Annotated in this window: 45 protein-coding genes and 8 pseudogenes (2 of these 53 running past the window's edge); 31 read left to right on the top strand and 22 right to left on the bottom strand. The window is 70.0% G+C overall.

Annotation, left to right across the window (positions count from 1 at the left end):
* Nucleotides 1-1,105, bottom strand: partial view of a lectin gene (locus OG194_RS47345; RefSeq protein WP_327406928.1) — the start only. The gene continues 1,616 nt to the left of window position 1, outside the view; only the first 1,105 of its 2,721 coding nucleotides appear in the window; the start codon lies at nt 1,103-1,105; the stop codon falls past the left edge of the window.
* Between the two features lie 393 nt (nt 1,106-1,498).
* On the opposite strand from OG194_RS47345, the gene OG194_RS47340 reads away from it, so the two are divergent.
* Together OG194_RS47340 and OG194_RS47335 are read left to right on the top strand one after the other, a co-directional pair.
* Complete coding sequence (locus OG194_RS47340) at nt 1,499-1,651, top strand: hypothetical protein (protein WP_327406927.1); 153 nt, start codon at nt 1,499-1,501, stop codon at nt 1,649-1,651.
* Nucleotides 1,648-1,824, top strand: coding sequence for a hypothetical protein (locus OG194_RS47335; RefSeq protein ID WP_327406926.1), 177 nt, complete (start codon nt 1,648-1,650; stop codon nt 1,822-1,824). Before OG194_RS47340 ends, OG194_RS47335 begins: the two co-directional genes overlap by 4 nt.
* Here the strand turns inward: OG194_RS47335 and OG194_RS47330 are convergent.
* On the bottom strand, nt 1,808-4,357 hold the full coding sequence (locus OG194_RS47330) for a discoidin domain-containing protein (protein ID WP_327406925.1): 2,550 nt from the start codon (nt 4,355-4,357) through the stop codon (nt 1,808-1,810). The two genes, OG194_RS47335 and OG194_RS47330, sit on opposite strands and share 17 nt — an antisense overlap.
* 647 nt (nt 4,358-5,004) lie before the next feature.
* On the opposite strand from OG194_RS47330, the gene OG194_RS47325 reads away from it, so the two are divergent.
* From OG194_RS47325 to OG194_RS47315, 3 genes are all read left to right on the top strand, one after another.
* Nucleotides 5,005-6,099: a DUF1996 domain-containing protein gene (locus tag OG194_RS47325; RefSeq protein WP_327406924.1), complete on the top strand. Its 1,095-nt coding sequence runs from the start codon at nt 5,005-5,007 to the stop codon at nt 6,097-6,099.
* 11 nt (nt 6,100-6,110) lie between these two features.
* Nucleotides 6,111-7,877, top strand: a complete 1,767-nt coding sequence (locus OG194_RS47320; protein WP_327406923.1) for a discoidin domain-containing protein — start codon at nt 6,111-6,113, stop codon at nt 7,875-7,877.
* 83 nt (nt 7,878-7,960) lie between these two features.
* A complete protein-coding gene (locus tag OG194_RS47315) occupies nt 7,961-9,001 on the top strand; it encodes a LacI family DNA-binding transcriptional regulator (protein WP_327406922.1) in 1,041 nt (346 codons plus the stop codon).
* 159 nt (nt 9,002-9,160) lie between these two features.
* On the opposite strand, the gene OG194_RS47310 is transcribed toward OG194_RS47315, so the two are convergent.
* Nucleotides 9,161-9,544: an ABC transporter permease gene (locus OG194_RS47310; protein WP_327406921.1), complete on the bottom strand. Its 384-nt coding sequence runs from the start codon at nt 9,542-9,544 to the stop codon at nt 9,161-9,163.
* Nucleotides 9,545-9,649: 105 nt separating this feature from the next.
* Between OG194_RS47310 and OG194_RS47305 the strand changes: the two genes are divergently transcribed.
* Nucleotides 9,650-10,753, top strand: coding sequence for a Gfo/Idh/MocA family protein (locus OG194_RS47305; protein ID WP_327406920.1), 1,104 nt, complete (start codon nt 9,650-9,652; stop codon nt 10,751-10,753).
* Between the two features lie 365 nt (nt 10,754-11,118).
* Here OG194_RS47305 and OG194_RS47300 read toward each other — a convergent pair whose 3' ends face one another.
* Complete coding sequence (locus tag OG194_RS47300; RefSeq protein WP_327406919.1) at nt 11,119-11,943, bottom strand: SDR family oxidoreductase; 825 nt, start codon at nt 11,941-11,943, stop codon at nt 11,119-11,121.
* 437 nt (nt 11,944-12,380) lie between these two features.
* Between OG194_RS47300 and OG194_RS47295 the strand changes: the two are divergent.
* Nucleotides 12,381-13,000, top strand: a pseudogene (locus tag OG194_RS47295) (antibiotic acetyltransferase); the annotation flags it as partial.
* A gap of 1 nt (nt 13,001) precedes the next feature.
* On the opposite strand, the pseudogene OG194_RS47290 reads toward OG194_RS47295, so the two are convergent.
* Nucleotides 13,002-13,301, bottom strand: a pseudogene (locus OG194_RS47290) (glycosyl transferase); the annotation flags it as partial.
* A 188-nt stretch (nt 13,302-13,489) separates the two neighbouring features.
* Nucleotides 13,490-13,882: pseudogene (locus OG194_RS47280) on the bottom strand (oxygenase MpaB family protein); the annotation flags it as partial.
* 423 nt (nt 13,883-14,305) lie between these two features.
* Here OG194_RS47280 and OG194_RS47275 point away from each other — a divergent pair.
* The 3 genes and pseudogenes from OG194_RS47275 (at nt 14,306) to OG194_RS47265 (ending at nt 15,974) form a co-directional block, all read left to right on the top strand.
* Nucleotides 14,306-15,031: a beta-glucanase gene (locus tag OG194_RS47275; protein ID WP_327406918.1), complete on the top strand. Its 726-nt coding sequence runs from the start codon at nt 14,306-14,308 to the stop codon at nt 15,029-15,031.
* A gap of 185 nt (nt 15,032-15,216) precedes the next feature.
* Nucleotides 15,217-15,429: pseudogene (locus OG194_RS47270) on the top strand (hydrolase); the annotation flags it as partial.
* Nucleotides 15,430-15,548: 119 nt separating this feature from the next.
* Entirely contained in the window at nt 15,549-15,974 is a 426-nt protein-coding gene (locus OG194_RS47265; RefSeq protein WP_327406917.1) for a DUF6003 family protein, read from the top strand.
* Between the two features lie 267 nt (nt 15,975-16,241).
* Here OG194_RS47265 and OG194_RS47260 read toward each other — a convergent pair whose 3' ends face one another.
* From OG194_RS47260 to OG194_RS47240, 5 genes are all read right to left on the bottom strand, one after another.
* On the bottom strand, nt 16,242-17,033 hold the full coding sequence (locus tag OG194_RS47260) for a transglutaminase domain-containing protein (protein ID WP_327406915.1): 792 nt from the start codon (nt 17,031-17,033) through the stop codon (nt 16,242-16,244).
* 170 nt (nt 17,034-17,203) lie between these two features.
* Entirely contained in the window at nt 17,204-17,809 is a 606-nt protein-coding gene (locus OG194_RS47255; protein ID WP_327406914.1) for a phosphatase PAP2 family protein, read from the bottom strand.
* Complete coding sequence (locus OG194_RS47250; RefSeq protein WP_327406913.1) at nt 17,802-19,211, bottom strand: diacylglycerol/lipid kinase family protein; 1,410 nt, start codon at nt 19,209-19,211, stop codon at nt 17,802-17,804. The genes OG194_RS47255 and OG194_RS47250 overlap by 8 nt, the downstream gene beginning before the upstream one ends.
* Nucleotides 19,212-20,173: 962 nt before the next feature.
* Nucleotides 20,174-20,584, bottom strand: coding sequence for a hypothetical protein (locus tag OG194_RS47245; RefSeq protein ID WP_327406912.1), 411 nt, complete (start codon nt 20,582-20,584; stop codon nt 20,174-20,176).
* Nucleotides 20,585-20,657: 73 nt separating this feature from the next.
* Entirely contained in the window at nt 20,658-21,770 is a 1,113-nt protein-coding gene (locus tag OG194_RS47240) for a hypothetical protein (RefSeq protein ID WP_327406911.1), read from the bottom strand.
* 177 nt (nt 21,771-21,947) lie between these two features.
* On the opposite strand from OG194_RS47240, the pseudogene OG194_RS47235 reads away from it, so the two are divergent.
* The 3 genes and pseudogenes from OG194_RS47235 to OG194_RS47220 all read left to right on the top strand — a co-directional run.
* Nucleotides 21,948-22,762: pseudogene (locus OG194_RS47235) on the top strand (IS5 family transposase); the annotation flags it as partial.
* Between the two features lie 332 nt (nt 22,763-23,094).
* Complete coding sequence (locus OG194_RS47230) at nt 23,095-24,012, top strand: NADP-dependent oxidoreductase (protein ID WP_327406910.1); 918 nt, start codon at nt 23,095-23,097, stop codon at nt 24,010-24,012.
* A 533-nt stretch (nt 24,013-24,545) separates the two neighbouring features.
* A pseudogene (locus tag OG194_RS47220) lies at nt 24,546-24,870 on the top strand (NADPH:quinone reductase); the annotation flags it as partial.
* A 51-nt stretch (nt 24,871-24,921) separates the two neighbouring features.
* Here OG194_RS47220 and OG194_RS47215 read toward each other — a convergent pair.
* Together OG194_RS47215 and OG194_RS47210 are read right to left on the bottom strand one after the other, a co-directional pair.
* Nucleotides 24,922-26,157 (bottom strand): MFS transporter, encoded by a 1,236-nt coding sequence (locus OG194_RS47215; RefSeq protein ID WP_327406909.1) that lies wholly within the window; start codon nt 26,155-26,157, stop codon nt 24,922-24,924.
* Nucleotides 26,158-26,482: 325 nt separating this feature from the next.
* A complete protein-coding gene (locus OG194_RS47210; RefSeq protein ID WP_327406908.1) occupies nt 26,483-27,364 on the bottom strand; it encodes an AraC family transcriptional regulator in 882 nt (293 codons plus the stop codon).
* Between the two features lie 176 nt (nt 27,365-27,540).
* Between OG194_RS47210 and OG194_RS47205 the strand changes: the two genes are divergently transcribed.
* Nucleotides 27,541-28,656, top strand: coding sequence for a serine hydrolase domain-containing protein (locus tag OG194_RS47205; protein ID WP_327406907.1), 1,116 nt, complete (start codon nt 27,541-27,543; stop codon nt 28,654-28,656).
* Nucleotides 28,657-28,751: 95 nt separating this feature from the next.
* Here OG194_RS47205 and OG194_RS47200 read toward each other — a convergent pair whose 3' ends face one another.
* Nucleotides 28,752-29,618, bottom strand: a complete 867-nt coding sequence (locus OG194_RS47200) for a TetR/AcrR family transcriptional regulator (protein WP_327406906.1) — start codon at nt 29,616-29,618, stop codon at nt 28,752-28,754.
* Between the two features lie 29 nt (nt 29,619-29,647).
* Nucleotides 29,648-31,042 (bottom strand): flavin monoamine oxidase family protein, encoded by a 1,395-nt coding sequence (locus OG194_RS47195; RefSeq protein ID WP_327406905.1) that lies wholly within the window; start codon nt 31,040-31,042, stop codon nt 29,648-29,650.
* A 157-nt stretch (nt 31,043-31,199) separates the two neighbouring features.
* Here OG194_RS47195 and OG194_RS47190 point away from each other — a divergent pair, with 157 nt between their 5' ends.
* The 4 genes from OG194_RS47190 to OG194_RS47175 all read left to right on the top strand — a co-directional run bounded on the left by OG194_RS47190 (nt 31,200) and on the right by OG194_RS47175 (nt 37,140).
* Nucleotides 31,200-32,738 (top strand): APC family permease, encoded by a 1,539-nt coding sequence (locus OG194_RS47190; protein WP_327406904.1) that lies wholly within the window; start codon nt 31,200-31,202, stop codon nt 32,736-32,738.
* Between the two features lie 75 nt (nt 32,739-32,813).
* Nucleotides 32,814-34,937 carry an acetate--CoA ligase family protein gene (locus OG194_RS47185; protein WP_327406903.1) on the top strand — a complete coding sequence of 708 codons (2,124 nt, stop codon included), beginning with the start codon at nt 32,814-32,816 and terminating at the stop codon, nt 34,935-34,937.
* Nucleotides 34,921-36,075, top strand: a complete 1,155-nt coding sequence (locus tag OG194_RS47180) for an acyl-CoA dehydrogenase family protein (RefSeq protein WP_327406902.1) — start codon at nt 34,921-34,923, stop codon at nt 36,073-36,075. Before OG194_RS47185 ends, OG194_RS47180 begins: the two co-directional genes overlap by 17 nt.
* Nucleotides 36,076-36,126: 51 nt before the next feature.
* Nucleotides 36,127-37,140, top strand: a complete 1,014-nt coding sequence (locus OG194_RS47175; RefSeq protein WP_327406901.1) for an NAD(P)H-dependent flavin oxidoreductase — start codon at nt 36,127-36,129, stop codon at nt 37,138-37,140.
* Nucleotides 37,141-37,307: 167 nt separating this feature from the next.
* On the opposite strand, the gene OG194_RS47170 is transcribed toward OG194_RS47175, so the two are convergent.
* Nucleotides 37,308-38,390 carry an RICIN domain-containing protein gene (locus OG194_RS47170; protein ID WP_327406900.1) on the bottom strand — a complete coding sequence of 361 codons (1,083 nt, stop codon included), beginning with the start codon at nt 38,388-38,390 and terminating at the stop codon, nt 37,308-37,310.
* Between OG194_RS47170 and OG194_RS47165 the strand changes: the two genes are divergently transcribed.
* Nucleotides 38,389-38,556 (top strand): hypothetical protein, encoded by a 168-nt coding sequence (locus OG194_RS47165; RefSeq protein WP_327406899.1) that lies wholly within the window; start codon nt 38,389-38,391, stop codon nt 38,554-38,556. The two genes, OG194_RS47170 and OG194_RS47165, sit on opposite strands and share 2 nt — an antisense overlap.
* Nucleotides 38,557-39,576: 1,020 nt before the next feature.
* Nucleotides 39,577-41,199, top strand: coding sequence for a cellulose binding domain-containing protein (locus OG194_RS47160; protein ID WP_327406898.1), 1,623 nt, complete (start codon nt 39,577-39,579; stop codon nt 41,197-41,199).
* A gap of 120 nt (nt 41,200-41,319) precedes the next feature.
* Here the strand turns inward: OG194_RS47160 and OG194_RS47155 are convergent, their stop codons facing one another.
* From OG194_RS47155 to OG194_RS47145, 3 genes and pseudogenes are all read right to left on the bottom strand, one after another.
* On the bottom strand, nt 41,320-43,353 hold the full coding sequence (locus OG194_RS47155; RefSeq protein ID WP_327406897.1) for a hypothetical protein: 2,034 nt from the start codon (nt 43,351-43,353) through the stop codon (nt 41,320-41,322).
* Between the two features lie 211 nt (nt 43,354-43,564).
* Nucleotides 43,565-43,808: pseudogene (locus tag OG194_RS47150) on the bottom strand (LysR family transcriptional regulator); the annotation flags it as partial.
* Nucleotides 43,809-43,899: 91 nt separating this feature from the next.
* Nucleotides 43,900-44,823 carry a LysR family transcriptional regulator gene (locus OG194_RS47145; RefSeq protein WP_327406896.1) on the bottom strand — a complete coding sequence of 308 codons (924 nt, stop codon included), beginning with the start codon at nt 44,821-44,823 and terminating at the stop codon, nt 43,900-43,902.
* Between the two features lie 134 nt (nt 44,824-44,957).
* On the opposite strand from OG194_RS47145, the gene OG194_RS47140 reads away from it, so the two are divergent.
* Both OG194_RS47140 and OG194_RS47135 read left to right on the top strand, forming a co-directional pair.
* A complete protein-coding gene (locus OG194_RS47140; protein ID WP_327406895.1) occupies nt 44,958-45,797 on the top strand; it encodes an inositol monophosphatase family protein in 840 nt (279 codons plus the stop codon).
* 87 nt (nt 45,798-45,884) lie between these two features.
* Nucleotides 45,885-46,481, top strand: coding sequence for an NADPH-dependent F420 reductase (locus OG194_RS47135; protein WP_327406894.1), 597 nt, complete (start codon nt 45,885-45,887; stop codon nt 46,479-46,481).
* 28 nt (nt 46,482-46,509) lie between these two features.
* On the opposite strand, the gene OG194_RS47130 is transcribed toward OG194_RS47135, so the two are convergent.
* Complete coding sequence (locus tag OG194_RS47130) at nt 46,510-47,007, bottom strand: pyridoxamine 5'-phosphate oxidase family protein (RefSeq protein ID WP_327406893.1); 498 nt, start codon at nt 47,005-47,007, stop codon at nt 46,510-46,512.
* 140 nt (nt 47,008-47,147) lie between these two features.
* The gene (locus OG194_RS47125; protein WP_327406892.1) at nt 47,148-47,657 is read right to left on the bottom strand and encodes a winged helix-turn-helix transcriptional regulator; all 510 of its coding nucleotides are present in this window, start codon (nt 47,655-47,657) and stop codon (nt 47,148-47,150) included.
* 80 nt (nt 47,658-47,737) lie between these two features.
* Here OG194_RS47125 and OG194_RS47120 point away from each other — a divergent pair, with 80 nt between their 5' ends.
* The 3 genes from OG194_RS47120 (at nt 47,738) to OG194_RS47110 (ending at nt 50,942) form a co-directional block, all read left to right on the top strand.
* Nucleotides 47,738-48,568: an SDR family oxidoreductase gene (locus tag OG194_RS47120; RefSeq protein WP_327406891.1), complete on the top strand. Its 831-nt coding sequence runs from the start codon at nt 47,738-47,740 to the stop codon at nt 48,566-48,568.
* A 49-nt stretch (nt 48,569-48,617) separates the two neighbouring features.
* Nucleotides 48,618-48,977, top strand: a complete 360-nt coding sequence (locus OG194_RS47115) for a nuclear transport factor 2 family protein (protein WP_327406890.1) — start codon at nt 48,618-48,620, stop codon at nt 48,975-48,977.
* 156 nt (nt 48,978-49,133) lie between these two features.
* Entirely contained in the window at nt 49,134-50,942 is a 1,809-nt protein-coding gene (locus tag OG194_RS47110) for a RecQ family ATP-dependent DNA helicase (protein ID WP_327406889.1), read from the top strand.
* 485 nt (nt 50,943-51,427) lie between these two features.
* Here the strand turns inward: OG194_RS47110 and OG194_RS47105 are convergent.
* Nucleotides 51,428-51,628 (bottom strand): annotated as a pseudogene (locus OG194_RS47105) (IS21-like element helper ATPase IstB); the annotation flags it as partial.
* A 154-nt stretch (nt 51,629-51,782) separates the two neighbouring features.
* Between OG194_RS47105 and OG194_RS47100 the strand changes: the two are divergent.
* The 6 genes from OG194_RS47100 to OG194_RS47075 form a co-directional block, all read left to right on the top strand.
* On the top strand, nt 51,783-52,808 hold the full coding sequence (locus tag OG194_RS47100; RefSeq protein WP_327406888.1) for a LacI family DNA-binding transcriptional regulator: 1,026 nt from the start codon (nt 51,783-51,785) through the stop codon (nt 52,806-52,808).
* Between the two features lie 106 nt (nt 52,809-52,914).
* Nucleotides 52,915-54,144: a sugar ABC transporter substrate-binding protein gene (locus OG194_RS47095; protein ID WP_327406887.1), complete on the top strand. Its 1,230-nt coding sequence runs from the start codon at nt 52,915-52,917 to the stop codon at nt 54,142-54,144.
* Nucleotides 54,137-55,117 carry a carbohydrate ABC transporter permease gene (locus OG194_RS47090; protein ID WP_327406886.1) on the top strand — a complete coding sequence of 327 codons (981 nt, stop codon included), beginning with the start codon at nt 54,137-54,139 and terminating at the stop codon, nt 55,115-55,117. Before OG194_RS47095 ends, OG194_RS47090 begins: the two co-directional genes overlap by 8 nt.
* 7 nt (nt 55,118-55,124) lie before the next feature.
* Complete coding sequence (locus OG194_RS47085) at nt 55,125-55,994, top strand: carbohydrate ABC transporter permease (protein ID WP_327406885.1); 870 nt, start codon at nt 55,125-55,127, stop codon at nt 55,992-55,994.
* Complete coding sequence (locus OG194_RS47080; protein WP_327406884.1) at nt 55,991-56,824, top strand: ThuA domain-containing protein; 834 nt, start codon at nt 55,991-55,993, stop codon at nt 56,822-56,824. The genes OG194_RS47085 and OG194_RS47080 overlap by 4 nt, the downstream gene beginning before the upstream one ends.
* Nucleotides 56,821-57,094 carry the 5' portion of a Gfo/Idh/MocA family protein gene (locus OG194_RS47075; protein WP_327406883.1) on the top strand. The gene runs 869 nt beyond the window's last position, so 274 of the gene's 1,143 nt are visible here — the first part of the coding sequence; the start codon lies at nt 56,821-56,823; the stop codon falls past the right edge of the window. Before OG194_RS47080 ends, OG194_RS47075 begins: the two co-directional genes overlap by 4 nt.

The raw sequence follows: 57,094 nt of genomic DNA, 5'->3' as shown, positions 1-57,094 counted from the left end.
CGTCCACGGTGTGGGTCCTGCCGTCGAAGCCGTAGTACTGGCCGTTGGTGTCGCTGATGACGTTCGGGTGCAGGAGTGAGTGGTAGAGCGCGGTGTAGAAGGTCTGCTGCTGCGCGGCCGTTCCGCCCGCGATCTGTATCTTGCCCAGCGCGCTGTTCCAGGCGTCCTGGGCGGCGGTACGGGTCGCGTTGAAGTCCCACCCGGTGTTCTCCGCGGCCCGGTTGGCGGCCGCGTTGGCCACCGAGACGTAGGAGACGCCGACCTTGGCCTGCACCACCGGGTTGCTCGTGGTGTCGAAGGTGACGTAGCCGTTCGAGGCGGCGGCCTCCGGCGAGGCGCTGTCCTTGGCGGTCTTCGGGGCCGCGCCGGTCGGCGTCTTCCCATGCAGCACGGGCTTGTTGGGCTGCTCGGCCGCGTTCTTGGACGCCGTGCGGGGCTTCGCGGGGGTGGCGGCCGACGTCTTGGCGACCGAGCTTCCCTGGGAGGCGAACGGCTGGTCGAAGACCATGTCGAAGTACACGGTGTAGGTGTTACCGGCGCCGCAGAAGCGACCGCTGGTGACCTGACCGCTCACCTCGGTGTTCGAGACCTTGGTGAACTGCGTCGACGAGGCACCGTTCTGACTGCCCGTGAGCTTGAAGATCAGGTTGGCCTGGCTGGTCGAGGGGAAGGTGAAGCGCGCCATCCCGCTGCGGGTCGTGGTGGTCAGTTCGGTGGTCACCTGGTTGTTCAGCGCGACCTTGTACGAACCCGCGGACGCCGATTCGTTGGCGTGCGAGAACACGTCCGTGGCGCCGGTGTTGACCGCGCCGACCGTGGGCAGCACGGGCACGTCTCCCGCCGCTCCGCAGCCCGGCCCGGCGATGTGGGTGAGGCTGAAGCCAGTGATGGACGAATCGTTGTACTCGTAGCCGCCACCGGGGGGCCGCGACGTCGTGTCGGGGCTCCACTGCACCATGCCGAACGGCACGTCGGCCCCGGGGAAGTCGTTGGCCTCGTTCGACGTGCCGATGAACGGGTTGACCACGGTGGCCGGCGACGCGACGAGCGCCGCCTTTCCGGCCGCCCACGCGGGTGCGCACAGCCCGGTCACGGCCAGCGCCACGGCCGCGAATAAACCGATCGCGGCCGTTCCTGGGGGTCTCGACAATCGTGTCACGGAGGTTTCTCCTCTACTCGGAAGCGGGAGCCGGCACTGGAGCTGAACCGGGGATCTGAGATCTGACAACGTTGTCTTCACTCGAAGCGCGACACCTGCATGAGCAGCAGTCGGGTTGGACAACGTTGTCGCATCGTCGAGACGAGGCGCCTGGCGATGCGAACGCACTGACAGGGGTCCCCTGAGCCGCGAGCACCTGGGGGCGCGGACGAGAACTGTTCGTGAAGCTAGCCATACGGCAGGGACATGTCAACGACTTGAACAAGGGGCCACTCCGGGGGGCCGACACGAAGATGCGGCGAGCACCAGCGTCTCGTCGACACCTGGCACGGACGGCCCGTGGAAACCGGAAGCGCCTTCGACCGGCTCGACCAGGACGCCGACGGCTACCTCAGCCGCCCCGAGTTCGCCACGCTGTGGACCCAGTTCTGGACCAGCGACGACCCCACCGAACCCGGCAACCTCATGTGCGGCCCGATCAGCACCGGGTGACGCACCGGCAGCGGCCGTACAGGACGCCGTCGACGACGACCCCGCACGGCTCCCCCGCGCGCGACATGCTGGTGCCGGGCCTCCTCGGAGGAGGACCCGGCACCAGCGTCCCGTCGGTGAGCGGCGTCGGCGGTCAGACCGCCGGCACGGTCACCGTCAGGGGAACGACGTGATCTTCGAGGGAACGGTGTCCGTGCCCGACGTGGGTGCGCCGGTGCTGTTGACGACGTGGGCGTACTGGCCCTTGCCGCCCAGGGAGATCACCAGGATGTCGTGCAGTTTGATCCCTGTCTTGACCGGCACCTGGAAGCCGTGGGCCTGCACGATCGAAGGGTCGGAGGTGAAGTTGCAGTAGCTTCCCAGGCCCCACGCCTCGTGCACGTCGACGGAGTCGGCGACCTTGTAGGCCGCGTATCCGACGATGCCGTCATGGGTGATGGCGGCGGCGTTCGGGACGTCGTAGGCCTTCTCGTTCTGGAAGAAGATCGTGCGTCCGCGTTCGCCGTTCCACAGCACGTCGTACTTGTTGAAGTGCTCGACGAACAGGCCGGTGGTGAGGACGTCGTCGCCGTTGACCAAGAGGCCGTAGTCGGCTCTGTTGGTCTCCCAGCCGACGCCTTCGCCGTGGTCGGCGCGCCAGAGCCAGGTGTGGTCGATGACGACGTCGTCGCTGTTGACCACGACGGAGTTGGTGGCGAGGCCGGGGCCGGCGCCGCCGATGCGCACGAACACGTCCTGCATGGTGGTCGGGTCGGCGGAGTGGTCGGCGGAGCTGCCGGCCGGGCCGATCTGCAGCAGGGTGTCGGAGTTGGAGCTGCCGGCGTCGATCAGGAAGCCGGCGAGCTTGACTCCGTCGACGTCCGCCACGTGCATGGCGTCGACGCCGTTGTCCGGAATGATGGTCGCCAGGCCGAGACCGAGGACGACGGTGTTCGCCCGGGTCACGTTGATGGTCTGGTCGAGGTGGTAGACGCCCGGGGTGAAGAGCAGGTTCAGGCCCTGGGCGAGGGCGGTGTTGATGGTCTCCGCGGTCGCGCCGGGCTTGACCACGTAGAACTGGTCCAGCGGGAGCGACGTACCAGGCGTGTTGGGCCAGGAGACGCCGCGTGCGTCGGTGCGCTTGGCGGGCACGAACACCTTGTACGTGTTGCCGTCCAGGTAGAGGTACGGTTTCTCGCGCGATACGGGGGTGTTGTCCAGGGTGGTGTACGGGCCGGAGTCGAAGTTGGTGGCCGGGGCGCCCTGCACGCCGGAGAACGTCATGTTCCAGACGCCGTTGGTCCAGCCGCCGACGGAGCTGTCACGGGTGTACCACTGCTGCTGGGAGTACGGGCCGACCGTACCGTCGATCTTGGAGTCGGCGATGTAGCCGCCGGAGGCCCAGCCGTAGCCGTTCGGGGCGAGGTTGAGGCCGCCCTGCACGTGGATGCGGCGGAAGGGAGCCGCCTGGGCCACCGCCCAGCGGTCGGTGCCGTTGGAGGGCGTGATCGACAGGTTCTCCGCCGAACGCCAGAAGTTCTGGGTCGCGTTGCCGTTGAACCAGCCCGCGTCGACGGTGATGTCACCGTTGATGTGGACGTCGTCGGGGTTGAGGCCGAGGCCCGAGATCGAGGTGTAGAAGCCCACCTGTGCGTTGATCCCGTTGTAGGTGCCGGGCTTCATCAGGAACTGGTAGCGGCCGGTGCCGAACTGATTCGACTCCTGCTGCGCGAAGACCTGGTCGAACTTCGCCTGGAGGTTGGGCGTCGAGGGGTCGACGACGATCACGTTGGGGCCGAGGTCGCCGCCGCCCTGCACGGGACCGCTGCCGTCGCCCGAGCCGGTGTGGACGGCCACCTCCCACAGCGAGTAGCCGTAGACGGTGCCACGGGTCGTGCCGTTGATCCGCACGTAGCGGCCCTGTCCGGAGACGTCGTAGGACGTCGGGCCGGCGGTGCCGTCCGTGACGGACTTGAGCGTGGTCCAGGTCTGGCCGTCGGCCGAGGCCTGGATCTGGAAGGACTTGCCGTACGCCGTCTCCCAGTTGAGGTCGACCCGGCACAGGCTCTGGGACGACCCGAGGTCGACCTGGATCCACTGCGGGTCGGAGGCCGCGCTGGACCAGCGGGTGACGGTGTTGCCGTCGAAGGCGGCCGACGCCGGGGTGCCGGCGTTCTCGGTGGAGGAGGCGGTCGCCGTCTTGCCCTGGGCGGCGTTGGCCGTGTCGCAGCCCGCGGGCGGGGTGGTGCCGCCGTCCGTGCTGCCGAAGACCTGGAACTCCCAGAGGGAGTAGCCGTACTGGGTGGCGCGGTGGACGCCGTACATCCGGACGTAGCGACCCTGGCCGGAGACGTCGAGCGTGTCGGTGCCGCCGTCGCCGCCGGTCACGGACTTGACGTCGGTCCAGGTGTTCCCGTCCGCGGACGTCTGGATCTTGTAGTCGCTGCCGTACGCGGTCTCCCAGTTGAGGACGACCTGGGTGATGGTGGCCGTGGAGCCGAGGTCGACCTGGAGCCACTGGGTGTCGGTGGCGCCGGAGGACCAGCGGGTGGCGGTGTTGCCGTCGACCGCGTTGGCGGCGACGGTGCCCGCGTTCTCGTCGGAGGACGACGTGGCCGTCCTGCCCTGGGACAGCGGCAGGTCTGCCGCGGCGGCCGGGCTGTGCAGGGGCAGGGTGACGAGCGCGGCCATTGCGGCCAGCGCGACACCCAAGGATCTGAGTTTCATGCCGTGACTCCATGCGGGTGGGGTGACGAGCGAAGCGGACACACGGAACCGGAACGCGGGGGCAGCCTCTGCCCAGCGTTCGATGTGCGCGAACTGGCCTTGCGCCATGCTTAGTTCACGGTTTGATTTAAGTAATGAACCATTGGGGTGGCAAGAGTCGTGACGCGAGTTTCTTTAACTTCCTTTCACCTGGGTCGAGTCGGCACACCGCCACGAACGGCGCGACCTGGACGGCTGCACGCCGGACGGCCGGACACCACAGGGATCCCGTCAAGCCTTGAAGACGACTTCCGGACCTCACGGATACGGTCGGCGCGGCCACCGGGAACACGCACGAACCCACGCCAGGCGGGGGGATCGACCAATACCGCAGCCGTGGGGCTTAGTTCACGGCTTCACTTAACCCGTGAGTCCCAACTTGCGGTGGGGCTACGGGAGTTGAAATCCGTCCGGGTCCACTTCTGCCGGATCCCTTGACACCTTGATGACATGGCCTCAACACTCCTCGGCGGGAGAGCGCTCTCCCATCGTCTCCCGGCCTCCCCTCGCACGGGCACGTCCGACGTCATGTCGTCTCGTCCGGCATCACGTCATGAGGGCACCGGGCAACCACCTCTGACACCCCCACCGTTCAGGAGGAGGTCTCCATGTCCAGGAGATCGAAAGGCCTGTCAGCCACGCTGATCACCGGCGCGCTCCTGCTGACCTCGCTCGGCCTCGGCGGCGTCGCCATCAGCGCCGGGGCACCCGCACCGCACACCGCAGCCGCGCGGTCATTCGCTGCCACCCACTCCGGTCACTCGATGGCCGCGTCCACGGCCAACTCCCCGGAGGACCCGGACGGCGACGGCTACATCCTCGCGAACCCGCCGGTCACCGGCGTGACGCCGTCCACGCAGAATCCGCCGCACGCCTACTTCCACGAGTTCCAGGCCAACTGTTCGGTCACGCACACCCGGCCGGACGACCCCATCGTCTATCCGCAGCAGCCGGGCAAGTCCCACGACCACACCTTCATGGGCAACACGACGACCGACGCCAACAGCACCACCGCCTCGCTGTCGGCCGGCACCACCACCTGCAAGGTCCCCGGCGACCTGTCCGGCTACTGGATGCCCACGCTCTACAACGGCAACCAGCAGATCCTTCCCGTCGGCCCGCAGGTCATCTACTACAAGGCCGGGGTCACCGACTACACGAGCGTCCGTCCGTTCCCCAAGGGCCTGCGCTTCGTCGTCGGCAGCCCCACACAGAGCGCCGACGACTTCCGGCACCACCCCGGCTTCGTCGAGGGCTGGGAGTGCGGTGACAGCTTCTTCAACACCGAGTTCCCCTCGACCTGCCCGAACCGCGCGGACGTCCAGCTCAACATCCGTTTCCAGGCGCCCAGTTGCTGGGACGGCAAGTACCTCGACACCCCCGACCACAAGAGTCACATGGCCTACCCCGTCGTCAAGCCCGGCACGAACGACAACATGTGCCCGGCCGACCACCCGGTGGCGCTGCCGATGATCGAGTTCAAGATGGCCTTCCCCGTCAACGGCGACATGTCGCAGGTCCGGCTCGCCAGCGGAACGGGCCACAGCTTCCACTACGACTTCTTCAACGCCTGGGACGACCGCACGCTCAAGGCGCTGGTCGACCACTGCGTCGTCGGCGGGCTGCAGTGCGACGCGCGCGGCTACGACCAGACCCACCCGGAGGCGGGCGCCGCGCTCGACGAGAACTACCGACTGCCGTAAGGAGCCCGCGCATGCCCCCACGCACCCGCACCCGTACACGAACCCGCACACGCCGCATCGCGGCACCCCTCACCGCCGGTGTGCTGACGGCCGGACTCCTCGCCGCGCTGCCCGCCGTCCAGGCCCACGCCGCGGGCAGCGTCGTCAAGGTCACCGGCAGCCAGGGCGCCTGGCAGCTGACGGTCAACGGGCAGCCGTACCAGGTCAAGGGACTGACCTGGGGCCCAAGCGTCGCGGACGCCGAGAAGTACATGCCGGACCTCCAGTCCATGGGCGTCAACACGATCCGCACCTGGGGCACCGACGCCTCCAGCAAGCCGCTGTTCGACTCGGCGGCCGCCCACGGCATCAAGGTCGTCGCCGGCTTCTGGCTCCAGCCCGGCGGCGGACCCGGCAGCGGCGGCTGCGTCAACTACCTCACCGACACCGCCTACAAGAACCAGGTCCTCACCGAGTTCCCCCAGTGGGTCCAGACCTACAAGGACAACCCCGGCGTTCTCATGTGGGACGTCGGCAACGAGTCGGTCCTCGGACTCCAGAACTGCTACAGCGGCGACGAGTTGGAGCGACAACGCGACGCCTACACCACCCTCGTCAACGACATCACCAAGAAGATCCACGCCGTCGACCCCAACCACCCGGTCACGTCCACCGACGCGTGGGTCGGCGCCTGGCCCTACTTCAAGAAGAACGCGCCGGACCTCGACCTGTACGCCGTCAACTCCTACAACGCGGTCTGCGACATCAAGTCCGCCTGGCAGCAAGGGGGTTACACCAAGCCCTACATCGTCACCGAGACCGGTCCGGCCGGCGAGTGGGAGGTCCCGAACGACGCCAACGGCGTTCCGCTGGAGCCCTCCGACCAGGCCAAGGCGGACGGATACACCCGCGCCTGGAACTGCGTCACCGGGCACAAGGGGGTCGCGCTCGGCGCCACGATGTTCCACTACGGCACCGAGTACGACTTCGGCGGCATCTGGTTCAACCTGCTGCCCGCCGGCCAGAAACGGCTGTCGTACTACGCGGTGAAGCGGGCCTACGGCGGCGACACCAGCCACGACAACACCCCGCCGGTCATCTCCGACCTCACCGTCGAGGGCGGCGCGGGCCAGGTGCAGGCCGGACGCGACCTCGTGCTGTCCGTACGGGCCACCGATCCCGACGGTGACGCGATCTCGTACGAGGTCCTCGACAACAGCAACTACATCGACCAGAGCAAGAACCTGGCCTCGCTGCCCTCCACCAACCTGGGCGGCGGCCGACTCAAGGTCACCGCACCGGACCGTCCGGGCGTCTGGAAGGTGTACGTCAAGGCGACGGACGGCCGGGGCAACGTCGGCGTCGAGACCCGCTCGATCCGGGTCGTCCCACCGATGCCGTCCGGCACCGACGTGGCACGTGGCAAACCCGCCACCGCCTCGTCCTACCAGGCGAGTTACGGCGACTGCCCCTGCCCCGCGGCCAACGCGGTGGACGGGAACCAGACCACGCGGTGGGCGAGCGACTGGAGCGACCCCCAGTGGCTCCAGGTCGATCTCGGCACCCGCACCACGTTCCGGCACGTCCAGTTGTCCTGGGAGGCCTCGTACGCCAAGGCCTACACGATCCAGACCTCCGACGACGGCCAGAACTGGCAGACGGTGCGCACCGTTTCCGACGGCAACGGAGGGATCGACGACTTCGACGTCACCGGGACCGGCCGCTACGTCCGCGTCAACGGCACGGCGCGGGGCACGGGTTGGGGGTATTCGCTGTACGAGTTCGGCGTCTACGCCTGACGGACTGGCCTCTCCCGGAGCGCACCGACCGCTCCGGGAGAGCGCTCTATTGCCCTGCACGGCACGTCCGTTAGGGTGCCCGCATGAGCAGACAGGCCCCGACGCTGGAGGACGTCGCCCGAGAGGCCGGCGTCTCCCGGGCGACCGTGTCCCGGGTCGTCAACGGCATCCGCAACGTGGACCCGGAGATACAGGAAGTGGTCCGCCGGGCCATCGAGCGGACGGGTTACGCGCCCAACAGAGCCGCCCGCTCCCTGGTGACCCGGCGGGCCGAGACCGTGGCGCTGGTGGTGTCCGGCGCCGGGGACATCACGGAGGCCGGCCAGGACACCTTCGCCACACGGGTGTTCGCGGATCCCTTCTTCGGACGGGTCGTCGGCGGGATCGTCGGCTTCCTGCGCCCCCGCTCGATGCACCCGGTCCTGATGTTCGCCGAGTCGGCCCAGGCACGGGAGGAGGTGCTGACCTATCTGCGCCAGGGCCGCGCCGACGGCGCCCTGGTGGTCTCCACCCACTCCGACGACCCGCTGCCCGCCCTCCTCGCCGACGCCCGCCTGCCCGCGGTGCTCTTCGCCCGACCCTCCCGTCCGGTCCCGCTCAGTTACGTGGATCTGGCGCACCGGGACGGCGGGCGCCTCGCCGCCGAGCACCTCCTCGCGCGCGGCTGCCGCCGGCCCGCCACGGTCTGCGGCCCCCTGGACGTGGCGGCGAGCCAGGAACGGCTGGCCGGGTTCCGTGACACGCTCGCTCGCCACGGCCACCCCCATGTCCCGGTCGCCGAGGGCGCGTTCACCCTGGACAGCGGTCTCGCGGCGATGTCGGACCTGCTGGACCGCCGGCCCGGCACGGACGGCGTCTTCGCCGCCAACGACCTCATGGCGCAGGGCGCCTGCCAGGCCGCACAGGAGCGCGGACTCCGGGTGCCCGAGGACATCGCGGTGGTCGGCTTCGACGACTCCAGCGTCGCCGTGACCTGCCACCCCCGGCTGACCACGATCCGCCAGCCGGTCGAGGAAATGGCGGCGGAGATGGCCCGCCTGCTGGACGAACACATCCACGGCGTACGCACCGAGCCGGCGTCGGTCGTCTTCGACCCCGAACTGGTCGTACGCGAGTCGGCCTAGAGGCGGGGCGGAGTCCATCGTCGGCTTCGAGCCCCGTCAACCGCTCTCTCCCACACACACAAAGGGCTCGGCGTGACCGGGGGCGCGGCATCGGGTTCGTCGCGTGGCCGCCGCCTCCGCACACCGCCTGAACCGCCCACCGGGGCACGGCAGTTCGACTCACGGTCGGATGAGGACCATGTGCCGGAGCCGGGCGGCGCCGGTGATGCCGTAGGTGTCGGTGATGCCGTAGGTGTCGGTGATGCCGTAGGTGTCGGTGATGCCGTAGGTGTCGGTCATGACCTCGTCGGCGGCGCGCACGCCCTCGACAGTGTTGAGCAGCACCGGCCATACGCGGCCGGAGACGATGACCAGGATCTTCGCGCCGTCTCCGATGCCGGCGACGATGGCGATCACCGGCACGAGCACGGTGGGCGGGACGGCCCGGACGCACTCCAGGACGGGCTCGGTTCCGCGGCGCAGGGCGTCGGTGAGTCCGAGCGCCACCCCAAGGGCCACGCCGAGCGCACCGGCCACGGCGAACCCGGCGAGCAGACGGAGCATGCTGGGAACGATGCGGGCAGTGCCGCATCTGACTGAGGCACGCCGCCCGCTGCGGCCATCGCGACATGACCTAGACTCGCCGCCCGGATGCGGGAGGAGTGGGCAGTGAGCGCAGCACCCATACGGTTCGGCATCGTGGGAAGCGGCTGGCGGGCCGAGTTCTTCGTACGGCTGGCACGGGCACTGCCCGAACGACTCACGGTCGCCGGCGTGGTGACCCGCTCCGCCGACCGCGCCGCCCGCGTGGCGGCGGAATGGGGCGTGCCGGCCTTCCGTACGGTCGACGAACTGTGCGCCGCCGCACCGGAGTTCGTGATCCCCTCGGTGCCGTGGGAGGTCACGCCGCAAGTCGTGCAGGACCTCGTCGAGCGCGGGACACCGGTGCTCGCCGAGACTCCGCCCGCACCCGACATGCGGGGACTCGGGCGGCTGTGGGACGCCGTGGGCGCCGCGGAGCGACCGGGGGGCGGCGCCCTCGTCCAGGTCGCGGAGCAGTACACCCTCATGCCGGGCCACGCCGCCCGGCTCGCCCTCGTACGGCGAGGAGTGATCGGCGAGGTCAGCTCCGTACAGATGTCCTCGACGCACATGTACCACGCGATGTCGCTGATCCGGCACACGCTGGGCGTCGGTTTCGGACCCGCGACCGTCACCGCGCGGGCCTTCACCGCCCCTCTGGCCGACCCGCTGACGCCGACCGGATGGACGGACGACCTGACTCCGAAGGACGCCGTCACCACCCTCGCCCTGCTCGACTTCGGCGCGGCCCGTACGGCGCTCTACGACTTCACGGACAACCAGTGGTGGAACCCGCTGCGGGCCCGCCGGATCGTGGTGCGGGGCTCGCTCGGCGAGATCGTCGACGACACGGTGGTGCGGATGGCCGACCCGCGCACTCCGGTGGAGTCCGCGCTGACGCGCCGCCGTACCGGCACCGACCTCAACCTGGAGGGGTCCGAGGTCCACCACATCTCCTTCGACGGCGACGTGGTGTGGCGCAACGCGTACGCGGGCGCGAGCCTGTCCGAGGACGACCTCGCCGTCGTGGATCTGCTGTGCCGGACGGGCGCGTGGGTACGGGACGCCGGCCCGGAACCGTACCCGCTGGCCGACGGCTGCCAGGATCACCTGCTGGCGCTGGCCTGCGAGGAATCGGCCCGCACCGGGACGCCCGTGACGACCACGGTGCAGCCGTGGGCGGGCAGTTGACCCCCGGAACGCAGGCCGGACTCTGCCACCCCTCGGGTCGGTGACACCGGCCGACATTTCCGGTGCGTCGGATCAGATCGGGAAGTACGCACAGTGGCTGACCTCAGCGCCTGACACGGCACGCCCTTGAACGACGCGGGAAGGGTCGTCCGCGTAGGTCAGAGGCCGTCGATCCGTATCACCGCGAGGTCGCCGACCTGTCACGGAGCGGGTGTACGGCCGCGACCACAGGCACCACTCCTGATCACACAGTGCAATCCGGAAAGGGGGGCCGGCCGGATTCACTCCAGTCGACCCCTTCATCGCGCGCGCACTCGCCTACGCGCACGGTCGTCCCTTCCGTTCGTCGGGTCTGCCTGCCCGGCTCAGCCCTGCGCCAGTTCTGCCACGGGCTGCCACTTCTCCCACACCGCGAGACGCTGCTCATAGTCGGCCTTGGCGATGCTCAGCGGCCCCGAGCCGAAGAAGCAGCGCAGCGGCGGCTCGTCGGCGTCGACGATCTCCAGCACGGCAGCGGCGGACGCGGTCGGATCGCCCGGCGTGCCGACGCGCTTGCGGCGCTGCTCCTGCACTTCCTTGTGGAAGTCGGCGTACGCGGGCAACGGCTCGGAGGTGCTCGACGAGGAGCCCGCCCAGTCGGTGGCGAACCCACCGGGCTCGATCAGTGTGACCTTGATGCCGAACGGCGCCACTTCCTGGGCCAACGCCTGACTCATGCCTTCGAGCGCCCACTTCGACGCGTGGTAGATCCCGACCAGCGGGAAGGCGCTGACGCCTCCGATGGACGAGACCTGGAGGATGTGGCCGCTGCCCTGCTCCCGCAGGAACGGCAGCGCCGCCTGTGTGATCCACAGGGCACCGAACAGGTTGGTCTCCAGTTGCGCACGCGCTTCGGACTCGGTGAGTTCCTCGACCATGCCGAAGTGGCCGTAACCAGCATTGTTGACGACCACATCGAGGCGCCCGAACCGCTCGTGCGCCTTCCGTACGGCGGCGAAGTCGGCGTCACGGTCCGTCACGTCGAGGCGCAGGGGCAGCAGCCGTTCTCCGTGCCCCGCGCGAAGGTCCTCCAGGGTGGAAAGGTCACGCGCGGTCGCGGCAACCGAATCGCCGCGTTCGAGGGCGGCGGTGGCCCACTCCCTGCCGAAGCCGCGTGAGGCACCGGTGATGAACCAGATCTTCTGCGTCATGGTGTGCTCCTCAAGGAAACTCGTCAGCCGTACCGTCAGTACATCGCGGTGTTCCATCCACCAGACAACACTCAGCTCGCAACGCACGCCACACCAACCGGGGGCGAATCGACTACACCGCTCCCGACAACCTCCAGAGCCAGCGGGCATCCGGCGCTACCACGCGGACCGCGCCGCAGCTCGCGGTGCTCCGATCACTCCACCGGCCATCCCCACGAGGGTTGTTGAAGCCCGCTGCGAGAGGGGACGTCGCGGCACGCAGGACACGGGCGCTGGTGGGCGGCCTCCGTTCAACGGCGGCCAGCCACTCTTCTCAGGGAAAGGTGGCCACAGCCGTTCCGACGCCGAACGTCCTACCGTGTTCCACCGCCGCGATCGCCTTGCTGGGAGTCACCACCCTGAGAAGGTCGCTCAGACACAGCGCACGGGAGTCGGCGAAGTCGCCGCTGATCGTGATCGGTGGCTTCTCCTCCTACGACGATCCGCACGACCCGACCGCGTTCGAGACGCGCGACGTTCTCTACCACTACGGCCCCCAGCGCCTCGTCATCGGCAAGAACTGCGCGCTGGGGACGGGCACCCGGTTCCTCATGAACGGCGCCAACCACCGCATGGACGGCCCTTCCACCTTCCCCACCATGGGCGGCTCCTGGACGGAGCACTTCGCCCTGATCACCGACCTGTCCGGCCGAGGCGACACAGTCGTCGGCAACGATGTGCGGTTCGGCCACGGCGTCACGGTCATGCCCGGTGTGCGCATCGGTCACGGCGCGATCATCGCCGCGGGCGCCGTGGTTGCCGCCGGCCTCCCCGACCACGGCATCGTCGTCGGCAACCCCGCCCGGCTCACCCGCACCCGCTACGACGCGGCCGACATCGCCCGCCTCCTCGCCGTGGCGTGGTGGGACTGGCCGGTGCGGCAACTCGGTCGCGCCACGTATGGACGATCGTGTCGAGGACCGTCGCGACCCGGAAGACGCCGCGGCACAGCTCGACCAGCCCTGACAGCGCCTCCTCGCCACTCCCCCGCACGCATCCCGCGCAAGACAACGAGTGATCGCGCCGATGCCGTAGACGTAGAGGTCGGCCGGATCGCCGTCGTAGGCGGCGCGCAGTTGCGGGAGCGCCTGGACGGCGTCGTCGAGGGAGAGGGGTCGCCGCCGCGATGCCATCGGCGGGCCAGTTGTTGTCCGCGACGGGCAACATGGAGGTGCACGGCACCAGTTCCGCGCCGGCGGTGTGGATGAGGTCGGCCACGAACGGGTCGTTGGCGTAGGTGCCCCGGTGTCCGCGGGCCACCAGTTCACGGATGAGCCCGAGACTGGGCAGGACATGGCTGACGATGGGGCACCGACCATCGCGATGTGGGCTCGGCGCAGGACCGTCCCCTCGTACAGCTGTCCCCGAACTACGTCGGCTGGGGCGGATACGAGGAGGAAGTCGCCGCGCATCTGCGGAAACGGCCGGGCGCCGACGCGTACCGGGCCAGGTTCGCGCGGTGGCTGGCCGACCGCGGGGCGACCACCACGGACGTGGACGCGTTCGCCGGGCCGCCCGCCCGCTCCCTCTCGTGCACGGCCCGGACCTGGTCACAGGCCCGCTGTGCCTGGTCGGCGGTGCCGTATGTCGTCGTGGCCGGGAAGGTGCTGGTCCGTTGCAGTCGGCCCCAGGGGTCGCCGCGGAAACCGGAGTGGGCGGACACGGCCGCCATGGCCAACGGATGCAGCGACTGGAGGAGCAGGGAGGACAGCCCGCCGATGAACATCGAGGCGTCGCCGTGCACGCGGCGGACGGGCTGCTCCGGGCCGAACCAGCGCGGGCCGGGGGTGTCGTGGATCCGGGCGCGGTTGCGCGGGCCGTCCGGTCCGGCGACACGCGCGAACACGGCGGCGCCCAACCGTTCCCGCGGGCCGGGACACCCGGCGATGGCGGGTTTCATGACTCATGGCCTTCCACCGACCTGTCGTCCATTCTGCCGGGACCCTCCGTCGCCGCCGGAGGGTCCCGGGGGAAGCGCCGCCCGTCGGTCCCGGTGCAGGAGGACCACAAGCGCGCATTCCGCCCTTCTTTCCGCGCCGGACGCGCTTTGGGATGCGGACCGGGGAGGTCTTTTCCAACGATGCGAACCCGGCCGTGCCAGCGCGGGGCGAGGCCGGCCGAAGGCCACGCCACTCGCGCATATGCCGGGAGAACGTGTTCGTGTCCCACGTAGGCGTTCGGGCACGGACAGCGGGCCCGTCACCCGCACGTGCGAGGATTCCCCGAGCTTGGACGGCCCCCGCGTGGCCGGCCGCCGGGCCGGGCAGCACTGCGGCACGCTACGCCCTCCACCTCCATCTCCACCCCACCGAGGGAGCCGTATGTGAGCGATGTCGTCTTCACAGCCGATTTCACCTCCACCAGCCAATGGGTGGCCGGCCGTTCCTGGGCCTATCCCGACGGCGGCCCCACCAACCCCGGCGACAACAAGCTGGACCACCTCACCCCCGACCCGGCCTACTCCCGCACCGGAACCTTCCGCGCCACCCGCAGGACCGACGGCTGGTGGGACACCGGACTGCTGACCACCGAGGGAAGCGACGAGGCCTTCACGCTCCGCACCGGCGACCAGCTCCAGGCCCGCGTCCACCTGCCCAGCGAGCTCGGTGCCTGGCCTGCGATCTGGACCTGGCGCGACGGAGGCAACGAGGTCGACGTCTTCGAGTACCACCCCGACAACCCCGACCTGCTCGAACTCAGCAATCACGTCCGCGAAGGGCACACCTGTCTCCACCATCCGGCGGTGAGTCCGGGTGCCGTCATCGACCTCGGAGTGACCTTCGGCCGCCGCAGTGTCGTCTGGACACTCAACGGCACCCGGGTCTTCGCCGACGGACGGGGCGTCGGATCCGGCTGGCACGCGTACCTCATCGTCAACCTCTCCGTCTGCGCCGGCCGCTACCACCTTCGCCCCGACGCCAAGACCACCGAACTGTCCTACCGCGTCGAGAACTTGACCGTGCACCGACGTCTGATCCCGCACGCGGCAGAACCGCACGACGACGAAGCGACGGAGGCCGAGACGGCGACGGCGGACGGTCCACCGTGACAAGCCCCGGGCGGCAGCGCGTGCGGGACGGGCCGCACTGGTCGCCAGTCGCTGACGCCGACGGACGAGACCGTCGACACCACCGTCTGCCGGCTCGTCCCTCACGGAGAGCCGGTGGCCCCAGCAGCGGCCTCAGCCTCCACTGCTCTCCCGCACCACGATCCAATGCCCGACCACCACATCCCGGCAACGGCATCGCCACCCTCAGCATCGACGGCGGGGCAGAGACCCGGGTCGACTTCTACGGGGCGATCCGCACAGGCGAGACCGTCCAGTACGTCGGCCCCGAACCCGCCCCCGGCCGACAGACCCTGCGGATCCGGGTGACGGGCGAGCACAACACCCGGTCGACGGCGTCGTTCGTGAGCGTGGACCGGGCCGAGGTGTACACCGACTGACCACAACCAGCCTCCCTCCCTCCGAATGAGTCGGCAAGGATGTTGGGGTCGAAGTGCCTTCCGGGGGTATGGGCTTGACGTGCGCGTTCCGGTTTTCCCTGGAGGGTGGTGCCATTCCCATGGCCGACGATGCCTTGCTGTTCGTCCTTCCCGAGCGCCATCCGCGACTCGGTGCGGCTCTGGCGGCCGTGGGCGAATTGGAGTGCGCCGAGACTCCGGCGGTGCTGGGATGGCTGCACGCTCACGGGGTCCCCTCCTCCTCCGGGTGTGTGCGGATCGTCCCCTCCGGCGCCGAGGTGCTCATCCCCGGGGACGCGGAGCGTCTGCCGGTCCCGCTGAGCGAGGAGGAGACGGTGCGGGTCCAACAGGCGTGCGCACCCCGGTCCGTGACGGACATGGAGGCCGAACTGCTCGACTTCCGGGACACCACCCAGGACTGGCGGTCCCTGGTCCACCGCGCGCTCACGACCGGGGTTCCCGCGCCCCGCATCGCAGAGCTCACCGGTCTGGACCCACAGCTCGTCGTCCAGGCTGTCGACGGCTGAGCTACCGCCGAATCGCCGGGACTCGACGGGTGGGGATCGCCCGATTCCACGGTGTGGTGTCCCCCGCACGGGCTGGGCTGTGAACTCGGGCGACGCCGGCGGAAGGGCCGCTGTGCACGGCGTCGCGCGAACCTGCGGGTCTCATCCGGGTACACCACTCGTGCGGCACGACTTCGGTGTCGTGAGGGCCGAGCACGATCACGCCGCCCACCTCGACCGGTAGGCCTCCTGGCGGCGAGCACCGCCGTGTTGATGCGCTGCGAGCCCTCAGGCCCCTGCCGAACGGCGGCTCATGACGGGTTCGGCCAGCAGTCTCGCCGTTCCGCAGAGGCTCTGGCCGTGCCGAGCGAAGAGTTCGTCACGTGAGTCGAAAGGGCCGAGGTCGGTCCGGACGTAGGCCGAGAGGTCGCACGAGGGACCGGTGGCCGGGCAGACCGTCGTGCCGTCCCAGTCGATCGCCGTACGGGACAGCGCCTCGAAGAGCGTCTCCGGGCCGGTGTTCGTGAAGCCGCCGCCGGCTTCGTTCAACTCGTCGAGGCCACCGAAGAGTTCCGAAGCCGTCAGCCACGGCGCGGTGGGGCGGCCGTTCCGCGACGGACCTTCGATGTGGAACTCCGGCCATGCGAGCACGACTTGGTGCGGGATCAGCCGATGAGCCCGGGGGAAGCGCGGGTACCAGAAGCTGCCGTCGACCAACAGGCCGCGCACACGCGTGGCCACTCCGGTCGCCCGCGCGACCGCCTCCAGCACCGCCAGCCGCTGGCCGCACGACCCCCGTCCCCGGCGCAGCACTTCCGAGACGGGTCGCTCGTCCTGCACCGAGTACACCGGCCGCACGGCCGTGGCGATCCATCGGTGGGCCTGCCGCAGGGCCGCCGTTCGGCAGGCGTCCGAGGCGTCTTCCGTGTCCGTCGGCAGGTCGAGACGGCGCAGCAGGGACGAGACGTTCGGATGCCGCCAGTCGAGAATCCGCGTCGGAGCCGTGCTGCCCGCCGCTTCTCCCATGTCGGCGCCACGTGTGCGGACACGGCCTCGCGGCATGAGAAGTGAGCTCGTCATGACGGTGATCCTCTCCCCCAGCATCCTCCCCGGATGGCGAGACCCATCATGGCAGCATTTTTGAACGCGTTCAACTATGAGATGAGGCGATCCGGGTATCGGGAGATGCCTGCCGTCCGGACGCCCGAGCGCCCGGACAACGGGCGATCACCGGGCCGAAGAGCCACAGGTCAGGCGCACAGCTCTCTACCGCCGACCGAACCGTCCCGGTGTGCGGCCGCCGCCAGGACCGCCGCGGCCGCGGCCGTTCCGAGGACGGCGCCGGCGACAACGTCGCCCGGGTAGTGCACCCCGGTGTGAACGCGCGAGTAGCCCACGGCACAGGCCAGCAGTCCGAGAGGGACCGTGACGGCCGGGAACGCGGGCCCGACCGCCGCGGCGAAGGCGACGGCGGACGCCGTGTGACCGGAGGGGAACGATGCGGACGCCGGCATGGGGACGTGCCGACCCGGGAACGGCGAGTCCTCGGCACGGTGCGGGCGTGGTCGCCGTACCAGACGCTTGCCCAGGAGGTTGGCCGTGGTGGACGCGACGCCGATCGCTGCCACGCCGAGCACCGCGGCGCGGCGGGAGCGGCCGGGGCGCAGGGCCAGGGTGGCGGCGATCAGAAGGGAGATCTTGGAGTGATCGGCCGCGGCGGACAGTCGGCGCAGCGCCGAGTCCAGTGCGGGTGTGCTGGTGACCGTCACGGCCTCGTAGAGGGCCTGGTCGAGGCCGGCGAGGTCGCGCAGCAGGCCCTGGGGTACTCGCTGCCGACGAGTCCGACGGTCAATCATCGCTCTGCTCCTGGTACTTGTCGCGTGAGGGGGTTGCTCGGTCGTGGCTCTCGCGTGCGTGGGGCGACAGGTCGAAGGCGAGGCGTATCACGCGGTACCAGTCGACGGTCGGTGCGACATACGGTGCGCCGGGGCGTTCCCGCGGCACGCGGACCCGCAGCACGCCGGGCCGTATGGAGCACACGACGGGCGGAGGCAGGACGAGTGCCTCACCGTCCACGGCCACCGGGATCGCCTCCTCGTCGGACTCCACGACGACGCTGCGGGTCGTCAGGACCGTCATGCCGCTGGCCCGCTCCCCCAACAGCGCCAGTTCGGCGGCCTGTACGGCGCCCCCGACCTGGACCGCGATCACGCCGAGCTCGCCCGTGTCGAGCCGTTCCCTGCGGCCACCGGTCAGGGGGTCGGCCCGTGCGTAGGGGTTGTTGCTGACCAACACCGCCTGCGGGGCCTCCAACCGCTCTTCGTCGGTCCGGGCACTGAGTGCGGCGCCCGCCTCGCCCGCCAGCAGGTCCGGCAACTGGTCGAGCGCGGTGACCGCTTTGGCGTCGCGGTAGTCGGGGTTCTGCACGATGTGCGCGTACGTACCGAACGAGGCGGTGTTGACGAAAGGCCGGCCGGCGATGTCTCCGAGGTCGACGCGGAGTTCCACACCGTCCGAGAGCGCGTCCAGGCTGCTCACCGGATCGTCCCGGTCCAGGCCGAGGTCCATGGCGAAGTGGTTGCGGGTGCCGGCCGTCACGACCATGAACGGCAGACCGTGTTCGGCGGCCACTCCCGCCACCAGGGCCTGGGTGCCGTCGCCGCCGGCCACACCGAGCAGGTCGGCTCCTTCGGCCACGGCCTGCCGGGCCAGTGCCACCGGATCCGGATCCGTGTCGAGGTCGAGCAGGATCACTCGCGCGCCCAGTGCCTCGGCCCGTTCCACGAGTCCGTACTGCACGACCTTCCCGCCGCCCGACTTCGGATTCATGATCAGCACGGCCCGGCGGGGCGGGCGTACCGTGCGGGTGTGCATGCCGTGCGGCTTACGCAGACGGCGCAGGGCACTCCGCGCGCAGCCGAGCGCGGCCGTCCACGCCGCGAGGGCGACCACCGCGACCACCCACAGGCCCGACACGGCGTACAGCACCAGGACGCCGACGGGTGCGGTGATCGCCAGAAGGGCACCGAGGAGCCGGGCGAATCCGCGGTGCGCCAACGCCCACCACAGGCCCGCGCCGGCCAGTCCGAGACCCGCCAGTCCCAGCAGCAGGATGAACCAATGGTTGGTGCCGGCCACCACCGCGGCCACCGCTCCCGCGATGCACAGCAGGGCGAGGCGGGCCAGGGCTCGCGCCGAGCCGAGAGCCTTGTCGGGTCCGTGGCGTTCCGTCTCACGCGTCGTTCTGGTCTCGTTCAATGTCGATTCCCCGTCATGCGTGAGGCGGACGGCCGCGATCTCGCGGCGGGTTCTTCGTCTGTCCGTGACACCGACGATTCATGTCGGTGTCCGTGAAACCTACGCGGTGTGCCCCGCCTCGTCCTCGACCGAGCGCAGTCGGCGGCTCGTGTGCAAGCCGCGAAGCGGATCGCGGGGGTGTGCCGGTCCGCGACGGTCGGGCTGCCGATGTCCACGACACGGCTCCCGCGCGACGCATCCGGATCGCGGTCCTCGCCCTCTCGACGACGAACCCTTCGAACTGCGGCCTCGTGTCCCTCAACACGGCAAGTCCGGCGTCTCCCGACCTCGTTGCGCCTGTCCGCCACCCCGTCTCCTCCCGCCCGTCGGTGATCAACCGAGCCTCGACGACACGCCGGGCAAAGTGGATCAAGAATACAGGCCGGGTCGCGCCGACCGTGGCAGGCACCGGATCCGCCGCCCCGCCCTGCCGGGTGGAGCGGATTCGAGTTCTCCGTGCCCGGCGACGCCATGAAGCCCGAGTTCAGCAACCCCGCGGTCGTCTACGGCTCCTGCACGTGCCGAACCGTGATCCATGGGTTTCCGCTCTCGCGAAACGGTCGGGCCCGTCGGCCAGGCAGATCGCCGACGGCATCCGACTCAGCAGCACATCGACGGTCGCCTGCCACCTCGGCAGCCTCGAAACGCAGCGCGGCGCCCTGGTCCGCGACGGGCACGGCCGGCGCACCTGTCGCCCGGTGCGGTGACGGCTGGGGTGCCCCTGCGAGGACATGCCCTCGGCAGGCGAACAGACCAACATACGAAGCCCAGAACACCCATAGGCAGAGGGAGTTGCAGCACACGCAGGGCGTGAAAGAAGCACGGCCGAACGCAACGAACGCACCCGCGTTCGCATCGAGAAGGGCATCCGCTGGGGCGGACGGCCCGCAGCCACGGCCGCATGAGGATCTGGTCGCCGCGGCTCAGCCCTGGCGACACTGGGCAATGAGCTGTGCACCCTCTGCGGTGAGCAACTGCGGCATGAGCCGGCGCAACGCAGCGGCATGCTGATGGACTCGCCTAAGCATGGCCCGCCGGGTCGGGGCCGAGCCGGGAACGTCCTGAGCGGGGCCGCATCTGCTCAGGACATACAACTCGTCCAGCCATACGTCCCCGGCCCTCACGCCGTCCGATGCGAGCGAGGCGACCAGCGTCGTCACCACGGGCTCGTGCACGTCCAGGAACCAGACCTCCACGTCCAGGCCGACGCTGTGGAAGAGAAGCCCGTTGTCGGTCTGCTCCGGGCCCGAAAAGCCGGCGTCCTCGACCAGGAACGCGAACGCAACGCCCACCTCCGTCCGGAATGCCTCGGCCAGATCCTCCCGACTCCCCATTCTTCGATACTCCGAGATCGTCAGCGCCGACGGAAGACCCAGACCCGGACCCGGACCCGGTGGACCGTCGCGGTCAGAGCGCGAGAAGAGGCTGGCCGGTGCCCTGCGCGAGGTTCTCGAGAATCGTGCGCAGCCACGGGCTGCGCACGGCTGGTAGCCGGACCAAGGTGTGCTGGAACGTTCCCCGGTCGGCCTGGAACAGGCAGTTGGGGAGCAACGGGAGTGGGTCGTCGCGGAGGACGTCTTGGGGTATGCGGCCCGAGGCGGGAACCGGCAAGTAGGGCTGGGGAGAGACCAGCCACAGCCACACCCCCAGCGGCAGGGGTACCAGGTATGCCGTAGCGGTCGGGCTGGCGGGGGTCCAGACCTGACCGGTCTGAGGATGGACCGGTACGAGGAGGATGTCGACGCCCGCGTCCGGGGAAGGCTGCCCCGGCCCGGCCAGTTCGGCGCGCCGCTTCGGGGGGCCTGGGGGCAGCAGGGCGTCGAGCGTGCGTTGGAAGACCTCCGCGGTCAGACCGCCCGGGACCTCCACCGGCTGACCTTGGGAGGCAACCAACAGGTGGGCGAGCGCCTGGCCGGCTGCCGCCTCCCACTGCGGACTCCACAACCAGTAGTGGCTCGACCCCAACCCTCCTCCCCACGTGGCAATCGGCTCGAACGGGGGCGTCGGCTCCCCCTGCTCTGCCAGCTCCGCCCAGGAGAGGGACGTAGCGTGAGTACCGTCGACGGGGACGCGGTGCACGGCGTCCGAGCTCAGCCGCACTGCCTGCCAGAGCGAGCAGTCGTCGACTCTGGTCGCCACGGGGAGGTCACATGCCTCGCAGGCCATGTTGGGCCCGTCGGCTCCGTCGAGACCGCAGCAGGCACCGCCGCGCTCCTCAGGAATCAGCCGGGTCCCCCGGATATCGCCGGGCGCGATGACACTCGCCCCAGGCGTGCCGTCGGACAGGGCGTGGACCGGCGCGTAGATGCCGCGTGCCTCCGCCTCGCCCGGATCGATCTCGTCCCACATCCGCCACGGCCCTCCCCAGGGGTCCGGGTCCACGGCAAACGTCCCTGACTGCATGAGCACCGGAAGCTGGATCCCGTTCCCGTAGTTCTGACGGGCGTGGACCGGCAGTGAGACCTCGGACAGCGGAGTGGTCAACTCGGCGCCGCATCCCACACACACGAAAACGAACAAATATCCTCCCCCGGAGAAACAGACGCATCCTCGCAGCCCGCCGACAGCCGGCCAACATGTTTCCCCATCCACTGCGGGAACGGCACCTGCCACCGGGCTCTACGAAAAAAGGTAATGGCTAGGACTTGTCCGGCCGATCATGTGACTACTTCGCGTGCCGAGCTCGTTGATGTGGGCATGGGGCGGGGTGATCTGAGTGATGCCGAGTGGGAACGGTTGCGGCCGTTCCTGCCGGTCAGCAACCTGCGTTGTGGCAGGTGGCGGGATCACCGGCAGGTGATCAACGGGATTCTGTACCGGGTACGGACCGGCGTTCAGTGGCGTGACCTGCCCGAACGATTCGGCCCGTGGAAGACCGTCTACGAACGCCACCGGCTGTGGTCCGCCGACGGCACGTGGGAGCGTCTGCTCCAGCAGGTCCAGGCCGCGGCCGACGCAACAGGCGAAGTCGACTGGGACATCTCGGTGGGCTCCACCATCGTCCGCGCGCATCAGCACGCGGCCGGCGCCCGCACCGACCCGCCGTCGGCCCTCGCGTCAAAGGGGGCCGGCGAGGTGGAACACCAGGACGAGACGCCGTGGCAGAGCCTGGGCACCCGCCTGGTGGAGGTGGCGCTGCAAGCGAGGGCCTGGGCCGCTCGCGCGGCGGGTTCACCAGCAAACTCCACCTGAGCGCGGACGGCCGATGCCGCCCGCTGTCCCTGATCGTCACCGCAGGCCAGCGAGCGGACTGCACGCAGTTCAAGCCCGTCCTGGACAAGATCCGCGTGCCCCGGCCAGGGCCGGGCAGGCCCCGCAAGAAGCCGGACAGCCTCGCCGCAGACAAGGCCTACAGCAACGGGCCCGTCCGCGAATACCTGCGGCGACGCGGAATCCGGCACACGATCCCCGAGAAGACCGACAGCCAGGCCGCCCGCCTGCGCAAAGGCTCGCGCGGCGGACGGCCGACTGGCTTCGACGAGGACCGCTACAAGAAGCGCAACACCGTCGAGGCTCCGCCCATGATCGCCCGGACAGTCCCTAGGCGACCTTCGGGTTCCCGTGGCGCAACGCCGACGACGTTTCCCCAGTGAGTACGGGGGACGAAGGACTGAACTCCAAAGTGGCCCAAGGATCTACCTTGGAAATGGACCACGCTCCTGGGCTACTCCGCTCCTAAGGTCGGAGACATGACGACGAGCGCGTAGCAGTCCGGCCGACGCCGTCCAGATCGCCGGCCGCGTCTGTCGGCCTCGCCGAGGTGATGTCGGACGGGCTTTACGTCCCTGCGAGATTTCCACCGAGATTTCCACCGAAGAGACAGATGATCGAGGAAGTGATTCCCATGAAAGCGATCGTGGTGACGGACCAGGCCGCGGGACCGGCCGGGATGACTCTGGTGGAGCGGCCCGAGCCGCAGGCGGCGATCAACGATGTCGTCGTTCGGATCCACGCGTCGGGATTCGTCCCGACCGAGATGGAGTGGCCGTCGACCTGGACCGATCGGGCCGGCCGTGACAGGGCACCGTCGATCCCCGGCCACGAACTGGCCGGAGTGGTCGCCTCCCTCGGCTACGGCACGACGGGGCTGTCGGTCGGCCAGCGGGTGTTCGGCCTCGCCGACTGGCACCGTGACGGCACGCTGGCGGAGTATGTGGCGATCGAAGCACGCAACCTCGCACCGCTTCCCGGCGACGTCGACTTCACGGTGGGCGCGTCCCTGCCGATCTCAGGTCTGACCGCGTGGCAGGGCCTGTTCCAGCACGGCCGCCTTCAGGCCGGCCAGACCGTCCTCGCCCATGGCGCGGCCGGGGCGGTCGGGACGATGGTGACCCAGCTGGCACGTGAGGCCGGCGCCTACGTCATCGGCACCGGACGCGCCGCGGACCGTGAGAAGGCACTCGACTTCGGCGCGCATGAGTTCGTCGACCTGGAGAACGACGCGCTGGAAGACGTCGGCGGCGTCGATCTGGTCTTCGATGTCATCGGCGGTGACATTCAGAAGCGGTCCGCCGACCTGGTCAAGGCCGGAGGAACGCTGGTGTCCGTCGTCGGCCCGGTCGAGGCACGGCCCGCTGCCGGCCTGGCGGTGGACTTCGTCGTCGAGGCCGATCGTGCCGAACTGGGTGAGATCGTGCGGCGGGTTCGGGACGGACGGCTGCGGACGAACATCGACGACGTCTCGCCCCTCGACGATGCCGTCACCGCTCTCAATCCGACCGAGCGACGCAAGGGAAAGACGATCATCCGCGTTCGTCCGTGAGGGACAGTGAAGGGCCGACGGCCGGCGACTGTTTCGAAGAGCACGCATCCAAGTGAATACAGGCCGAAGTAGTGGTCGACGGTGCTGGACAGGCCATTCGACGGGCCCCTGATGGTCGGTGGTGCGTCCTTCACCCCTGGTGCGGTGGGCGGGCTCCGTGACTGAGCCCGCCCATCGATGACGGGGCGCGAGGCCGCGGTTCCGCCACGATGTACAGCATCGCCGCGGTGCCGGGCAGGCTGCCGGAAGGAGCCGTCGGCCCGGAGTGTGACTAACGTCCATGCCAGTGGGGTGCAGAAGAATCGGCGCCGGAGCAGCGGCTGTTCCGCTCCGAAGATCACGACTGTCTGACATCTTCGAGAGGGAACCCCGTCATGCGCCTCACCCCCGCCGCCCGTACAGCCGCACCCGCAAGACCGGGCACAAGGGCGGAACGGAAATAGTGCGCCGCCTCGGTGATCCGTCGCCCGGAGCAGGTCGTCGCCGACGCCTTCGACCAGGCAGGGGCCCGCGACCCGCAGCATCTGCGGGACCAGCTCGCAGCCAGGAACGGTGCGGCGGGCGCGGTGGCGATCACCACCTCGTCCGCGCAACGTGGCGCGCGCCTACGGGACCTGGGCGCTTCCCATCGGCGGACTCGTTATGCGGCCAATGGGCACCTTCCGCAGGTCACTGTCGTTCGCCGCCTTCAGCTCCGGCACCGTGTCCGGCGCCGAGTGGCGAACCGTGCGATCGTCCCAGTTCGACGACGCCTTGCAGGGAGACCTGCGCACGGTCGTCCACGAGGTGCTGCCGTTGCGTCAGGCGGCCCTGGCCCACCACGCGATGGACGCGGGCACGGTGTTCGGCAGGATCGTGGATCGTGCTGACGCCATGAACCGGCAGGACAGGAACGGTGTTCGAGGCCCTTTACGCGTCGCCGCCGGTCCGCGCTTGAGACGTCGTCGGCAAAGGCTCCGACGGGGGCAGGGCCGACGAGGAAGTGATCAGTGCGGAGCTGCCGGAATCGCGGTCCGTGAGGCCCGCGAAGACGGCCAGGCCCAGGCCGGCCGCGGCGAGCGTCGCGCCGACCAGGGCCGGTGAGGCCCAGCCCCAGCCGGCGGAGATGGCCAGGCCGCCGAGCCAGGCGCCGCCGGCGTTGGCCAGGTTGAAGGCGGAGTGGTTGGAGGCCGCGGCCATCGTGGGGGCGTTCTTCGCCTTGGCCATGAGCAGCATCTGCACGGGGGTGGTGACCAGGGCGCCCATCGCGCCCATGAAGGCGAGGGTCACCAGGGCGGGGACGGTGCTGTGGACGGTGAAGTAGAACGCCACGAGCGTCGCGCCGAGCAGGAAGAGGCCGCCGTACAGCGTCGGGCGCAGGGCCCGGTCGGTGAGCGGGCCCGCGATCAGTGTGCCCAGCGTCATTCCGATGCCGTAGAGCGCGAGGACCCATGTCGTGGAGGAGTCGGAGAGGCCGGTGAGGTGGGTGAGGATCGGTACCAGGTAGCTGTAGACGGCGAAGAAACCGCCGAATCCCACGACGGCGGTGGCCAGGCCCAGGGCGACCTGCCGGTTGCTCATCGCCCGTAGTTCCTGCCGGATGCCGGCCTGGCTGCCGCGGGGCTGGTGGGGGACGAAAGCGGCCAGCGCCGCCAGCGCGACAAGGCCGATGACGGCGACCGCGCAGTAGGCGTACCGCCAGCCGAGATGCTGCCCGAGGGCGGTGCCGGCCGGGACGCCGACGATGTTGGCGACGGTGAGTCCGAGGAACATCCTCGACACGGCCCGCCCGGCGCGTTCGGGGGCGACCAGCCGGGAGGCCACGACGGCGCCCACGCCGAACAGTGCTCCGTGGGGCAGGCCCGCCAGGAACCGTGCGGCGAACAGCAGGCCGAAGTTCGGGGCGAGAGCGGAGGCGACGTTGCCGACCACGAACAGTGCGGACAGCAGGAGCAGGAGCCGTTTGTGGGCGATGCGCGCGCCGATGCCGGTCAGGACGGGTGCCCCGACGACGACACCGAGCGCGTAAGCGGAGACGAGGTTGCCTGCGTGCGGCACGGACACGCCGACGCCGTGGGCGATCTGGGGCAGCAGTCCCATCGTGGCGAACTCGGTCGTTCCGATTCCGAACGCGACGAGGGCAAGGGCCAGCAGGGCCAGTGGCATGGAGCGGAAGTACCTTTCACGGGCGGCGGTCTGCGTACAGGTGCGGGGTGGGTGGGCGGGACCGTGCTGCGTCCTGTTCGCCCTGTTTCTGTGGTCTGTCGCGCCGGCCACCGTTGCCCGATGCGCCCTTGAAGGCAGAGAAATTCTACGAGCACTACAGCCGCGGCACGCGCTCACGCATTCCACGATCGGGCGACGAGACTCATGGCCTGCGTCACAGTCGGCCCGTCTGCCTGCCTGCCTGCCTGCCTGCCTGCCTGCCTGCCTGCCTGCCTGTCAGGATGCGACACGAACCGAAGCTTCCCCGCCGTTCGGCGGACCGTGTTCACACGGCGGCGTTTCCGCTGTTCCGCTCGATCGGAATCCACAACTGGGAGTGGGTCTCCTCGCCGATCTCCACCAGGTGCGTCCGCAGGAGTTCCGGACCCGGCCGGCTCGTGTACGGGTTCGAGGGGAACCACTGGGTGAACACGTCGCGCCACAGTTCCTGGAGCGCGCTCGGATAGGGCCCGTCGTTGTCGAAGACCGCCCAGGTCCCGGCCGGCACGTCGAGGGCGTCGAGTTCCTCGACGGCCGTCTCCGGGCCGGTGGCCACGCCGATCCAGTAGTCCGCCTCGGCGCCCTCCTCCCGGCTGTCGGTCAGGTATACCGCTGCCGACAGGATTCCCTCCGGTTCCCGGCCGGCCAGCCCCTTCATCCGTACGATCGCCCGCTCGTCCAGGTTCTCCACGTGTGCCGCGGCGGCCGGGTTGACGCCCTCGTGCACCAGCGAGACGCGGGCCTTCCTGCCGACGATCCGGAACGCCTCCTTCTGCACGATCCGGTACCGCATGGTCGTACTGCCTTCGACGACGACGCGGAAGGACATGCGGGGCTGTGCCGTGAGCAGGGCGCCCGTGCGCCGTGCCTCGCCCGGGCCGATGCCGTGCACCGACCGGAACGCCCGGGCGAAGGCCTCGCCCGAGCCGTAGCCGTAGCGCACCGCGACATCGAGCAGCGTGCGTTCCCCGGCCACCACCTCGGCCGCGGCGAGCGTCATCCGGCGGCGCCGCACGTAGACCGGGAGCGGCATCCCGGCGAGGGCGGAGAACATCCGCCGGAAGTGGTACTCCGACACCGCGGCGATCCGGGCCGCCCCGGCCACGTCGACCTCCTGGTCGAGGTGGGCCTCCAGGTGGTCCAGCGCCTGGTTCAGCCGCTCCAGCACGTGTACCCGTCCCTCTTCCCTGAGTCTCCCCCGCAGGAATGCGCACCCCGACGCGGCAACTCCTACGGTCGGCCGGGCCCTCTTCAGGTGTACGTGATTCCTTCGCGCCCTGCCCGACACAAGCCGTGCGGGAATTGTCGGGCGGGCGGCCCCGGCGTTGCCCGAGGCTTGTGCACATGACTGATGTTAAAGGGCTGTGCGAGCCGCGGTTCGCCGCGGTCGAGGAGGCCCTCGCGGCTTCGCTCGGCAAGGACGACGTGGGTGCCTCGGTCGCCGTCCACCTCGACGGCGAGCCGGTGGTCGACCTCTGGGGCGGGTACGCCGACGCGGACCGTAGCGTCGACTGGGAGCGGGACACCCTCACGGGCGTGAACTCGACGAGCAAGAACATGACCGCCCTGTGCGCGCTCGTCCTGGCCGACCAGGGCCTGCTCGATCTGTCCGCGCCGGTCGCCGCCTACTGGCCCGAGTTCGCCGCGGCGGGCAAGGAGCGCCTGCTGGTACGCCATGTGCTGTCCCATACCGCGGGGCTGCCGGACCTGACCGGGCCGACGGCGGTCGAGGACCTCTACGACTGGCAGAGCGTGACGGCGGGGCTGGCCACGCAGGCCCCCGAATGGGAACCGGGCACAGCCGCCGGGTACCACGCGCTCACCTTCGGGTTCCTGATCGGTGAGATCGTCCGCCGCGTCACCGGCCGTAGCCTCGGCGACTTTTTCGCCGAGGAGGTGGCCGGACCGCTGGGCGCCGACTTCCACATCGGGCTCTCCGCCGCCGACGACCACCGCGTCGCACCGCTCATCCCGCCACCGTCACAGACCGACGAGTTCACCGCCGGCGCACCGCTCGGACCGGACGGCACACGCCGGGAGCACACCGGTGCCGCGGTCCGGGTCAGGGATGCCAACTCCGTTGCCTGGCGCCGTGCGCAGATCCCCGCGGTGAACGGCTTCGGCAACGCCCGGTCCGTCGCCCTCGTCCAGTCGGTCCTGGCGAACCGGGGTTCGGCCGGTGGCGTGCGGCTGCTGTCTCCCCGGGGCTGCGAGCCCGCGTGGCAGGAGGTGTTCCGCGGCGAGGACCGGGTGCTGCGGACGCCGATGTCCTGGACCGTGGGCTTCGGGAAGTTCGGCAACACCTTCGGCTGGGGCGGATGGGGCGGTTCGCTGGTCGTGAGCGACCCCGACGCACGGATGACGGTGGCCTACGTGATGAACCAGATGATCGACCGGGAGGAGCAGGAGGACAACCGCGGCATGGAGATCGTCATGGCCGCCTACAGCGGACTGCGGTGACAACCCGCGGGAGGGGACGTCCGGGTGCGCACGCGCTCACGGAGGTACGGCCGCGAGCCCCTCCCCCCTTCAGCCAGGCGCGCCCGGGTGGTCGGTCAGGTCAGGTCGAGGTGGGGTTCGAAGGCCCGCAGCAGGAGCGAGCGCATGCGGTCCGGCCGCATCTCGGTCGAGTTGGCGAGGATCTGGATCGCCAGGCCGTCGACCATCGCGGTGAACCGGTCGGCGAGGGCCTCGATGTCCGCCTCCGGTGCGAGGCCTTCGGACCGGCACTCGTGCAGCACGTCCACCACGACCCGGTACCAGCCCGAGTAGATCCGCCGCTGCGCGGACCGCAGGCCGGGTTCGAGCATCGCCTGGTTCCAGAACTGGATCCACACCGACCATTCGTCGATGTCCCCGGCGGTGAGCGGGAGTTGCACCTCAATCAGGCGGCGCAGTTTGTCACGGGCGGACGTCGCCCGGTCGAACTCCTCGTCGAGCCGGGTGCGGAACCGCTGGGCGTAGTACTCCAGCGCCGCGTGCAGCGTGGCTTCCTTGCTGGGGAAGTGGTAGTGCACCGTCGCCGTGCTGGTCCCGCAGTAGCGGGCGATGTCCGAGACCCGCACGTTGTGGTAGCCGCGGCGGGCGATGAGGACGGTCGCGGCCTCCAGGATCTGCTCCCGGCGTTCCTGTCCCGTCACCGGCTGCGCCCGGTCCCGTCCGGTGTCGGGCGGGAGCACGGGCTCCGGACCGACGCCCTCGACGAGATACGCCGTGGACACCCCGCAGGCCTTCGCGAGGGCGGCGATCTCCTCGTCGCGCAGCCGCCGGTTTCCGCGCAGTGCCTTGGACAGGGCGGTCGGGTCCATGCCGATCCGGTGGGCGAGTTCGCGCTGCGAGACGGCGGCGGCACGGATCGCCGTCCGGACGCGTTCCGGCAGAGTGTCGGCGGTCTCGGCCGGTCGCTCTTCGATGCTGGTCATAACCCGATCAGTATGTCAGGCAAGGCGGTTCACCCCAGATGTCCGACGGCCGCCAGGGCGCTGATCACCTCGGCCGCGGCACGCTCTCCCGACGAGATCGCCCCGTCGATGTAGCCGTTCCACACCGAGGCGGTCTCCGTCCCCGCCCAGTGGACGAGCCCGGACGGCTCGCGCCATCCGTCCCTGCCGTGCCGGGTCCAGCCGCCCGGGGTCAGGAAGCACTCGTAGCCTCCGACGGTCCAGCCGGTCCGCGGCCAGATCTTCTCGACGTAGTCGATGGGCTGTCCGGCCCGGGGTCCGGCGACCGCGGACAGTGCGGCCAGCACTCCGTGGCGGCGCTCCGTGTCGGTGCCGGCGGACCAGCGGTCGAGCCGGTCGCCGTAGACGAACGCGACGAGTACGCCGCGCGAGGCGTCCTCGGGTGAGTTGTCGAAGACGACGCCGACCGGGCTGTCGCCGTAGAGCGTCGCGATCCCGGAGCGTCCCGCCGCGCGCCAGAAGGGTTCCTCGTAGACGGCGTGCACCTTGGCGACGCGTCCCATCGGGGAGTGGTGCACCCAGCCGCGCCGCGCGACGGGCAGCGCGGGGTCGAACGCGATGCGTTCGATCACGGCCGGGGGTACGGCGACCACGGCCCGGCGCGCGCGGACGACGGTGCGGCCGGTGTACGCCTCCACCCCGTGCGCGGTCTGTCGGAGGGACAGCACCGGTTCGCCGAGCCGTACCCGCCCGCCCAGTGACTTCGCGAGCGCGTGGGCCACCGCGTCCGCCCCGTCGGCGAACCGGGCGTCCTGGGCGCAGCCGCGGGTCTCCATCAGTTGCTCGTAGCCGCCGCCCGAGGCCAGGTAGAACAGCACGTGGAAGAAGGAGATCTCGCGCGGTTCGGCGCACCAGACGCCCTGGATCGCGAGCGCCAGCCGCGCCAGCGCGTCCTCGTCGTCGGTCTGCGCGCGGAAGAAGTCCTCGGCCGACAGGGCGTCGAACTCGGCGAACCGCGGGGTGGACCAAGGCAGTTCGAGGTCGACGGTGCGGGCGAGGTCGTCCAGCAGGGCGGTGACGCGGTCGTACTCGTCGATGCCCGGTCCGGTGTCCGGTGCGCCGCCCGCGTAGTCGACGCGGGTGCCGTCGGCGCGGATCTCGGTGTGCCGGCCGGCCTCCCAGGTCGGGAACGTCCGGCAGCCGAACCGGGCCGCCAGCGCGTGGAACCGTCGCTGGCTCGGCCCGATCCACTGTCCTCCGTGGTCGACGCGCACCCCGGACGGGGTCATCTGGCTGAACACTCGGCCGCCCACGCGGTCGGCGGCCTCCAGTACGACCACGTCGACGCCGGCCTCGGCCAGCCGCCACGCGGTGGTCAGTCCCGCGTATCCGGCGCCCACGACCACGACGTCGGTGTCCACGGCAGAAGTGTCAGGTGTCGTCACGCCGACACCGTGCAGCAACATTGACTCACCAGTCAAGACTCTCCACAAAATTGCGATCGAAGTCTTGACAGCACTTCCGGCCAGAGCCAGGCTGACTCGCCAATCAGTCATTGCGTTTGCTTGTCGGTACCCGTAGACCAACAGATCGGGAGTGGCAATGACCTCAGATTCGCAACTCCAAGTGCGCGAGGCCCAGACGGACAAGGGCCTGCGCTCCGGCGCGCTCTCCATGGCCACCAGCCTGATCCTCGCCGTGGCGTCCGCGGCGCCCGCCTACAGCCTCACCGCGACGCTGGCCTTCGTCGTCGGCTACGTCGGCTTCCAGGCCCCGGCCGTGGTGGTGCTCGCCTTCGTCCCGATCCTGTTCGTCTCCTTCGGCTACGCCGCGCTCAACAAGCGCGATCCGGACTGCGGCACGATCTTCACCTGGGCCACGCGCTCACTGAACCCGAACCTCGGCTTCCTCGGCGGCTGGGCGATCATCGCCTCGTTCGTCCTCGTGATCGGCAGCCTCGCGCAGGTCGCCGGACAGTACGTGTTCCTGCTGTTCGGCGCGGAGGACATCGGTTCCGCACCGGCCGATTGGCGGGTCCTGCTGGCCGGCCTCGGCTGGCTCGCGCTGATGACCCTGATCTGCTACCGCGGTATCGAGATCGCGGCCGCGGTCCAACGCGCCCTGCTGTTCCTGGAGTTCAGCATGCTCGTGGCCCTGTCGGTCGTCGCGCTCGTCAAGGCCTACGGCGGCTCCGCGCCGACCGGGGCCCGGCGGCCGAGCCTGTCCTGGCTCAACCCGTTCCAGGGCGCGTCCCTGAGCGCGTTCGTCAGCGCGCTGGTGCTGATGCTGTTCATCTACTGGGGCTGGGAGACGGCCCTCACCGTCAACGAGGAGACCACCGACCGGCACCGCGTCCCCGGCCGGGCCGCGACCTGGTCCACGGTGCTGCTGGTGGCGTTGTACCTCCTCGCCACGTTCGCCGCGCTCTCCTTCGCCGGCATCGGCGACACCGGGATCGGCCTGAACAACCCGGACAACTCCGGGGACGTCCTGTACGGCTTCGGCACCGCGGTGTTCGGGTCGAGCGGTTTCGGCTCGGTGCTGTGGCACCTGCTGATCCTCATGGTCCTCACCTCGGCCGCCGCCTCGACGGAGACGACCGTGCTGACCCTGAGCCGCACGATGCTGTCGATGGGCGACCAGGGCGCGCTCCCCCGCGCACTGGCCCGGGTGCACCCGGGCTTCCGCATCCCGCACGTGGGCACGATCGCGGTCGGCGTCGTCGGCGCGGTGGTGTACGTCGCGCTGAACTTCCTCGGCCACGGTCTCGTCCTCGGTGACGCGGTGTCCGCCTGCGGGGTGCTGATCGCGTTCTACTACGGGCTCACCGGACTCACCTCCGCCTGGGTGCACCGCGCCGGGCCGTATGCCCGAGCGGCGGACATCTGGCTGACCGTGGTCCTGCCCGCGATCGGCGGGGTCGTCCTGCTCGGCGCGGGCGCCTGGAGCCTGGTGCAGGCGTGGGATCCCATCAACAGCGGTACGAGCTGGACCCTCCCGTTCTCCTCAGGATCGCGCATCGGCGGCACGTTCGTGATCGGCACCGGGACGGTCGTGCTGGGGCTGCTCGCCCTCCTGGTCTGCCGACGCCTGTACCCCGCGTTCTTCGCCCGTCGGCCGGCCGTCGCGGCCCACACCTGAGTCCGCGCCCGCTGCCCGAACTACCGCCGTCCGCCCGGGAATTACTCATCCGCGCCCGCATCCGGGAGATCGTCCGTGTCCCTTCCCCAGGCCTTCGTCGACCCGTCGTCCGTCGCCGTCGTCGGTGCCACCGAGGACCGCGCCAAATGGGGCTACTGGCTCGCCACCGGTGCCCTCGCCGGAGCCGGCCGGCGACAGGTGTGGCTGGTCAACCGCCGTGCCGCACAGGTCCTCGGCCAGTCCTGCCGTCCGACGGTGGACGACCTGCCACAGGCCCCCGACCTCGTCGCCCTGTGCGTGCCGCCGCACCACGTCCTGCCCGTCGTCCGGGACGCGCTCGCCAAGGGGTGTCGCGCGTTCCTCTCCATCACCTCCGGGCTCGGCGCCGACGAGGCCGAACTCGCCGCGCTGCTGCGCGAGTCGGGCGCGCGGATGGTCGGACCGAACAGCCTCGGGCTGTTCAACGCCGCGGCGGAACTCCGACTCGCCTGGGGGAACTTCACACCGGGCAGGCTGGCGATCGTCTCGCAGAGCGGTCAGCTCGGTTCCGAGATCGCCGGCCTCGGCGCACGGGCCGGGCTGGGTGTGTCGCGCTTCTACTCGGTCGGCAACCAGCTCGACGTGGGAGCCGTCGACGTACTCGAATCGCTCGTCTCCGACGAACACACCAGCACCGTGGCGCTCTATCTGGAGAGCTTCGCCGACGGAGCGCGGATCGTCACCGCTCTCGAAGCACTCCGCCGGGCCGGCAGACACGCGCTGGTGCTCACCACCGGCGCCAGCGAGGGCAGCCGTCTTCTCGCGCGGTCCCATACGGGTTCGATGACCTCGGCCCTCGACGTCGTCGACGCCGCGTGCCGCGCCGCCGGAGCCCTCCGGGTGGCGACCCCGCGCGAACTCGTCGACGCCGCGCGGGTGTTGGACGCGACCGCTCCCCCGGGCGGACGCCGGGTCGCGATCATCAGCGACAGCGGCGGGCAGGCCGGGATCGCCGCCGACCTCGCCGCCGACCGGGGTCTGCGGGCGCCGGTCTTCACCGAACCGCTCCAGGCGCGGCTGCGTGATCTGCTCCCCGCCGCCACTGCGGTGTCCAATCCGGTGGACCTCGCGGGCTCGGGAGAGGCGGACCTCCAGGTCTACGCGCGGGTCACCGAACTGGTGGCCGACTCCGGCGAGGTCGACTCGGTCGTCCTGTCGGGATATCTCGGCTGCTACGGCGAGGATTCGCCGAGCCTCGTGGAGGCCGAGTCCGCGGTGATCGACCGCCTCGGCCGACGCCGATCGACGGACGCGGCCCGCGTGCCCCTGATCGTGCACAGCATGAGCGCCGCCTCGCCCGCGGTCGCCCGGCTGCGGGAGCACCGCGTCCCGGTCTTCGACACCGTCGACGCGGCCCTGGGCGCGCTCGGCCATGTGACCCAGCTGGGCGCGCGGCCCCGCCCGGCGCCGATGACCGTACGGACCGAAGCGGCCGTTCCGCTGCCGGGCTACTGGGCAGCTCGTACGTTCCTCACCGCGCTCGGCATCGCGATGCCCGAGGCGAGGCGGGTCACCGACGCGGCCGGGTTCGCAGAGGCCTGCGCGTCCCTGCGACCGCCTCTGGTCCTCAAGGCCGGCTGGATCGAGCACAAGAGCGAACACCGGGCCGTCAGAACGGGGTTGGGCCCGGACACTGCCGCCGCGGTGTTCCGCGAGATGTACGAGCGGCTCGGGCCCGGCGAGTACGTCGTCGAGGAGCAGGACACCCGGCCGGGCGTCGTCGAGCTGCTGATCGGCGCCCGCCGGGACCGCGACTTCGGGCCGACCGTGACCGTGGGGCACGGCGGGGTCCTCGCCGAACTCTGGCACGACGTGTCCGTGGAACTGGCACCGGTCGACCGACGGACGGCGGCCGGGATGCTCGACCGCCTGCGCTCGCGCCGCCTGCTGGACGGCTGGCGGGGACAGCCCGCGGTCGACCTCGACGCGCTGATCGACGCCGTCGTCGCCGTGTCTGAGGCGATCGCGGCCACCCCCGGCGTGGCGGACATCGAGGTCAACCCGATCCGGGTCGGTCCCGACGGCGCCCTGGCCGTGGACGCGCTCGTCGTCCCGCGTACCGAGGACGTCGTACCGAGAACCGCACATGAAGCACCCGGGGTGCACCGCCACCGGGAAACCACCGAGGAGCAGGAGACATCACGTGAGCACGTCCACTGAGCCCTGGCCGCTGAGCGATGAGCAGCGGGCGATCGTCGGCCTGTGCCGGGAGTTCGCCGCGAACGAGATCCGGCCGCGCGGACGCGAGGTCGACGAGCGTGACATCGAGTCACCGCTGGACATCTTCCGGGCCGCGGCCAAGGTCGGCATCACCGACTTCATGCTGCCCGAGGAGTACGGCGGGGGCGGGTTCACCGATGTCGTGACCCAGTGCCTGGTCCAGGAGCAGATGTGCTGGGGCGACCCGGGCATCGGCAACTTCGTCTGCTCCAACGGGTTCTTCGCCGACCCGCTGCTCGCGCTCGGCACCGAGGAGCAGAAGGCGGAGTGGCTGCGTCCGCTCGCCGGTCCGAACCCCCTGTTCACCGCGCTGGCGACGACCGAGCCGGAGTCGGGTTCCGACGCCGCGTCCATCGCCACCACGGCCGTGCGGGTCGAGGGCGGCTACGCGATCAGCGGGCAGAAGGTGTGGATCTCCAACGCGGGCCTGGCCGACCAGTACGTGGTCTTCGCCAAGACCGATCCGAGCCGGGGTTCCTCCGGGGTCACCGCCTTCCTGCTGCGCAAGGGCGCGGAGGGGATGAGGTTCGGCGAGCCCATGCGGAAGATGGGCCAGCGCGCCATCGTCTGCCGCGAGATCTTCCTCGACGAGGTCTTCGTGCCCGAGTCCGACCGGCTCGGGGACGAGGGGCAGGGCTTCCGCGGTCTGATGAAGACCTTCGACATATCGCGGATCGTGCTGGCCGCCGCGGCGACCGGAGCGGCCCGCGCGGCCTACGAGTACGCGCTCGCGTACGCCCGTGAGCGCAAGCAGTTCGGCAAGCCGATCGTCGAGCACCAGGCCGTCGCGTTCCGGCTGGCCGACATGGCGACCCGGATCGAGTCCGCGTGGCTGCTCACCCTGCACGCGGCACGCCGGATGGACGCCGGAGCGGATGCCACCAAGCTCGCCGCCATGGCCAAGCTCCAGGCCTCGGAGACCGCGATGGCGGTGACCTGGGGCGCCGTCCAGACCCTCGGCGGATGGGGCTACTCGCGCGAGTTCCCGGTCGAGCAGTGGATGCGCGACGCCAAGCTGGAGGAGATCGAGGAGGGCACCTCGGACATCATGCGGCTGATCATCTCGCGGCGCCTCTGACGGCTCCGCTCCTCGTGACGTCTTCGACCGTGGCCCGGCAACAGGAGCGACATGACCTTTCGGAACGAGTTCACGGAGATGTTCGGGGTCGAACATCCCATCGTGTGCGGCGGAATGCTCGCGGTGGGCACCGCCGAGCTGATCTCGGCCGTCGCGAACGCCGGCGCGCTGGGGTTCCTCAGCGCGCTGACCCAGCCCACCCCGGAGGACCTCGCACGGGAGATCGCGCGCTGCCGCGAACTGACCGACAGGCCGTTCGGCGTCAACCTCACCATCCTGCCCACCATCGAGCCGGTGCCGTACGACGACTACCGGGCCGTCATCATCGACTCGGGCGTGCGGATCGTAGAGACGGCGGGCAGCAACCCGGCACCGCACCTGCCGGCGTTCCGGCGGGCGGGGGTGAAGGTCGTGCACAAGGCGGTCGCCGTCCGGCACGCGCTCAAGGCGGAGGCACTGGGCGTCGACGCCGTCAGCATCGACGGATTCGAGTGTGCCGGGCACCCCGGTCAGGACGATGTCCCCGGCCTCGTCCTGATCCCGGCCGCCGCCCGCAGGCTGCGTATCCCGATCATCGCGTCCGGCGGCTTCGCCACCGGCTCCGGGCTCGTCGCGGCCCTGGCACTCGGGGCGTGCGCGATCAACATGGGGACGCGGTTCGAGGCGACCGAGGAGGCTCCGATCCACCCGAACGTGAAGGCCCGGATCGTCGCGAACGACGAGCGCGGCACCCAGATCGTCTTCCGGGAGTTCGGCAACACCGCCCGGGTGGCGCGCAACGTGGTCTCGCAGGACATCGCCCGCATCGGCGCGCGCCCCGGGGCCGCCTTCTCCGACGTCGCCGCACTGGCCTCCGGGAAGCGCGGCAGGCAGCGGGTGTTGCGTGAGGGCGACGTCGAGGGCGGCATGTGGTGGGCAGGTCAGGCGCAGGGTCTCATCGACAGCGTGGAGAGCTGCGAGACGGTGGTCCGCACGATCGTGGCGGACGCAGAGAACATCGTCCGCGACCGTCTCCGGCGGCAACTCGTACCGTCGGCCGACATGACCCCGACGGTGGCGGACTGACCGGTTGTTCCTACGGCACTGACACCGTCCGGCGCCGTCGCGGGTGGGCAACCCGGCGCACCTGCGGAACCAGCCCACCAGAACACCCGACGACACCGTCACCATCCATCCCCCCACCCAGGCCAACAGCCCGGTAGAGCAACGGCATTGCCCCTGAAGGCGTGCCGTCAGCCGGTGCTCCATTTCTGGTTGTCGCCGCCGGTACAGCTCCACAGTTGCAGCTCCGCGCCGTTGCCGGTCCCCGCATCGGTGACGTCCACGCACTTGTCGGCCTGGACGTTGACCAGATCGTGCGCGGCACTGAGCCGGAACCGCTGGGCCCCGGTGCCGTTGCAGGCGACAAGCTTGATCCACGCGCCGTCCGTCCGCGAACCGCCGTCGACGTCCATGCACTTGCCCAGGGCCCGCACTGTTCCGTCCGACGCGAACTGCCATGTCTGCCGGGCGGCGCTCGTGCAGCCCCAGATCTGCAGGCGGGTGTTGTCCGCCGAGTTGCCCCCGGTGACGTCGATACAGCGGCCGGAGCCCTGACCGCGGATCAGTACGCCCTTGGCGGTCTCGCCGGAACCGGCGACCGACGAGGAACTCCCGGACGGCGCCCCGCTGTTCTTGGCCCCGCCCTTCGCGGTAGCTGTGGCCCCACCGGATGCCGGTAAACCGGCCTTCGGGGTCGGCTTCCTGCTGGGCTGCCGGGTGGAGTCGGCTTCGAGTGCGGAGGATTCACCCGACGGCGAGGCGGAATCGGACGAGTCGGTCACGTCCCCGGTCCGTCCGCTGCCCCGGACGGTGTCCGATCCGGCACCGGCTGCCGAACGTCCCTTGCCGTCGTCGCCGTCCATGAGGAACAGGGAGCCGGTCAGCAGAACGCCGACGGTAGCGGCGGCGACGATCAGCATCTTGCGGCGCCGTGCGGGCCGGGGCACGGACCGGCCCGGAACGGCCGTGACGTCGGTGCCATGGTCGGTCGTGTCCCCAGCGAGGGCATCGGTACGCCCGCCTGATGTCCCGGTGTCCGGCGCACTCTCGGTGAGCGCCGCGAACTCGGCCGCCACCGCGGACATGGGCGGCGGGAGCACGGGCCCGGGCACGGCCTCGGACTCGGAGGCGGCAGCGGGCCCCAGCGCGGCGGCGGCCTCGGCGATCGCCGAGGGCCCTTTCGACCGGCGTGGCAGGAGCAGCGACGCGGCGTCGGGCTGGTCGGTCCGGGCCGTTGCGGCCTCCGCCGTCGGATCCTCGGAGGAGGCCGTCATGTCGTCCTTCCGGTACTGGGGTGGTGGATTTCTGCGCGGCCGGTACGGCGTCGAAGTGCCGAAGACGTCGTGGTGGCCTGCGGTGGTCCGCGATGGCGTCGAGTGGGCGCCGACGATCACCGTCCTCGTGCCCGAGGGCGATTCTGTCGTGCCCACGACCACCTAGGCAAAGGGCGACACGCGGTGGCCGTCCGGCGCCGGGAGCTCGCGGCGTCGGCGTGCCGCGCAGGACATCAACTAACTTGTGGGCCAAGGCTGTTCCGACCGCCGACACCGCCGGCCACGAACAGATCGGCAGGGCCGAACAGGGCGCCGACGCCCACCGGTTCGAGGTCATCTTCTCCACGCCGTAGGCCGACTGGAAGAACTTGTCCAACCCGCTGCCGTCGACTGCCGGGATCGGGTCCGGGACCCCGACTGGCGGGGAACAAAGCCCAAGTTGGACTTCTTGTCCCGGGCATCGGTGCCGTGGCCGACCGGGTCCCGCACCGGGCGCTGAGGGTGACCTCGACGTCACGCGGGCCGGCGTCGCCTCGGTGTTCCCCTTGTCGACCAGATCTGGCAGGTCCACGTCCTGGTCTTCCGGATCGGTCACCATGGCGACCCGGTTGGAGGCGGCCTCGGCAACACCGCCCGGGTCGCACGTAATTCGGTCTCGCAGGACATCGTCCGCCTCGGCGCGCGCCCCGAAGCCGACTTCTCCGACGTCGCCGCACTGGGCTCCGGGAAGCGCGGCAGACAGCGGGTGCCAGGTGAGGACGACGTCGAGGGGGCATGGGGTGGGCCGGTCAGGCCCAGGGCCTCATCGACAGCGTGGAGAGCTGCGAGACGGTGTCCCCACCATCATGGCGATCGTCGCGGACGCCGAGAACATCGTCCGCGACCGCCTCCGGCGGCAACTCGCGCCCACGGAACCGAAATTGGTCTAGACGAATCTTCCCCGGATCCCTTGACGCCGCCCGACGCGGCCAGCCACGCTTCGCTACGCAGGCAGAGGTAAGGAAAGTTTCCGATTAACTTCACGACTCGCCGTTCGACGGTTTCCCCCTGCTTCACCCCGCCCTGATCGCGTCGCACGGCTCCTCCCCACCCGCACCTCTCCACCGTGCGACGGGCGTGCAGGGCACCGCAATCCGCGTACCGGCGCGACGCCGTGCGCGGCCTCGCCCCACGGAGGAGCATCCGCATGAGACATGCGTCGCTGCGCGCCGCACTGACCGCCGCCCTGATGGTCGGCGGCATGGCCATGACCGTCGCCCCGGCCGCCCACGCGGCCGACAACACCGGTCTGATCGCGTCCTTCGGCATCACCTCCACCTGGGGTGCCGGTTTCGAGGGCGGCTACACGGTCACCAACAAGTCGACCCACACAGTCACTTCATGGACCATCACCTTCACCCTGCCCGCCACCGAGGCCGTCACCAGTTCGTGGAACGGCACGCTCACCCACAGCGGGACGCAGTACACAATCACCTCCCCCACCTGGGAGGCCCCGCTCGCTCCCGGTGACTCCGCGCCCGTCGTCGGCATGGACTTCAGCTACAGCGGCTCGGTCGTCGCGCCGAGCGCCTGTCTGATCAACAACGGCCCCTGCGCCGGCGTCCCCGCCGACACCGTCGCGCCCTCGACCCCCTCCGGCCTCGCCGTTCGGGCCACCGGCCCCGGCAGCGTCACGCTGGGCTGGAACGCCTCGACCGACAACGTCGGTGTGGTCGGCTACCGGGTCTACGAGGGCGGCAACGTCATCGCCACCACTTCCGGCACCGGCACCACCTTCACCGTGGGCGGCCTGCTCGCCGGCAGCAGCCACAGTTTCTCGGTGACCGCGCTCGACGACTCCAACAACGAGTCGGCGCACTCCGCGACGCTCACCGCGACCGCGGGCAGCGGCACCACGCCCGGCGTGGCGGCCCCCTTCGTCGACCTCGGTGCCTACCCGACGCCGAACCTCACGCAGATCGCCACGAACACGGGGTTGCGCCAGTTCTCGCTCGGCTTCATCACCGCCGGGTCGACCGGTTGCTCGGCAAGCTGGTTCAACTCCTATGACCCGGGCGCGGCTTGGGATCGGGCGGACTTCGACTCACTGCGCGCGATGGGCGGTGACGTACGGCCGTCCTTCGGCGGCGCGTCGGGCACCGAACTGGCCCTCGCCTGCACCAGCACGACCGCGCTCCAGGCGCAGTACCAGAAGGTCGTGGACGCCTACGCCCTGGACCGCGTGGACTTCGACATCGAGGGCGCCGCGGCGGTCGACCACGCCTCGATCGACCGACGCTCGACGGCCGTGGCCGCCGTCCAGGCCGCACAGCGCGCCAAGGGCCGCGACCTCAAGGTCACGCTCACACTCCCGGTCCTGCCCAGCGGCCTGACCGCGGACGGCGTCTACATCCTCAGCTCCGCCAAGGCGCACAACCTGAACGTCGACACCGTCAACCTGATGGCCATGGACTACGGCGACAGCGCCGCACCCAACCCGTCCGGGAAGATGGGCAGTTACGCCATCCAGGCCGCGACCTCGACCCGCGCCCAGATAGCCTCGGTGTGGCCGAACCTCACCACCGCCCAGACCTGGGCGATGGTCGGTCTCACTCCGATGCTCGGCCAGAACGACACCGCCAGCGAGGTGTTCACCGCCGCCGACGCCCAGCAGGTGCTCACGTTCGCCCGCCAGAACCACCTGGGCGAGCTGGGCTTCTGGGACGTCACCCGCGACGGGAACGCCTGCACCGGCGCCCTGAGCAAGTGCACGAACATCCCGCAGACCCCGTACCAGTTCTCCAAACTGTTCGCGACCTACGCGGGCTGAGCCCGCGAGGCCATCTGCGCCACCGCGCAGCGGCTTGTGCGGGCCGAGACTCACTTCGGCCCGCACAAGTCGGGGACACGTTCAGTGTGTGGACGTGGTCACGAACCGGACGTCGTGCGACTACAACAGAGCCCCGACGGTGTCCTGGTGTCCGTCCTCCCGGTGTTCGCCCCGTTCCGCCGCGGACCTGTCGGCCAGGGCGTTGACGGCCGTGTTGAAGCGCTCCATCGAGGTCGGGACGTCCGCGCCCAGCACGTACTCCTTGAACTCACCGCGGTGCGGCGCCATCGGATCGTGGAGCGGCTCGCGGACCGAGCGAAGGATCTCCGGCAGCCGGATGCACTCACGGTCGAGGAGATAGGCGCCGCCGGCTGTGGTGAAGGCGGCGCGGAAGTCCTCGTCGGGCAGATTCCGGGCATTGGTCAGAACGTACGGTTTGAGGCTGGCGACGAAGTCGGCGACCACCGAGGAGACATCGCTGACGAGCAGGTCCGCCTGGTTGAAGCATGCGTACAGCGTGGGCAACTGGCCGGAGATCACCTGATGCCGGACCGGCTCGCGGCTCTCCCAGAAGAGCCCGTGCCACTCGGCGTGCAGGGCGTGCCACTCGACCGTGTCGCCGTGGTCGGGAACGCGCGCGTCGCGGGTCTGCTGCGTGTAGTCGCCGCCGTGCCGTCCGGCCAGCTCGTCGATCCGGGCCCGGATGTCCCGCAGTCTCGGCCCGGCGGCGAGTACGGCCTGCGCGTCCGGTCTCTCGCGTCGCTCGTTGTCGTTGCTGAGCAGTTCCCGGACGGCCCGGTCCGCGGCGGCGGCCTCGGGAGAGCGGCGGCCTGTGAGCGGGTGCGGCTTGTAGATGATCCGTACGTTCTGGTCGAGGAGCTTCTCGACCAGGGGCACGCCCATCGGGATGAGGGAGGTGTGGCAGTCGTCGTCGCTCCAGCCCTCCCAGGTGGGGGCGTACAGCACGACGGGCAGCGGGCCCGGCCTGTGGTCGGCGTGCAGCCGTATCGAGGACAGTTGCGGGCGCCCCACTTCGACGATCGCCTCGTCGCTGATGGCGTGCCGCACCCGCTGATAACGGTCCCGCCCGGCCCGTCCGGCCACCCAGATCTCGTCGTACACCTTGCTGACACGGTTGCTGCTGGCGAGCTTGTCGCTGTCGCCGTGGCCGATGAAGACGTGCTTGGCCTCGGCGACGCGCAGCATGTGCACGTTCTTCCCGGCGTTCCCCGGGTACAGGACGACCCGGACGTCCGGCAGTTCCAGCTCGGCCAAGTCATCGGCCTTGGGTACGCACACGACCGGGATCCGTGTGCGGCTCAGGTACCGGAACGAGGCCTGCTCACGCAGGATGATCAGCGGGCGCCGGTCGAGCTGCTCCAGCGTCTCGATCCACATGTTGACCTGGTACATGAAGTCCCGGGACACCGCAGCGAAGCTGAAGTACAGGGCCACCTCGGGCCGGTAGCCGGCCAGTTGCCGATTGACCTCGGCGATCACCTCGCCCCTTGCCGGCATCCGGCGGGCCCGGCGGAACTCCGTCAGCAGGGCCACCACGGCCGCCAACGCCGACCCGGCCGTCAGCGTGTAGCCGATGACCGCCGGGTACCAGGTCCCGGCGGCGAGCGCCACCAGCAGTCCCGCGTGGGCGGGCAGGTCCAGGTGCAGCACCTTGCGCAGGAAACGCCGGTAGAGATACGCGGGCGGCGGCTTCTGGATGCCGGACCCGCTCATGTCGAGGTTGCGCACGGCCACCGGCAGCAGCCGCCGACGGCTGATCGCGTGATGCACCGCCGAGAACAGCATCATCAGCGCGAAGTGGGCGCCGAAGACGGCGAGTCCGGCGACCAGCACCCGATCCGGGGCCTCCATCCGGTCGGCCAGGGCGAGCAGCATCAGCGTCCGGAAGGCGAACCGCAAGGTGCGGTCGAGCTGCAACGCGGCGAGCCTGCGGACGAACCGGGGTGCCCGTACGTGCAGCGCCTCGTCCACGAGGTAGCTCACGGCGGACACGACGGCGAAGCCCCACAGGGACGGCAGCAGCGCGAAGACAGGCAATGCGGCGAAGCCTGCGGCGAACAGGAGCACCAGAAAAAGGTCGGCCTTCCCGCGCACGCGCAGGACAGCACACAACCAGCGGACCATCATGGACATGGAATCCCCCCACAGGACCTCCCGCGACGGCGACGCCGTTGCACGCCAGTTCGACACGGGGAAGGGGTGAAGGGTTGTACACCGGATGGCCGTAAATCATTCACCTCTGGTTGGCCAAGAGTTTCCGTTCTGTTCGCGGGTCATGTCCGCTCTGACCGCGTCATGCTCCCGGCAAAGGCACCCGGGGTGGACGGCGTCGTACACCGGGTACTCAGTGGCGGTACGCGGCTGTCACGATCCCGATGAACGAACGGATCAACAGGCTGGTGCCGGCCTCGCTCCACACCGCGACCACCCGGCTGGGCGCCACTCCAGTACGACTGCCACGCCGGGTCGGCCGGCCCCAGTCGGCCGCCGCTGGGCGGCGGATCATCGGCACGCAGGACCACGCCCACCGGATCGGTACGCAACTCCCGCACGGTCAGGGCGGTTTCGTCGAACGGCGCCCGCGTCAGGACCGGCATCGCCACTACGGCCGCAGGCACCTGGCCGGCCACCGTCTGGCCGTGATCGAGGGCAGTTCCCGACAGGTGAAGACGCGGGGCGTCACCGCACCGTCCGCCCCTCTCCGCTCATCGCACCGGTCAGCGCGGTCCGTGCCAGGTCTCGTAGCCAGATGTGTGCGGGGTCGGTGTCGTAGCGCTGGTGCCATGACAGGTACACCGGGGCCGGTGGAAGGTCGAGCGGGAGCGGGAGCAGGACCATGCCGAGGTCCGCGGCAGCCGAACGCGCCGTGGACCCGGGAGCGGTGACGACGAGATCGGAGCCCCGCGCGAACTCGAACGCGGCGCTTTCCGTGGGCGCGGTGACCACCACACGTCGCGTGAGTTCGAGGCGCGCGAGAGTGTCGTCGAGGATGTTTCCGAGCCTGCCGCGCCGCGAGACGCTGATGTGCTCGGCCGCCGCGTACCGCGCGGGGGTGACGGTCTTGACGCGGGTGAGCGGGTGCCCCCGCCGTACGACGACGACCTGCTCGGTCTCGGCCACCCGGTCGGCGTGGATCTCGGGTGCGGTCGGGCGGTCGGCGTTCGCGGCCAGGTCGACCTCACCGCGACGCAACTCCGGTGTGTCGATGCTCGATTCCGCGATGAAGCGCAGCCGCACGCCCGGTGCCTGCTCGCGCACGGCGGCCAGAAGCGCGGGCCCGCCGAGGGCGACGAGCGCGTCGTGCCAGCGGAGCGTGAAGGTGCGTTCGAGGGTCGCGAGGTCGAGTTCACGGCTCGGCGCCAGCACGCCCCGGACCTGCTGGAGCAGGTCGTGCACCTGTTCCCGCACGGCGATCGCGTACGGCGTCGGGGTCATCGTGCGTCCGGTGCGCACCAGGATCTGATCCCCCGTCGTACGCCGGATCCGGCCGAGGCTGCGGCTCATCGCGGGGGCGGTGACATGCAGGCGGTCGGCGGCGCCGGCCACGCTGCCTTCCTCCAACAGGGCATCGAGCGCGGCGAGCAGATTCAGATCCAGTTGCATGGGAGTCATCCTAGCCGTGCCTTACATGCACTTGCTGTTAATGACGGCCTCTCCTACCTTCGAACTGCGGGCGCGGACGAACCAGGTTCTCGCCCGGTCGACCTCAATCCCCCTGCTCAGACAGGAGTACCGCCATGCCCGAATCGATCCGGGACACCGCAGGTGCCGCAGCCGCCGGCCTCGCCGTCACCTCCGACGCCGACCTGCTCGCGCAGACCGAGATCGCCGTACGCACGGCGGGTGCGGCTCTGCGGGACCGCTTCGGGGACGTGGTCCCCTACCGGACCTTCGAAGAGTTGATGGGCGCGCTCGCCGCCAACGACGACGCGGTCCTCGACATCCTGCGCCCCCGCCTCACCGCCCTGCGCCCGAACGCCCGCTGGGTGGAGGAGGAGTTGGCGGGCGGCGCCCTCCCGGCCGGCGAATGGTGGGTGGTGGACCCGGCCGAGGGCAACGTCAACCATCTGCACGGCCTGCCGGAGTGGGCGGTGACCGCGACCCTCGTACGCGACAACCTGCCGATGCTCACCGTGGTCCACCTGCCGATGACCGGCGAGACGTACACCGCGCTCGCGGGCGCCGGGGCCCACCTCGACGGCCGGGCACTGCACGTGTCCCGAACGCCGGAACTCGGTCTGGGCATCGTGGCCACGAGCCAGGCCAGGCCGGACGAGGACGAGAAGGTCGTGCGGCGCGTCGGGGCCTCGATCACCAAGATGCTCGTCGACGCCCTCGTGGTGCGGACGTCCGTGCCCGCGACCCTGCACCTACTGAACGTGGCAGCCGGCCGGATCGACGCCTTCTGGCAGTTCGCCGGAGCCCGCGCGGACCTGCTTCCCGGGGTCCTGCTCGTCACCGAGGCCGGCGGACGGATATCTGACGCCGAGGGCCGCCCCTGGACTCCGGCGAGCGAGAGTTTCCTGGCCGCCGCACCCGACGTGCACGCCGACGCGGTCGCCACGCTGTCCCGCTGAACCCGCTTACCACCGAGCCCACGTACCCCTGAGCCCACGTACCACTGGGCACTGATCACTTTCGAGAAACAGAAGGACCGGATCGACATGAGTGACATCACCGTTCTTGGCGGCGGCCGCGTCGGCGGCGGCCTGGCCACCGCCCTCACCCGGGCCGGGCACGAGGTGACCGTGGCGACCCGTGCGCCGGGCGCCGCCGCGGACGCCGTACGAACAGCGCGCGTCGTCATCAACGCCACCCCCGGCGCAGGCTCGTTGGAAAGGCTCACCGCACTGCGCGCGGAGCTGCGGGGCAAGATCCTCGTGGATGTCTCCAACGCCACCGTCGACGGACCGGACGGGCTGCCCGCCGGCCTGCTGTACCCCGGTTCGAGTCTCGCGGAGCAGCTTCAGGAGGCGCTGCCCGAGACACTCGTCGTCAAGACACTCAACACGATGCTCCACTCGGTCATGACCGAGCCCTCCTCACTCGCCCAGCCGCCCACCGCGTTCCTCTCCGGAGCGGACCCGGAGGCCAAGCAGGTCGTCCGCGGGCTTCTCGTGGACCTCGGGTGGCGGCAGGAGTGGATCACGGACCTCGGCGGGATCGAGACGGCCCGGGCCACCGAGGGCGCGATCCTGTTCGTACCGCATGTCATCCGGTCCAGCGGGTTCGCGCCCTTCGCGATCTCGATCGCCCGCTGATCCACGTGCTCGGCGCGGCCCGCGCCGGTCAGGCGTTCTCGCGCTCGGCGCGCCGCTCGACCAACTCCTCCACCGCGCTCGGCAGGGTCGTCTCGAAGTCGATCAGCTTCACCCAGGTCGGCGTCACCACGATGCGGACCATGCCGTCGTAGAGCGAGCGGACCTCGGCCTCCCACTCGACCCGCTGCTCGGGCGTCATCGCGTAGGAGCCGTTCATCCGCAGGTACTCCTCCGGGATGCCGTCCACGACATCCAGCTCCGCCCGGCCCCGGATCAGCAGGATCCTGGGCGGATGCACCTCGGTGTCGATCGTCAGCGCGACCGTCGGGTTCTCCCGCAGGGCCGGGAGCTTCGGGGCGTTCTTCGTCGTACACATGACGATCTCCGATCCGTTCCAGGTGAACGCGATCGGGACGTTCCGGGGCGTGCCGTCCTTGGCCACGTAGGCCAGCCGGAGCACGTCACGCGCCAGCAGCTCCCGGCTGATCGGCCGGTTCAGAATCTCGGTGATCTCACTCGCTCGCATGACCGTCCTCCAGGGAAGTCGCCGCCATCTGCCCCGGGGACGGAGCCGTCACCGCGATCTCGACATCCGCCGGCCCTCGGATTTCCTCGACGCTCCCACCGCCCCCGCGCGCAGCGGCCCGAGGCGATCCGGGCGAGGTCTCATCCCTCTCCCCCGGGAACAGTCGGACGCCCCGCGTACCGGCTGCGCATCGCGCCGCCGGCCGCGGGGCCCGCTGCGAAGACATAGGCGGCACTGTCGTCGAGCCGGCGGCCGGACTTCGCATCGACGACCACGGGTTCGACCTCCTCGCCGCTCTCCGCGTCGACGAGGATCATGCTGCGCTCCGCCGCCGTGAGGCGGGAGTTGCCCCAGGCGGCCAGGGCGACGATCACCGGGCGCAGGGAGTGCCCGAGTCCGGTGAGTACGTATTCGTGGCGCACCGGATTGGTCTGGTACGGCCGTCGTTCCAGCAGACCGTCCGCGACCAGGGTCTTCAGTCGTGTGGTGAGCATGCTGGAGGAGATGCCCAGGTTCTCCTGGAACTGGTCGAAGCGGGTGTAGCCGTCGAAGGCGTCATGAAGGATCAGCAGCGTCCACCACTCGCCGACGTGTTCCACGGTCGTGGACAGCGGGCACTCGCGGTCCTCCAGCCTGATCCGACTTGCCACGGTGGCCACCCTCTCAGTTACTGCTAAAGTCGAAGTTAGTAGCTTCCATTTTAGCAGTTAGTACGGGAGTGGCGCCCGGCATGCCCGCGCCCGGGAACGGACTCGACGTGACCACATCCACCAGCGAAACCCTGTCCATCAGCGAATCCCTCGAAGGCCGACGCGCCCTGGTCACCGGCGGCACCAAGGGCACGGGAGCCGCGATCGCCCGACGGCTCTCCGAAGCCGGGGCGACCGTGCTGGTCACCGCCCGCAGCCGCCCCGACGACATCGAGGCGAAGACGTTCATCCCCGCCGATCTGTCCACCGCCCAGGGCGCCGCCGATGTCGCGTCCGAGGTGGACGCCCGCACGGGAGGCGTGGACATCCTGGTCCACACCCTCGGTGGCTCCCAGGCGCCGGCCGGAGGGTTCGCCTCGCTCGGCGAGGACGAGTGGGCGACGGAGCTGAACACGAACCTGCTGGCCGCCGTCCGCCTGGATCGCGCGCCCGTGCCGCACATGATCGCCACGGGCAAGGGTGCGATCGTGCACGTCACCTCCATCCAGCGCCGCCTGCCGCTGTGGAACGGCACCCTGGCCTACGCCGCCGCCAAGGCGGCCCTGTCCACCTACAGCAAGGGCCTGGCCAACCAGCTCGCCCCGCACGGCGTCCGCGTCAACACGGTCTCGCCCGGCTTCATCCAGACCTCGTCCGCCGACCACCTCGTCGCCCGGATCGCCCACGAAGCCGGGATCAGCGAGGACGCGGCACTGGGCCGGCTCATGGAGTCCCTGGGAGGCATCCCGCTCGGTCGCCCCAACCGGCCCGAGGAGGTGGCCGAACTCATCGCGTTCCTCGTCTCCGACCGTGCCTCGGCCATCGTCGGCGCCGAGCATGTCATCGACGGCGGCACCACGCCCACCGTCTGAACCCACCGTCGCCCAACCGCCCGAACCCACCGTCAGCGACAGGAGCGTCATGCACGACACCCAGCCCCGGACCATCGCCCCGAACGACCTGCCGGAGGTCATCACCCGCTACCTCGCGGCCCATCGCGCCCACGACACCGCCAGCGCGATCACGATGTTCACCGACGACGCCACCGTGATCGACGACGGCAACACCTACCGAGGGAGCGCCGCGATCGAGCGGTGGCTGAACCGTGCCGCCACCGAGTACACCTACACGACCGAACTGACGCACGCTCAGGAGACCGACGCGGCGCACTACATCGCCACCCACCACCTCGAAGGCGACTTCCCCGGCGGCACCGTCGATCTCCACTACCGGTTCACCCTGCGCGACGGCCTCGTCGAGCACCTCGTCATCGAACCCTGAGATCGTTCCAGCGGCACCTGGAGGTCTGCGAGCATCGGTGACACCCCTTGTGCCCAAGGGAGTTGGGAGACACGGCGCCACCGCGAGGCGATATCCCGGCGAACCGGGGTAGCCGCCAGACACACGGCGGTAGGACGCCCCCTTTCAAGGAGAACCATGTTCGCAATCACGTCCCGTCGTCTGCGTGGCACCGCCCGTCGGGTCTTCGGCTGGCAGCAGTTGCGTCCGGCCCAACTGAGCGCGATGAAGGCCGTGATGAAGGGGCGTGACGTACTCGCCGTCATGCCGACGGGCGCGGGCAAGTCCGCCGTCTACCAGGTGCCCGCGGTCCTGCTCGGCGGTCCGGTCGTGGTCGTCTCGCCGCTGATCGCGCTTCAGCGGGACCAGATGCAGAGTCTGCTCGGATCCGGCGTGCTGCGCACCGCCGCCATCAACTCCGCGCAGCGCCGGAGCGACAACGAGACAGCATGGGCGCGTATCAGCGCCTCCTCGGTCGACGTGGTCTTCCTCGCTCCTGAGCAGCTCGCCAAGCCGGACGTCACGGACCGGCTCGCCGCCGTCCGTCCCCGGCTGCTGGTGGTGGACGAGGCGCACTGCGTGTCGTCCTGGGGGCACGACTTCCGGCCGGACTACCTGCGGCTGCGCCACGCGCGCGAACGGCTCGGCAACCCGCCGGTGCTCGCCCTGACCGCGAACGCGGCCGCCCCGGTACGGCGGGACATCGCCGAACGTCTCGGCATGAACGACCCGGTGGAGATAGTCGCCGGCTTCGACCGTCCCAACATCCGCCTGGAGGTGTCGTCCTTTCAGGACGCGGCCGCCAAGGAGCGGTTCGTCCTGGAGCGGACGGCCGTCGAGGAGAAGCCGGGGATCCTGTACGCGGGGACGCGGAAGGCGGCGGACAGCTACGCCGAGCAGTTGAGCGACCTAGGACTGGCCGCCGCGAGCTACCACGCGGGCCTCTCCGCCGCCGAACGCCGCCTGGCCCAAGACCGGTTCAGCTCCGGTGAACTCGACGTGGTCGTGGCCACCTCGGCGTTCGGGATGGGCATCGACAAGGCGAACGTACGGTTCGTGCTGCACGCGTCCGTCCCCGGCTCGCTCGACGCCTACTACCAGGAGATCGGCCGGGCCGGCCGCGACGGCGCACCGGCCAGGGCGATCCTCGCCTACCGCCCGCAGGATCTGGGCCTGCAACGCTTCTTCGCCACCGGCGCTCCCGACGCCGACGCACTGCGCCGCGTCGCCGAATTCCTGCGCGGCGAGGCGGGCGCCGTGAGCGCGACCCGGCTCCGGGCCGAGTGCGAACTCGGCGCGACGGCGCTGTCCGCCGTGCTGAACCTGCTGGAGGAGACCGGGGCCGTCCGCACCGGGCGGGACGGCAGCCGCTTCATCGGCGCGGTCGGAGTCGACGGCGCTTCCGCGGACGCCGATGTCGACGCCGTTGTGCGGAGCGCCCTCGCCGTCCACGCCACACACCTCAAGCTCGAACGGTCCCGGGTCGACATGATGCGCGGGTACGCCGAGACGACCGAGTGCCGGCGGCGGTTCCTCCTTGGCTACTTCGGCGACTCCGTCCCCGTCCCGTGCGGGGCGTGCGACAACTGCGCGAGTCCTGCGGCCAAGCCTGCGAGCGGGCTGAGGCGCGGGAGGTCCGTGGACGCGGGACGGCCCGACAGGGCGGCCGCACGGCAACGCTGGTGGCCCCGGACCGGTGCGCGCTCGGACACCACAGCGGCGGGTTCTGTCCGGATGGCGGAGACCGTTGCACGCCCCGAGGCGGACGACCACGCCTACCTGCCGGGTGTCCGCGTCAGCCACGACCAGTGGGGCCGGGGCGAGGTCATGAGCGAGGGCGACGGCAAGATCACCATCCTGTTCGAGTCGGTCGGCTACCGCACCCTGTCGCTGGCCGTGGTGACGGACAAGCAGTTGCTCGTCGCGTTGCCCGATGCGCCGCGCTGACGCTGGATCGGCAAGTCCCCGGCGTCCCGATGCGGCCCTGCCCCAGCGAGCCGTGCCCGTCACCTCACCCGCAGCCGACGGCGTCGGCGTCGGCGTCGGCGTCGGATGCAGGCGCTGAACGACTCGTCCAGATTCGCGAAGGCGCGCTGCAAGGTGCGTACGGAGACGTGTAGTTGCGCGGTGATCATCGCCGGCGACAACTCGGCTTCGGTGAGCCGGGCATCGGCGAGGCCCCTGGCCGCTTGGGCCGGCGCCGGGGTGAAGGTGGCCTCGCGGTCGTCGAAGTGGTCGAGGATCAGGCCTTTGGCGAGTTCGAGCCGGGCGTTGCGGGACGCGTGCGCCGCCGCCGGACCGAGTCCACTCACGGCCCGCTGCACCACGCTGGTGTGCACCATGAAAATCTGCACCGCGGGCGAGGTGGCCCGACCGGTGCGCGGTTTCCCGGCGACCAGGGAGCGCAAGGAGTCGCCGGGAAAGACGAAGCACTCGGTCACGACCTGGAACAGCAGCTCGGCGCCGCGCCGGGCCAGCTCTTTGCGCCCCAACTCACCAATACGGAGAAGATCGATCCGTCCCTGGCGGGCGATCGTCTTGGCCGACCCCATCTCAGCAACGGCCACGACGAGTTCGCCGACGAGCTTGGTGGCCAGGACGTACCCGCCCCGGAAGCCGACCACCGCGGCCTCGGCTACCCGTGAGGCTGGAGTCCCGGGCCGGCGGAACATTTTCCCTGCACGACCCTTGCCGTCCTTCGAAGCCCCTCCCTACAGTCTCGTCCCAGTCAGTCGATACGTATCGACACCGCGTATCGACACCGAGGGAACCAAGGGAGGTGCTCGCATGGTGACAAGCCGGGACGTGGCCCGGTTGGCGGGCGTCTCCCAGAGCACCGTCTCCTATGTCATGAGCGGGCGCCGCTCGATATCCCCCGAGACCCGGCGTCGGGTCGAGGAGGCGATCGAGACGTTGGGGTTCCAACCCAACGCGGGTGCGCGGGCGTTGGCGAGTCAGCGCAGTCAAGTCATCGGCCTGGTCGTGCCGTTCGCACCCGGGGCCGACATGACGGGGGTGCTGCCCTTCATCGAGACGATCACCAAGTGCGCCCGGGAAGAGGACCACAACGTCATCCTGGCCACCGAGGACGAGGGCGCCGAGGGCCTCATCCGGCTCAGTGACCAATCCCTGTGCGACGCGATCGTGCTGATGGAGGTCGGGTCCAAGGACCCGCGCATCCCCGTGGCGGCCGGACTGAGCGTGCCCGTGATCCTGATCGGCGTGCCGGACGACCCTGAGGGCCTGTACTGCGTCGACCTGGATTACACCCTGGCCGGACGTATGGCGGTGGACGAACTGGCCGACTCCGCGCACGACCGTGTCGTCCTGCTCGGCTACCCGCGTGACGTGATGGCGCGCGACGTCAACTTCGTCCGACGCTTCCTTCGAGGAGCCGAGGACGCGGCAACCGCACACGGTATCGCCTACGCCGAGGTGAGCCCGCCGGACACCAGCCGCGCCGGGGCCGAGGCCGCCCTGGACGAGGCACTTGCCGAACTGGGGCCTGACAGCGGCCGGTTGGGACTCGTCGTCCCCGATCCCCAGTTGATCCAGCCGACGTTGCAGAGCCTGCTGGACCGCGGCCTGGTCCCGGGCCGCGACCTGTCCGTCATCGGACTGTGCACGGACCGCACCGCCGAGACCTCCACACCCCCCGTCACCAACCTCTCGCTGGAACCCAGGGACGTCTCGCGCCGCGCGATGAGGATCCTGTTCCGGCTGCTCAACCGCGAGAGCGTGCCCACCACTTCGACCGTCGAGCTGGTCACCCCACGTCTGACCCTGCGTCAGACGAGCCTGTCCGCCCACTGATCCCCACTGTTTCGTGTCAAGGGGGATGACGCGTCATTGCTGTCGATACGCATCGACAACCCCGCGCGGTCCGCCCGAGACAGCGCCGACCGAGGAGAGAAAGAACATGGCTCAACGACGAGCGATCCTCAGCAGAACGACACTGACGGTGGCCCTCGCGCTCCTGGCACCGCTCTCCCTGAGCGCCTGTGGTTCGAGTACCGGATCGTCCGGCGGTGCCGACACCCTGCGGGTGATGGACTACTACGCCGATCAGCCCGACAAGGGGATCTACGCGAAGGTCCTGGACGCGTGCGGGCAGCAGAACGGCGTGGCGATCAAGCGGGAGGCCGTGGCCGGCCCGTCCCTGATACCCAAAGTGCTGCAGCAGGCCTCGTCGCGCACCCTGCCCGACGTCCTGATGCTCGACAACCCCGACCTGCAACAGATCGCCGCCAGCGGCGCCTTGGCCCCGCTCAGCGACTTCGGCCTCAAGGCGGACGGATACGCCAAGGGCGTGGTGGACGCCTCGACCTACAAGGGCAAGCTGTACGGCCTGCAACCGGTGACCAACACGCTCGGCCTCTTCTACAACAAGGACATGCTCGACAAGGCGGGGGTCAAGCCGCCCACCACCTGGGCCGAGCTCAAGTCGGCCGCCCAGGAGCTCACTTCGGGCAAGAGGTACGGCATCGCCTTCGCCGCACCGGCCACGTACGAGGGCACCTGGCAGTTCCTGCCCTTCATGTGGTCCAACGGCGGCGACGAGAAGGACATCGCAACTCCCCGGACCGCACAGGCACTTCAACTCTGGGTGGACCTGGTCAAGGACGGATCGGCCTCGAAGTCGGTGGTCAGCTGGGCCCAGGCCGACGCCAACGACCAGTTCGCGGCGGGCAACGCGGCCATGATGGTCAACGGCCCCTGGCAGTTCCCGATCCTCGACAAGAAGACGAGCCTGCACTACGGCGTCGTACCGATCCCCGTGCCCAAGGCCGGCGGAACTCCCGTCGTCCCGCTGGGCGGTGAGACCTGGACCGTTCCGCAGACCGGCAATGCGAAGCGCCAGGCCAAGGCGGCGAAGGTCGTCGCGTGCCTCAACTCCGACAAGAACCAGCTGTCGTTGGCCCAGCAGCGCCAGACCGTGCCGACGAAGACCGCGCTGATGGACAAGTTCGCAGCGCAGCAGCCCCGGATGAAGGCGTTCACCGACCAGGTCCGCAACGCCCGTGCCCGCACAGGTGAGTTGGGCAAGGACTGGCCGAAGGCGGCCACCAAGATCTACACCGCGATACAGACCGCACTCACGCAGGGGGCGACTCCGGCGAAGGCGCTGAAGCAGGCCCAGGATGGCTGACGTACTGCGCCGCGCGGTGCGGGCCAAGGGGCATGCGGTGCCGGCCGCGGAGAGTGCCCCGGCGGGCCGGAGGCTCGGGCGGCTGGGGAAACGAGGCCGACGGCGCCAGTCCCACCTGCTGTTCCTGCTGCCCGCCGTGGCCTACATGGTCGCCTTCTTCGGCTACCCGGTCGTCAAGAACGTCGTCATGGGGTTCCAGCACTACACGACGACCACCTTCTACACCGGCGAGGCGCCCTGGGTCGGCTTGGCCAACTACCGGGCCGTCATATCGTCCTCCGTCTTCGACAAAGCACTCCTCAACACGGTTCTGTTCACGGTGGGTTCGATCGCGGGACAGTTCCTCACCGGTCTGGCGATCGCCCTGTTCTTCCGCCGCCGGTTCCCGCTGAACGGCGTACTGCGCTCCCTGCTGTTGCTCCCGTGGCTGGTCCCGCTGATCGTCTCCAGCGCGGTGTGGCGCTGGATCCTCGACCAGGACAACGGCGTCCTCAACCGGTTCCTCGGTGCCCTGCACCTCGTACAGGACCGTCCCGGCTGGCTGACCAGCACCTCGCTGGCGCTGTTCGCGGTGATCGTGGTCAACATCTGGATCGGGATCCCGTTCAACGTGGCGATCCTCTACGGCGGACTCCAGGACATCCCCGAGGAGTTGTACGAGGCGGCGGCCCTGGACGGCGCCACGGGCTGGCGGGCGTTCCGGCACGTGACGTGGCCCCTGCTGCGGCCCGTGGTGAGCGTGGTGCTCGTGCTCGGCGTCGTCTACACGGTCAAGGTGCTGGACGTCATCCTCGGGCTCACCAACGGCGGCCCGGCGAACGCGACGCAGACCATCGCCAGTCAGTCCTACCAACTCTCCTTCCAGCAGTTCGACTTCGGGCAGGGTGCCGCGCTCGGCAACATCCTCATCGTCATCTCGCTGGTCTTCGCCGTCCTCTACCTGCGCGCGAACCGCCGCGCCGTCGAGCAGTGAGGCCGTCATGGCAACCGTCACGCACGCATCCGTCCCACCGGCCACGCACCCACCCGTCCACCGGCGACGCTCCCGGCGGCGGCCGTGGGGATACACCGCCATCGGCGCGCTGATCCTGGCCGTGATGCTCTTCCCGGTCTACTGGATGGTGAACGTCTCCCTCCAGCCGGCCAACACCGCTGTGAGCACGCCCTGGTTCCCGACCCACCTGAACTTCGACGGCTACGCCACCGCGCTGAGCCAGCAGGGGTCAAATCTCCTCACCAGTCTGGTCGTTGCGGTGGGGAGCGTGGTGTTCAGCCTGATCATCGCGAGCCCGGCCGCGTACGCGCTCGCGCACGTCAACGCGCGCTGGGTCGGCCCGGTGCTGTTCGGGATCCTGATCAGCCAGATGGTCCCGGGCATCGTCGTGGCCAACGCCCTCTACAGCGCGTACAACGATGTCGGCCTGCTCAACTCGATCCCCGGCCTGATCCTGGCCGACTCCACCGCCGGCATCCCGTTCGCGATCCTGATCCTGCGGGCCTTCATGGGCAACATCCCCGCCTCGGTGATCGAGGCGGCCCGGGTGGACGGGGCGGGCAGGGTGCGGGCGTTCGTGTCGATCGTCCTGCCGATGAGCAGGAACGCCCTTATTACGGCCGGCCTGTTCACGTTCCTGTTCACCTGGAGCGACTTCCTCTTCGCGCTGACCCTGACGACGACCGAGGACGTCCGCCCCGTCACCCTCGGCCTCTACCAGTACCTCGGCTCCCATGTCAGCGACTGGAACGCGGTGATGGCCACCGCGACGCTCGCCTCGGTCCCGGCTCTCGTGCTGCTCCTGGTGGCACAGCGGTACATCGCCACCGGCGTGACCGGCGGAGCCGTCAAATGACCCGCCCCCAGGGCGACTTCGGAGAAAGGCAGAACACCCCTGTGACCACGTCTTCCGCACCGCCCCCGGCCCCGATCAACGTGACCGTGTGGGGTGAGAACCGCCACGAGAAGATCGAGGAGCACGTGGCCAAGATCTACCCGCAGGGCATGCACACCACGATCGCCGAGGGCATCAAGGAGAACCTCGGCGACGCCTGCACCGTACGCACCGCGACGCTGGACGATCCCGAACACGGCCTGACCGAGGAGGTGTTGGCCTCGACCGACGTCCTCACCTGGTGGGGACACGCCGCCCATGCCGAGGTGTCCGACGAGGTCGTGGAACGGGTGCACCGGCACGTGCTGTCGGGGATGGGCCTCGTGGTCCTGCACTCCGGCCACTGGTCGAAGATCTTCGTCAAGCTCATGGGCACCAGCTGCACCCTGCGCTGGCGCAACGAGCACGACCGCGAGCTGGTGTGGACGGTGAACCCAACACACCCCATCGCCAAGGGAGTTCCGCATCCGCTCGTCGTCGACGAGGACGAGATGTACGGGGAGTTCTTCGACATCCCCGTCCCGGACGAGCTGGTCTTCGTCAGCTCCTTCACGGGCGGCGAGGTGATCCGCAGCGGCTGCACGTTCCGCCGCGGCCACGGGAGGATCTTCTACTTCAGCCCCGGCGACCAGGACTATCCCGTCTACCACAACAAGGACATCCGCCGGGTGATCGCCAACGGCGTGCAATGGGCGCGCACGGACCGGCCCGAGCGCAACCACCCGGTGCTGCTGCGCTACGACACCGACGACTTCTTCAACGGCGTCGACTACTCGGGGCCGCTTCGATGACCCACCGGACCATCCCCTGCGGGCCCGACAACCCCCTGCGTGTGCTGGTGGTCGGCGCCGGCTCCATGGGACAGCAGTGGCTGACCACCGTGACCACCGCACCCGAGACCGAACTCGTCGGCATCGTCGACCTCGACCTGGACGCGGCCCGGCGGTCCGCCGCCGATCTGGGCCGGCCGGACCTCCCGGTCGGCTCCGGCGCGGTCGCACTCGCGGCCGACACCGGAGCCCAGGCGATGATCAACGTGACCGTTCCGGTGGCCCACCACC

The organism is Streptomyces sp. NBC_01288, from assembly GCF_035982055.1.
Taxonomy (GTDB): Bacteria; Actinomycetota; Actinomycetes; order Streptomycetales; family Streptomycetaceae; genus Streptomyces.
Note: the sequence above shows the minus strand (reverse complement) of the source record. Positions and strands in the feature narration are given on the sequence as shown.

Excerpts from the sequence above, each read along its gene's own strand:
- OG194_RS47330 (WP_327406925.1), bottom strand. The coding sequence starts at position 4,357 with ATGAAACTCAGATCCTTGGGTGTCGCGCTGGCCGCAATGGCCGCGCTC.
- OG194_RS47325 (WP_327406924.1), top strand. The coding sequence starts at position 5,005 with ATGTCCAGGAGATCGAAAGGCCTGTCAGCCACGCTGATCACCGGCGCG.
- OG194_RS47320 (WP_327406923.1), top strand. The coding sequence starts at position 6,111 with ATGCCCCCACGCACCCGCACCCGTACACGAACCCGCACACGCCGCATC.
- OG194_RS47315 (WP_327406922.1), top strand. The coding sequence starts at position 7,961 with ATGAGCAGACAGGCCCCGACGCTGGAGGACGTCGCCCGAGAGGCCGGC.
- OG194_RS47310 (WP_327406921.1), bottom strand. The coding sequence starts at position 9,544 with ATGCTCCGTCTGCTCGCCGGGTTCGCCGTGGCCGGTGCGCTCGGCGTG.
- OG194_RS47300 (WP_327406919.1), bottom strand. The coding sequence starts at position 11,943 with ATGACGCAGAAGATCTGGTTCATCACCGGTGCCTCACGCGGCTTCGGC.
- OG194_RS47265 (WP_327406917.1), top strand. The coding sequence starts at position 15,549 with ATGGCCGACGATGCCTTGCTGTTCGTCCTTCCCGAGCGCCATCCGCGA.
- OG194_RS47260 (WP_327406915.1), bottom strand. The coding sequence starts at position 17,033 with ATGACGAGCTCACTTCTCATGCCGCGAGGCCGTGTCCGCACACGTGGC.
- OG194_RS47255 (WP_327406914.1), bottom strand. The coding sequence starts at position 17,809 with ATGATTGACCGTCGGACTCGTCGGCAGCGAGTACCCCAGGGCCTGCTG.
- OG194_RS47245 (WP_327406912.1), bottom strand. The coding sequence starts at position 20,584 with ATGGGGAGTCGGGAGGATCTGGCCGAGGCATTCCGGACGGAGGTGGGC.
- OG194_RS47230 (WP_327406910.1), top strand. The coding sequence starts at position 23,095 with ATGAAAGCGATCGTGGTGACGGACCAGGCCGCGGGACCGGCCGGGATG.
- OG194_RS47215 (WP_327406909.1), bottom strand. The coding sequence starts at position 26,157 with ATGCCACTGGCCCTGCTGGCCCTTGCCCTCGTCGCGTTCGGAATCGGA.
- OG194_RS47205 (WP_327406907.1), top strand. The coding sequence starts at position 27,541 with ATGACTGATGTTAAAGGGCTGTGCGAGCCGCGGTTCGCCGCGGTCGAG.
- OG194_RS47200 (WP_327406906.1), bottom strand. The coding sequence starts at position 29,618 with ATGACCAGCATCGAAGAGCGACCGGCCGAGACCGCCGACACTCTGCCG.
- OG194_RS47190 (WP_327406904.1), top strand. The coding sequence starts at position 31,200 with ATGACCTCAGATTCGCAACTCCAAGTGCGCGAGGCCCAGACGGACAAG.
- OG194_RS47175 (WP_327406901.1), top strand. The coding sequence starts at position 36,127 with ATGACCTTTCGGAACGAGTTCACGGAGATGTTCGGGGTCGAACATCCC.
- OG194_RS47165 (WP_327406899.1), top strand. The coding sequence starts at position 38,389 with ATGTCGTCCTTCCGGTACTGGGGTGGTGGATTTCTGCGCGGCCGGTAC.
- OG194_RS47170 (WP_327406900.1), bottom strand. The coding sequence starts at position 38,390 with ATGACGGCCTCCTCCGAGGATCCGACGGCGGAGGCCGCAACGGCCCGG.
- OG194_RS47160 (WP_327406898.1), top strand. The coding sequence starts at position 39,577 with ATGAGACATGCGTCGCTGCGCGCCGCACTGACCGCCGCCCTGATGGTC.
- OG194_RS47155 (WP_327406897.1), bottom strand. The coding sequence starts at position 43,353 with ATGTCCATGATGGTCCGCTGGTTGTGTGCTGTCCTGCGCGTGCGCGGG.
- OG194_RS47145 (WP_327406896.1), bottom strand. The coding sequence starts at position 44,823 with ATGCAACTGGATCTGAATCTGCTCGCCGCGCTCGATGCCCTGTTGGAG.
- OG194_RS47140 (WP_327406895.1), top strand. The coding sequence starts at position 44,958 with ATGCCCGAATCGATCCGGGACACCGCAGGTGCCGCAGCCGCCGGCCTC.
- OG194_RS47135 (WP_327406894.1), top strand. The coding sequence starts at position 45,885 with ATGAGTGACATCACCGTTCTTGGCGGCGGCCGCGTCGGCGGCGGCCTG.
- OG194_RS47130 (WP_327406893.1), bottom strand. The coding sequence starts at position 47,007 with ATGCGAGCGAGTGAGATCACCGAGATTCTGAACCGGCCGATCAGCCGG.
- OG194_RS47120 (WP_327406891.1), top strand. The coding sequence starts at position 47,738 with ATGCCCGCGCCCGGGAACGGACTCGACGTGACCACATCCACCAGCGAA.
- OG194_RS47115 (WP_327406890.1), top strand. The coding sequence starts at position 48,618 with ATGCACGACACCCAGCCCCGGACCATCGCCCCGAACGACCTGCCGGAG.
- OG194_RS47110 (WP_327406889.1), top strand. The coding sequence starts at position 49,134 with ATGTTCGCAATCACGTCCCGTCGTCTGCGTGGCACCGCCCGTCGGGTC.
- OG194_RS47100 (WP_327406888.1), top strand. The coding sequence starts at position 51,783 with ATGGTGACAAGCCGGGACGTGGCCCGGTTGGCGGGCGTCTCCCAGAGC.
- OG194_RS47095 (WP_327406887.1), top strand. The coding sequence starts at position 52,915 with ATGGCTCAACGACGAGCGATCCTCAGCAGAACGACACTGACGGTGGCC.
- OG194_RS47090 (WP_327406886.1), top strand. The coding sequence starts at position 54,137 with ATGGCTGACGTACTGCGCCGCGCGGTGCGGGCCAAGGGGCATGCGGTG.
- OG194_RS47085 (WP_327406885.1), top strand. The coding sequence starts at position 55,125 with ATGGCAACCGTCACGCACGCATCCGTCCCACCGGCCACGCACCCACCC.
- OG194_RS47080 (WP_327406884.1), top strand. The coding sequence starts at position 55,991 with ATGACCCGCCCCCAGGGCGACTTCGGAGAAAGGCAGAACACCCCTGTG.